The organism is Spirillospora sp. NPDC048824, assembly GCF_043198455.1.
In the GTDB taxonomy this organism is placed as follows: domain Bacteria; phylum Actinomycetota; class Actinomycetes; order Streptosporangiales; family Streptosporangiaceae; genus Spirillospora.
Genome location: NZ_JBICUS010000007.1, coordinates 315,189 through 372,859, shown reverse-complemented (window position 1 = coordinate 372,859; position 57,671 = coordinate 315,189). Strand labels below are relative to the sequence as shown.

Sequence of the window (57,671 nt, the reverse complement as noted above, 5' to 3'; positions counted from 1 at the left end):
GCGTGGACCTTTGCTCCTGCTTCGCCAGCACAATGAAAAGAAGTATGACGATCTGGAACAGTACGTTCGTCACTATGCAGACGAACATGATGGCGCGCAGGAAACGCCTGTTCCAAAAGGCGGCCAGCCCGATTTTTAAGGCGTTGACCATCCCCGTATCATCTGGAATCTGCGTCCTGAAAAACCGGCCATCCATTCTCAGTACCGAGAGAAGCGCGGTGAGACCGGCGACCAGGTTGATCAGCAAGGGGCCGTAGTGACCGACCGCTACCAGAAAGCCGCCGAGTGGGCGGCCCATGGACAGGGCTCCTTGGCTGCGCGCCTCGTTTCTCGCGATCGCGATCGGCAGCAGTTGGCTCTGGACGACTCTGGGTACGGAGGTGAGCTCGGCGGTCGCGAACAAGACCGCGCAGGCGCCTTCCACCGCGGCCGCGATCAGCAGGGCGGCGACCGGTTCGTCGAACATCCGGAAGGCGGCCAGGAGCATCAGGGCTGAGGCCACTCTTATGGCCTGGGTGGCGACCATCACGTGCCTGTAGTCGCTTCGCTCGATGAGAACGCCCGCGGGGAGTTGGAGTAGCAAGGGCGGGAGGGTTCCCGCCGCAGTCACCCAACCCGCCAGAACAGGTGAATCCATCACCGACAGGGCAAGCAATGGAAACGCGGCCATCGCGCTCACTGAGCCCAGTTGTGAAACGCCTGAGCCGAAGGTAAGCCAGGTGAAATCACGACCAAGGGAAGGTGATTTCTTTGCCCGCCATCTCCGCCGAACGTGCAAAGCTGCCAAGCTTACCTCCTTCCCGTCAAGAGCGGGGCTCTTAAAAGCAAGGGGTTACCGGTAGAGCCGCACAGCACTGTAGTGGATCAGGCAGTATTTCGAGGGCGATCCAGCAGCGTGGTCAGTGTTCGCCCGGCCGCTGTGGGCAGGTGCCCTCGGCGGTCACCGCGATGCTCAGTTGCTGAACCCGCTGCTTGATCCGGCGATCGACCTCGACGGGGTCGACATCCGCTCCACCCGCGGACTTACCGTACTGGAAAGCCCACGCCACCTCCTCCAGGAGGGACGCGACCACCTCTCGAGTCTCTTCGCTGTGGCTGATACCCCAGAGTCCGAGAAGAGCGGCTTCTGCTTTGGGGTAATCATCCCTTATGCGTCTGATTCGATCGGGTAAATCACGATTGTCCAATCGGGCGGCATCTGTCCGCCGCATGTCCTGGACGAGTTGCGTCCCGACGCTAACCTTGATCACCGCAAGCCGTACCTCCGCGAGAGACGCCTGCAGTTCTCGTTGATGTGCCTCCTGTTCCCTTTCAACCCGCTGATCTCGCTCTTGGCGGCTTGCGTGCCGTGTGCGGCGCCATTCGGCAACGAAACCCCCGACGGTTGCCATAACAGTGCCAAGAATCGTGGCTGAGCCGATCGCGAGTCCAACAACGGCCACGTCCTGCATACTTCCCCCGGTTCGACTTGTAAACCTTACTGACCGTCATGTGATATCGCAGGGGATGGTCTCGCTGTCGCAGGTCCTCCGCCCCCTGCGGCCCGGAGGAGCACCGGGCCGCCGTCGGCGGGCTCGGCGAGGACGGCGTCGAGCGCCCGCCCAGTGGCGTCCGTCCGTGACAGGGTGGAGAGCGCCAAGGCTCGGAGTACCTCACCGGACGGACGGGCGTGGTGGCCGACCCGCCAACGCGGCCATGGGTCGAAGGCCTGCCGGAGCACACGGCGGGGTCCGGGATCGGCCGGCACGCGGCCCGAACACCTGGATGCCGCCGACGCCGCGTAGATCGGTGACCGGTGGAAGAGCGTCTCCGCCTGGCCGATGGCCACCGGCCTGCCGGACGTCCGCCCTCCGGCGAGTTTGGTGTCGCTGTCCCGGCAGTGAATAGCGCGCGCTTCTGTGGTGAAGAACCTGGGCCCCACAAACAGCGCGAATCCTGTACCAGGAAGTGGGGCGGGAGAGCTCACTCGTTGCCGTCCTGCTCTGAGGGCAGATGTTCTGGATGTCGAGTACGACGCCCAGAATGGCGGCCGGGGTGAGTGGCTGACCGTATCCGGCCAATCAGGTCTCGTCGTCGCCCGGTGGTGACGCGAAAGAGTTGAAGGCCGCGATGGCGTCGCCGTCATACCGTGGGTCGAGTATCTCGTTCACGGCGTGCCACAGTGCGCTTTCGCTGATCTCGTCCAGCCGATCGAAGGAGACTTTGGAGAAGTCGAGTCGGCTGACCTGGAGGTTTCCGGGGTCCTGCATGTGATCTCCAGTGGTCGCTGGGCGGCGAACCCTTTAAGTTTGACACGACAGCGTTGATATGGCCAGAAGGCGATCGCATAGCACTCTCTGCTCACGGGTTTTGTGTCCCGTGACACAAAGCCAGAATATTGGACTTATGGCCGGTCGCTCTCGATTTTATTGGACGTCCTAAATGGCATGTTCCTTTCTGGGTGTTGCGAGTATCGTGGTCGGCGTCCCATCGGGTGACGAAAAGGGTCGCCGTCCGCGAGCGGGAACCGGAGGCGGTACACGTGGAGCTATCGGCTGGTCAGGGCGGGATGGGCGCCAGGCGGGTTCCTCAGGTGTGGGGGAAGAAGGTTCCCCCGCGGAACAGGAACTTCATCGGACGTGAAGAACTTCTCGACAGGCTGCGGGCGGGAATAACGGGGCAGGAGGGAATAACGGGCAAGGTGACGGCTGTCGTGTCCGCGCCGCACGCCCTCCATGGACTCGGCGGAGTCGGCAAGACCCAGATGGCGGTCGAGTACGCGCACAGGTTCGGTGCGCATTATGACCTGGTCTGGTGGGTGTCGGCGGACCAGCCGAATCTGCTGCGGTCCGCGTTGGCCGCTCTCTCCCCGCATCTCAACCTTCCTCCGATGACCGTGACGGGCATCGAGGACGCCTGCAACTCCGTGCTGGACGCGTTGAGGCGCGGCGACCCGTTCGACAAATGGCTGCTGATCTTCGATAACGCCGATCAACCCGAGGACCTGACCGAACTCATCCCCAGCGCCGGGCCCGGCCATGTCTTGATCACCTCGCGTAACCACCGGTGGAGCGGCGTCTACGAGACCGTCCCCGTCGACGTGTTCACCCGGAGGGAGAGCCTGAAGTTCCTGGCCAAGCGAGTTCCCCGCACGGTCGACGATCCCGACGCCGACCGCCTGGCGGATGAACTCGGCGACCTTCCGCTTGCACTCGAGCAGGCCGGCGCGCTTCAGGCGGAGACCGGCATGCCCGTGTCGGAGTATCTGGAGCTGCTGGCCGAGCGGACGGCCGAGCTGTTGTCCGTGGGCAAGCCGTCGGAGTACCCGGAATCGATGACGGCCGCGTGGGGGCTGTCGGTCAGCAGCCTGCGAAAGTCGCTGCCCGAAGCGGTCGAGCTGCTCCGCTACTGCGCCTTCTTCAGCCCGGAGCCCATCCCGCGGGACGTCTTCAACCAGAGTCACCCGAAGCTGAGCCCGGAGATAGCGGAGCTGCTCGACGACCCGATTCGACTGAGCCGCGCCATCGGAGAACTCGGCCGCTATGCGCTCGCCAAGATCGACAACACGACCAGCCGGACGATTCAGGTGCACCGGCTGATCCAAGCGCTGGTCCGTGAGGAACTCGGAAAGTCCGACCGGGCACGTATCCGGAGCGAGGTCTACCTGCTCCTGGCGCAGGCCGCACCGGACGTGCCGCAGGACCCGACAAGCTGGTCGGAGTACTTCGACCTGCTCGGCCATGTCCAGCCTGCCGAGATCGCGGAAAGCCATGACCCGGAAGTACGGGAGATGCTGCTCCAGGTGGTCCGATACCTGCGGGCGTCCGGCGACTACGGGTCGGCGCGCAACTTCCTTGAGCAGTTCATCAAGCGGTGGTCCCTGGACGGGTCACCGGAGGAGATGGATGTTCTCCGCGCACAGCGTCATCTCGGCAATGTTCTCCGGGACCTCGGTGACTTCCAGGGCGCCTACGACCTTGACTTCCGGACGATGCCGGCGATGGAAAGGGTCGCAGGAGCGGAACATCCGGAGACGCTCCAGCTCCTCAACAGCCTCGGTGCCGACTACCGTGCCGGCGGCGAGTTCTCGCAAGCGCTGGATCACGACATGAAGTCGCTCGAACGGCACAATCGGGCGTTCCAGAAACGCGAGCCGCAGACGGCGCGCGTGGTCAACAGTCTCGGGCTGGATCACGGACTCAACAGCCAGTATGAGAAATGCAAGGAGTACCATGAGCGCGCCTATATCCAGCAACGTGCGCTCGGGCGTTCCGGTGACGCGGTGGACCTTCTCGCTCCGTGGAGCGGGCTGGCGCGGGCGGTCCGGCTCTGTGGCGACTATGCCGAGGCGTGCGACCTTGGTGTGGAGGTGCACGCGTACGGGGTCACCGAACTCGGTGCCGACCACCCCTGGACGCTCCGTGCCGCGAAGGACCTGTCCATCTCCTGGCGGCGGGTAGGCGAGTTCGAGAATGCCCAGGAAATGGCTCTGAACGTCCACTCACGCTACTTGCGGCTTTTCGGACTGACCCATCCGGATACGCTTGCATCCGCGATGTGCCTGGCGAACATCCAGCGGACGATGGGGGAACTCGACAACGCGATGACGCTGGCGGCGGACACCGTGAACCGGTATCCGGGCGTCTACGGCCCGGAACACCCCTATAACTACGGCTGCACCGGGAACCTCGCGCTTCTGCGACGGGTGACCGGGGAGGCGGCCAAGGCGCGTACATTGAACGAGCAGGCTCTCGCAGGTCTGGAAGCGAGGTTGGGGCGCGATCACCATTACCCGCTAACGGTCGCGGTGAATCTCGCCAGCGACCTCGCCGCGCTGGACGACATCGAAGGGGCCGTTCAACTGGGGCGGGGAACGCTGTGGCGGTTGACGCAGACTCTCGGTGATCGCCACCCTATGACGCTCGCTTGCGCGGCCAACCTCGCCACGGATCTGCTCACCGCGGGAATGAAGGAGGAGGCGCTGAACCTCCACACGGCGACGATGGACCACTATGCGGCGACGCTCGGTCAGGAACACCCCGATGCAATCGTCGCCAAAAAACAACGTCACCTCGACTGCGACTTCGACCCACCTCCGATTTAGGCGCGCGCCTCGGTTTAGGGGGTGTGGTCAGGAATGGCGGCTGCGCCATGATGAGCGATGTTCGTCCGCGTTCGCTCTGGCATTCCGGTGGGCGACAGGGGGGACGTACTCCCGCCGCCATACCCTGAGTGTCCGCGCCATCTCTTCCACGAAGACCATGCCCATATCGGTGAGGCGTTCACTGTCGGCCAGCGTTCGTGCCGCCTGGCCGGCAGCCTCTCGCCAACGCGCGAACTCGCTGTGCGCACGCAGCGCTTGGTTCCCGCGTTCGACTTCTCGCTGCCTGCGCCAGAAGCCGGTAACGCCCAGATAGGCGTACGTCCCCTGGAGCAGACCCGCGATAGGGCGCGGATCCGGCCGCCAGGGCGCGTAGTGGAGGGGGCGGTCGTCACGGAGCGTCAATGGAACGATCTCCAGCAGGGCACTGAGTTTCACGTGCTGCACCTCGTGGGCCAACGTTTCCGCGAGCTCAAGCGGCCCAGGCGGTGTCGACAGGCCGATGTTGCCGAAGGCGTGGGTCGGTGTGCCGCTCACATGCCCGTTTCCGGACGTACGCAGAGGCGTCAACGCGGTGATGGCGGCGGAAACCTCGGTGGCAGTGGTCCAATGCAGCGAAGCCATGCTCTGCCATGCCTCCGAGAGGACGTCCTGCCACTGCCTGACGGCCAGATCGTCGAGGCGTCCTGTGACGGTGCCTGCACCGGGCATCCGGTCGGGATCGCCATCCTCGATGACGAATCTGACGGCGATCCCATCGTGCCGGGCGTGCAAGGTCCGCAGGGGCGTCCAACCGGGTTCGCCGTCGCTCAGGGTCACGTGCCCGACTCGTCCGGAGCCGAACTCGGCCGTGGCGCGGTCAAGCAGGGTCGCGCGTCCAAGCCCGGGCAGGACGACGGCGCCGTTCTCCGCCGGAACCACTACGGCCCGGTCGCTGCCGACCCGGTAAGCCGCTACGGCGGCTGCGCATGCCAGCCGCCCTGGATGGGACGGCCGCCCCTCGCGCAGCTCTGTGAGCGTCCGCCGCACCCAGGCGGTGACCGTTGGATAGGCGAGGATCTCATTGACCAGGTTCGGATGGGCGCGGCGGAGTGAGTTGAGCAGCTCGAAGCCGTCTGCGGCCATACCGGCTTCGGGATGCCCCGCTTCCTGTGCCTTATCCAGCAATCCCCGTATCAGAACCAGCACTCGTCCCCGGTGGATGGCACGCAGTTCTTCGACGGCTTTCTCGCCACCACCGCCGCGAGCGAGGCTGAGAAACGTCCTTTCGGACAGCATCAGCCACGCGATCCCGTCAGTTCGGCCAGATCGTCCACCATGACCTGCCGGACGTGAGTGATCAGGCGCAGGAGGTCCGTGCAGAACACGCTCGGGTTCCGGAAACCGCGTCCCGCCCGGTACCGGTGCGGATAAAGGCCGCCGCCGCACACGCGATGGACGTCGCACGCCCGGCATTTGGGCGATAGAGCCGCGATGCCGATCTGCCGTGCCGCGACCGGAGCGAGCATGAGCGCCGAGTCGAAACTGTCGCGGAAGACGTGCAGACGAGTGGAGGCCGCCCCCTCGTAGGCGGATTTGAGCGTGTCGACCAGTTCGATGGACCCGTCGGTCTCGACGACCGTGACCGCCACCGGCGACAGCCCAAGGGCCTCGCTGCGGGACGGGCGGCCACCGAGCATGCGCATGATTTCGACGAACATCCTGATCCGGGTCTCCTGGACGGGTGCCCGATACCAGCGGTCGAAGATCGCGATCAGCCAGTCCGCATAGGGTGTCCGCCCGGGCGCGGGCAGGCCGGGGGGCGGCGTGTCCCAGTTGCCATGGGGGAGCAGGAAATCGATGGACGATGGGCGGAATGCTAGAAGCGCGTCGTAGGTCTTCAATGGGTCGGCGCCTAGATCGATGGTGGTCAGCAAGCCGGAGAAGAGGTGCCTGTACTGCGGTGCGTTGAGCAGGTCGAGCCCGGCGGCCACCGCTTGATAGCTCCCCCGGCCGTCGGCGCGCTTTCGATGCGAATCGTGACCGTCCTGATCGCCATCCAGACTCACTCCCAGGAGAACGCCCAGTTCGTCGAACAGGTTGAGAAAGTTGGTGTCGAGCAGTACGCCATTGGTCTGCACGTGGAAGGTGACCGTGGTCATCGGATCGATGGCGGATCGGATGGTGTGCAATGCGTACCGGAGGTGCTCGAGGCCCGCGAGGAGCGGCTCCCCGCCATGCAGGATGACATCGATCCCGGGAAGCTTGTTGGCGCGAGCGTGTTCGGCGATCCGTTCCGCAACCTTGACGACCGTGGGTTTCGTCATACGACGAGGCTGTTTCCGCCAATTTTGGTCAGCCATCTCGTACATGTAGCAGTACGTACATTTCAGGTTGCAGCGGCTGTGGATCTTGAGAATGAACTGCCGGAACGGTGTCGGTCGCCATCCCGACTCGAGCAGCGCGCCCACGTCCAGGGTGCCCGGCCACTCGGAGCTTTCGCCCGTGTGTCCACTGTGCGCCACGCCCGTCCACCTCTCGTCGGCAATCGATGCGTGCGACTTGGCGCACTGTCCGGTTTTGTCCCTTTATAGGTCGTTTAGGGAGATCATTAAACCGATATACGACGGCCGATCCGGGCCGCGCACGGGCTGCCGCCCGATCTCGTCACCGTCACCTGCGAAAACGGCCGGTCAGGAAACGGGCTACGGCATCAGGTTCGCGTCGCATGGGGGGAGGCTGGTGGTCATGCCGGCGGTGAGGGCCCAGCGTTCGTGGTCGCGCCAGATGCCGCCGATGTTGATGAACTCGGGAGAGAACCCTTCCCGCCGGAAGCCGAGCCGGCGGACCAGTCGGCGGGAGGGTTCGTTGCCCGGCTGGACATCCGCCTCGACCCGGTGAAGGCCCAGCGGGCCGAAAGCGTAGAGGACGGTCAGGCCGACGCCTTCCGTCATGAAGCCACGGCCCGCGTTCGGTGTGAAGGCGGCGAAACCGAGGATCGCGCGGTCGTACGGTCCGCGGACGATGCCGGTGAGCGTGGCATGACCCGCGATGGCGCCCGTGTCCGCCCGTTTGATCAGCAGTGCCTCGCCGGCCGCCGGGTCCGCGAACCGGCCCAGGTACTCGCGGAACGCCTCCGGGTCGGCCGGCGTCCTGACCCAGTCCTTGTGCAGGTCGGCGCTCTGTTCGGCGAGCCGGACGAACTCGTCCTCGTCCGCCGCCCGCAATCGGCGCAGCATCACGCGACAGCCCACAACACCTCCGCCCTGGCCCGTGCTGCCCATGGACCGGCCTTTGTGGGCCGGCCGCTGGACGACCGGCCGCCTACGGTCAGGTTGCATCACGTTCCCCGTGGAGCGCACTCGCCGCACAGTCACGTCTGGGAAGCGGAGCCGGTCCGCGGGGCGCAAAGCCCTGCGGTCGTGCGGTCAGAGGGTGGAGCCGAGGTGTTCGGTGAGGACCTTCAGGTGGGTCTCGCGTGCCTCGGAGTGGCTCCGGCGGCCGGCGTCGGTGATCTCGACGAAGACGCCGCGGCGGTCGTCCTTGCAGAGGCCGCGCTGGACGTAGCCGTGCTTCTCGAGGCGGGCGACCGTGCGGGACAGGGCGCTCTGGCTGAGGTACATGGCCGCGGCGATCTCCTGCATGCGGTGCTTCTCACAGTCGAGGTCGACGAGGCGGTCGAGGGTCTCGTACTCGCTCATGCTGAGGCCATGGGCGTCTTGCAGGGCACGCTCGAGGGCGCAAGCGACCGTGTTGTAGCAGGTCGCAAGCTTGCGCCAGCGGCCGACCAGAGCAGACTCCGCCTCCATGTCGCGGACCTTACCATGTGTGCGCATCGGATGCATCCACATTAAATTCCAAGGAATTTAGTGCGTGGACATTTAATGCATGCGCATGTACTGTCCTTCGACGTGGCTATCACCGACACCTCAACTGCCCCGACCGTCCGTGCGCCGGCCGCCGCGAGCGCGTCGGCCGAACAGACCTGGACCCCCCGGCTGTGGGGAGTCCTCGCGGTCCTGTGCGCCGTGCTGTTCCTCGACGCCCTCGACGTCTCGATGGTGGGCGTCGCGTTGCCGTCGATCGGCGCCGAGCTGGGCCTTTCGACCACATCACTGCAATGGATCGTGAACGGCTACGTCCTTGGCTACGGCGGTCTGCTGCTGCTCGGCGGACGTACCGCCGACCTGCTCGGCCGCCGCCGGGTCTTCCTCGCCGCTTTGGCCGTGTTCGCGCTGGCGTCCCTGGTGGGCGCCCTGGTGAACGACGGCACGCTGCTGATCGTCACCCGTTTCGTGAAGGGCCTGGCCGCCGCATTCACCGCGCCGACCGCTCTGTCCATTTTGACCACCACGTTCCGTGAGGGGCCGTCACGCAACCGGGCCCTGTCCGTCTTCTCGGTTTTCGGCGCCAGCGGCTACTCGTCCGGACTGATCCTCGGCGGGCTGCTGACCAGCTTCGGGTGGCGCTGGACGTTCCTGACGCCCGTTCCCCTTGCCCTCATCGCCCTGGTCGCGGGCGCCGTCCTGATCCCGCGGGACAGGCCGGCCGCCGCCGGCGGCCACGACCTCGTCGGCGCCGTCACCCTCACCGGGGGCATGCTGCTCGCCGTCTACACCGTTGTTTCCGCGCCTGACCGGGGCTGGCTCGACCCGGTCACGCTGGGCTCCATCGTGCTGGCGGCGGCGCTGCTCGTGGGATTCTTCGTCACCGAGAACAGGGTGCGGCATCCGCTGATCCGGTTGGGCATCCTGCGGATCGGGACGATCATCCGGGCCAACCTCAGCATCGTCGCGCTGTTCGGGTCGTACCTGAGCTTCCAGTTCATGATGACGCTCTACCTGCAGGACGTGCTGCGCTGGTCGCCGCTGAAGATGGCCATGGCGCTGCTGCCGGCTGGACTCGTCGTGGCCTTCGGCTCGCCGTTCGTGGGCCGGCTGATCGACCGGTACGGAACGCCCCGCCTGATCATCAGTTCCATGGCGTCCCTGACCCTCGGCTACGCATGGTTCCTGGGCACGGCCGGGCACGCGCCGCACTACGCGTTCACCATCCTGCCCACCATGCTGCTGCTGGGCGGCGGGTTCGCCTTCGGGTTCAGTTCGATCATGGGTCAGGCGACGGAGGGGATCGACGACTCCGAACAGGGGCTGGCCTCCGGTCTCGTCCAGACATCGGGCCAGGTCGGCGCCGCCCTCGTCCTGGCGGTGGTCACCGCCCTGGTCGCATCGGGGACGGCCGCCGGCGGCGAGGGGTTCGCCGAGTTCACCCCGGGCGTCAACCTGGTCGGAGCCGTCGCCCTGATCGGCCTGGCACTGAACCTGGTTCCCCTGCTGCGACGTAACCACCAGCCCAAGCACGCCTGACGCAATATTCCCGGCGGGGGCGCCCCAACCAGGGGGCGCCCCCGCCGCTGACCCGAACCGCTCCACTCCGTGTGCGTCTGCGGCACCCCGTGTGTGCTGCTCGGTTCGGGGGTGTGGATGGCGGGCGGGGGCGTGCCGGCGGGGTGATAGGCCCCGCCGGCACGGGGCCATCACTGGCGTTTCCAGAAGGGGCGGCGGGGTGTCGCGGCTCCGGTGAAGTCGCTGAGGATGTGAAGCGCGCGGGCCCACTGGTCGTTGATGGTGGCCTCGTCCGATGCGGGGTTCAGGCGGCGCAGGTCGTTGCGGAGTGTGGACAGGGACGTCGCGTCCAGGGACTGCGCCTCCATGCGCTGCACGATCGACTCAAGGATGGGCAGGAGATCGCTCAGCAGGTGGTGGACGCGCCGGTCGTGCGTGGCGGGGACCTCGCGGAGGCGGTCGAGCACGTTGGCCAGTTCCTGCTGGAACCCGGCGAGGGCGGGTGCGCGGCGGGCTCGTCCCGGCACCGCCGAGCCCGCACCGGGCGCCGATGTGCCGGGGGGACGGCCCGTGCCCCGCAGGGGCGTGCCGCGATCGGCGCCGTATCCAGGCGGCGGGCCGGACGGGGCAGGCGGCGGCGGACCGCTCGGTGCCGCGAGGGCTGCCGGCATGAAGGCGTCCGCCGAGGCCGAGAAGGCCGCGTGCGTCATTCTCGGGGCGGCGGTGGGCGACTCCCAGCCGCCGGGCATCTCCACCGGCTGGACGGCCTGGTGCGGGGCTTCGCCATCGGTGACCACCCTGCTGTCCACGGCGACGAACGCGGTGAAGCGACACAGGACGCCGAAGCGGAGGGACGTGCTGACGATGCGTTGTTCAAGGTCGTCCGGGCCTCCGGCCGTGTAGCGGTCCTCCAGGTCGCGCAGGTGTGCGCGGGCCCAGATGGACGTGGTGGCCGGGTCCTTGGTGATGACGCCGGTGGCGTGCTGCTCCCAGGCCGTTCCGCCGGAGGCGGTGCCGCGGACGGACAGCGAGCCGGATGGGGCGCCGCGGAAACGGCCCGCGATCACCAGCGGGACGCCGGGGAACAGCGCACCGAGCCTGCCGGGGGCCACGGAGTCGGGAACGATCTCCAGGCCGTCGGCGTGGAGGCTGAGCCCGGTCGCGAGCGGCGCGGCGATCCGGTGGTGGATGTGCTCCATCGCCTCGTCGAGGCGGTCTTCGCTTTCGACCAGTTCGCAACGGCCCTGGCCGATGGCGGCGAGACGGTTCAGGAAACCCGCGTTGACGGCCTGGTCGATGCCGACCGTGTGGACGCGGACACCGTGCAACCGGGGTTCCAGGCGGGCGAGGATCTGGTCTTCGTTGCCGACCTGGCCGTCGGTGATGAGGACCAGCACCCGGTCGCGGACCGAGCCGGCGAGCAGGCGGCAGCCCTCGTCGAGGGGCGCGAGCATCTCGGTGCCGCCGCGTGCGTTCAGCGCCGCCAGATGCTCCACCGCGCGGAACCGGTTGCGGTCGGTGCCCTCGACCAGGCCGGTGCCGAGGTCGCGGGGACGTTCGACGACGGTGTCGAAGGACAGGACGGCGAACCTGTCCTCGGACCGGAACGTGTCGACGATGCGGGCGGCGGCGCGACGGGCGGCGACCATCTTCCAGCCCTGCATGCTGCCGGAACGGTCGAGGACGAGCACCACGTCGCGTGGGCTCGGCCGGGCTTCTCCGGAGGGGAGCACGGTCATGCTGAACGTTCCCTCCTCACCGGACTCGTCGGGGACGAGGGAGAGGGCCGCGCTTTCATGCGGGGCGTAATCGATACGCAGGATGAAGTCGCGATCGAGGCGTTCACCCGGCCGCAGCCGGACGGTCGTGCGTTCACCCTCGCCCTCTTCGGCCACCACGTGGAGCGCCGAGCGGATCTGGGTCAGCGGCAGCCCGGCCGGGTCGATGTCGACGGTGATGGCCAGCCGCACCGGGTTGGGGAAACCCGGCAGCAGGACGGGCGGACTGATCCGGGACGCGTCCGGCACCGCGCCGGTGTCGTCGGCGACTCCGGGCCCGGCGCGCTCGCCGTCGAGCGGCGCACCCGGGATGTAGCGGGGCGCGACGACGAGCGGGAAGCGGAACGTCGCGCTGGAGGACGACTCGTGCGGCAGGGGCTGGTTGAGCGTCAGCCTGATCGTTACGCGTTCGCCGGGGAGGATGTTGCCCACCCGCATGCTGAAGACGTCCGGGCGGTCCTCCTCGGCGATCGCGGCGCGCTGTCCGGCGGCGATGGCGGTGTCGTAGTCCCGCCGGGCCTGGCCGCGCTCTTTCAGCGTCCCCTCGACGACCCGGTCGGCGGCCTCCATGCGCAGCGCGGTGACGGCGGCGCGGTCGGGCAGCGGGAAGATGTAGGTGGCCTCCAGCGGTATGTCGAACGGGTTGCGGAAGCCTTGGACGACTTCGATGCCGGCGGCGAGCCCGGTGATCGCGGCGTGCACGTCGACGGAGTCGAGCGGCAGGTTGCCCCTGTCGGTCGTGAGCGCACCGATTCCGTGATCGGTCGCCGGGGGCTCGATGTCGGGTAGCGGCAGGATGCGCACGGTCACTGGGACCTCCGGGAAGGATCGGCGGACTGGAACGCGGGGCTTGCTGCGGGGGCGAGGAGACCGCGCCGGCGTAGCTCGTCGAGCAGCGGCCGTGCGGCGGTCTCGATGGCGGTGAGGTCGTCGCCGCTCAGGGCTGGGACGTCCAGCAGGAGGGTGAGGCCGGATGTGAGCCGGACACCCTGGACGACAGAGGGGCGAGGCTCTCCGCAGTCGTCCGAGCCGACGAGTCCGTCGGAGCCGGCATGGTCCACCCTTCGGTGGTCGTCTGGTCTGCCGTAGTCGTCGGTGATGGTGACCGCGCCGTAGGAAACGTCTGGGCGCGTTCTCCAGAAGGTGGCGCGGGCGGTTTCGCTTCCCGTGCCGGGTGGGCTCGCCGCTTCGGTCGTAGCCGTCCGCTCGACCGGCCGCGCTCGTTCCACCGGGCTCACTTCGTCGACCGGGACTGCTCCCTCAACCGGGCTTACCCCGTCAACGGCTGTTCCGTCTTCGTGCGTGTGGATCGGGGCGGGGAACGGGAGGGCGGCGATTCGTTCGAGGGCTGCGTCGGTGGCGGCGGCGAGTTCGAGCTGGATCTCGGCGATCGAGCGGCCCGCGGCCTGGCGGCGCTTGACCGCGACGAGCTGCAGGAGATGACGCGGCCCGTACTGGGCGATGCGGCCACGCCGGCCGAGGGGCGGGTCGACCAGGCCGATCGTGGTGTACCAGCGGATCAGCCGTTCGTTGGGCAGGTCACGCACCCGGCCGCTGACCTGCCCGGATCCGTCCGCGGCAAGGGCCGCGGCGGCGCGTTCCGCCAGCTCGTTGATCGTCCAGGTGCCGTCCATGCCCCCGATGATGACACTGTCACGATGACAGTGTCAACTTCGAGACCAAGATCTCGTCCTCGAAACTCCTTGCTGGAACCGCCGGGCTGCCGCACGCTTATGCAGCCAGGTGCGGCTCGGGGGCCGAGGGGAAGGGGCCTTGAGGTGCGCAGCAGCGGTGTCGGCGTGTCCAACGCCGGAGCCTCGGCCCTGTATCGCCACCGCGCGCTGGCCGCGGAGCACCGCTGGGAACGGCGCGCGGTGCGGGCGGTGGTGGCCGGCGGATCGGGGGTCGTTGCGGCCGGTCTGAGCGTTTGGTGGGCGGGAGCCGTGGTAGCCGTCGTCGTCTTCGTCGGGCACGCGGCGTATGCGAGATTCAGGCCGGGACCTGTGACCAGTTGGCGGCGGGGTGCCTTGGCCGAGCGGCGTACCGGCCGGAGGCTGGCCCGCCTGGATCCGGCGGGCTTTCACGTTCTGCATGACCGGGCCTTGCCGGACGGTTCCACGCCCACGACCAATCTCGATCACCTCGTTGTGGGCCTGTCCGGCATCTACGCGATCGTCAGCCGACGGCTTCGGTGGGGTGCACGGTTGCGCCTCGGGCAGAGCCGTCTGTGGGTGGGGCGCAGACCGGTCGTCGGTGTGACCCGTGTGGCCGCTCGGGCCGCCGACACGGTGGCGGAACTGCTCTCCGAGGAGCTGGGTGAGGACGTGCACGTCACGCCGATGGTCGTTGTGCATGGTGCACGTGTCGCGCGGGACGGAGCAGAGCATGCCGGGGTGCTGTTCCATGCGGCCAGGACGATCCCACGTGCCATTGCGGGAGAGCCGGTCATCTACACCAGCGCACAGGTCGCGACCATCGCGGCGGCGGCCGAAGGGCTGTTGCCGCCGATGATGGAAATGCTTCTCCCTGAGTGAACGCCGGTCATATGTGTTTCACGTCGTGGAGTGCGTGATCGTTCACCGGGGCGATGCCCTGGTGAGCAGATGATCGATCCTTTATCGGAGGTACTTCGGTCGTAACGTCCTAAGAGTCTCATTCGCGACACTCTCCAAAAGTGTCACGAAGGAGTAAGAATGGTGTTCGGTATCTGAGTTCGATCTCTTGAAATGGCCTGTAAAGAGCGCCCGGACCCTTTACGTTTTGTGGCATGAACGACCATCTCCTGGTCGCGGCGCTGTGCGAACGTGATCCGGGCGCCCCGGCCGCCCTGTACGACGCCCATGCCGACCGGCTTTACGCGTACTGCTGGTTCCAACTACGGAGCCGGGACGCCGCCCAGGTGGCGCTGCGCGACACGCTCATCGTGGCGGAGGCGCACATCGGAAAGCTGCGCGACCCGGACCGGTTCGCGCCGTGGCTCTACGCCATCGCCCGGCTGGAATGCGCGCGTCGGCTGCCGCCCACGGATCATCCGCCGGACGTGCCGATCGCCAGCCACGACCAGGAGGACGTCGACCAGCGCATCATGGCGTGGCAGGCGGTCCTGGCGCTGCTGCCGGTCTCCCGGGAGATCCTGGAACTACGGGTCCGGCACCAGTTGGCCGTTCCCGACTTGGCCGCGGTGTTCGACGTACCGCTGAAAGACGCGCAGTCGGCGCTCGATCGTGCGCACGGCGAGCTGGCAGAGGCGTTGACGGCCGAAATGCTCGCGCACCAGGGCCCGTACGGTTGCGCGGAACGTGCCGCGCTGCTGCGGGAACGGCACGGCGTGGACTCGCACACCGGCGGCGCGAACGGCCGGCTGGCGGAGCACGCGGAGGATTGCTCCGTCTGCGGCGCGTTCCGTCCGCGTACCGTGTCGGCCACCAAGGTCTACGGACTGCTGCCGGAACCCGATCTGGCAGCGGAACTCCGGCTCCGGGTGATGAGCTGTTTCCTCGATCCCGAGCTTGTCGGCTATCGGCTCTTCGTCACCACCCGGATCACCGGGTTCACGCCTGACGGGTTCCCAGTCCAGGCCATGCAGCCTGCACGTCCGCCCTGGGCGTCGAGTCCGGGAGGCCATTCGTGCCTACGCCGCTTGCGCAGAACACGTTCCCTGTCGAATGAGCAGCAGCGCGGGAGCCAAGCGGTCCGGGGCGTCGTGGTGCTAGCAGTGGTGGCGCTTCTGTCCGGTGGCGGAATCGCCTCCATGTACGGGTTGTTCGACACCGGACGACGGGACGCCGACACTGTCGCCGGCCCACGCCCGAGCGCCGTTCCCGGCCTTTCGCAGTATCCGGTCCCCGGCCGGCGGTCCGCGGACCATCCGGAAGGTGCCGGTTACCTCGATGCCGCTCCTGTGTCGGCCACATTCCCGCTCGGTTCGACAGCCTCGTCCGCGCCGCCGACCGCACTGCGGACACCGTCGCCGGCACCGGCGCCCGCGAATGACCATTCGAGCCCTGCGGCCAAGAGCACGCTGCTGGTCTCCCCGCTCTTCCTGGACCTCGCGGGAGACTCGGACGGGTCCATAGAACTGCGGGCAGAAAGTGGATCGGTGACCTGGCGGGCGAGGAGCCAGGGAGCCGTAGGGGTTCACCCTTCATCCGGACGTCTTGCGGCCGGGCAAAGCGTGACCGTGCGCGTCCAAGTCTCGCGGAAGTCGAACTCCGGCGGGGACGGCACGATCACGTTCCAGCCCGGTGGGAGCCAGGTGCACGTCACCTGGCGGCCCGACGCTCCAGGCGCGGATCCGACGCCTTCGCCTTCGCCGACGCCGACGGGGCCGGGCCACGGATACCCGTCCACACCACCCGGGACTCACCGTCCGGGCCGCCCGTCACCCTCACATCGCGAGACCCCGCCGTCTCCAAATCCGTCGCCCTCTGGGCCGCCACCATCCGGTGACGGCCCGGATCCGTCACCGTCCACCGAGGCGTCATCAGGGGCCACGGCCGTCTCTCCAAGTACAAGCTCGCCGTCCGGCCCCTGACGGGGAGTGGCGAACGTACCCGCCATTGCCCGAGTCAACTACCCTTCGTAGGTGATCGTTTGCGCTAAGCAGTACATGCCTGGGGGAAGACGTGCTCATGGCATTCGGCGCAGCACAGATCCGTCGTGCGAGCTCGTCCCATTCCCGCAGCGTGGCACTGCGGCTGGCCGCCCTGTTCTCCACCGTGGCGATCTGCGTGAGCCTGTCGGCTCCGGCGGTGTCCGCCCGCCCGCCGGCGGCCGACCCCACCCCCGGCGCGGGGGACGTTGAGCGCAGCGAACGGCAGGTCAGGGAACGCGCTGCCGAGGTCGGCCGGACGAAGGCGAAGCTCGCGCAGGCCGACGGCGAACTCGACCGGCTCGCCGTGGCCGCTGCGGCCGCGGTGGAACGCTACAACGGCGAACGGCTCGGACTGCAACGTTCCCAGCATGCCCACAGGGACGCCCAGGCACGGCTGGCTGAGGCGAACCGGAGGATGGAGGAAACGCGAGCCGCACTGGCGTCGTTCGCCGCGCAGCTCTACCGGAACAACACCGGCTACGACCAGATCTCGTCGGCGCTCGTCGGCGACGGTGGCCCGCAGGGCTTCATGGACCGTGCCGCGATGGTCGAGATGCTCGTCAAGCGGCGGACCGCGATGGTTCGCCGCGTGGAGGCGTCCAAGACCGTCGCGGACGTATTCCGCCGCCAGGCGCAGAAGGCGCTCGACGAGCAGGGGGCGGCGACGAGACGTGCCGAGGAGGCCAGACGGCTCGCGCAGGAGGCGGTGGCCAGGCAACAGGCTTCGGTGCAACGCATCAAGGTGGAAAAGCGGCACCTGGAGCGGCGGCTTGGAAGCGCTCAAGCCCGAACTGCCCGGCTCAAGCGCGCGCGGGTACGGGCGTTGGAGAAGGCGGAAGCACGCAAGGTCCGTGCCTCCATCGCGGGTTCAGGACACCCTGCCGAGGGACAGACCACGTCGGCCAAACGTGGTGCGATCGCGGTGCGTGCGGCGCTCAAATGGCTGGCAACCCCGTACTCGTGGGGTGGAGGCACCACGGCCGGTCCAAGCTACGGTGTGGCACAGGGCGCGGGAATCCGAGGCTTCGACTGCTCGGGCCTGGCGATGTACGCGTGGGACAAGGCCGGTGTACGGCTCGACCACTGGACGGGCACGCAGTGGACGTCGGGACCGCACGTCCCCATCGACGCGTTGCGTCCGGGTGACCTCGTCTTCTTCGCGAGGGACACGTCCGATCCCGGCACCATCCACCATGTGGGCATCTACGTCGGCGACGGCCAGATGGTGGAGGCGCCCTACACCGGTGCACGGGTCCGCATCTCCGGCATTCACCGGGGTGACCTGATCGGCGCTACCCGTCCCGTCGGCTGAGGCCGTGCGAGGACGCGGAGCCGCTGCCGTGCAGTGGCGTGGGGGTGCGGTGGAAGAAGAGAACCCTTCCGCGTGGTGCCGCGCGGAAGGGTTCTTCACGAGTCGTGTCGCGTGGGCGCGGGAGCGGATCTGCGCGGGCGACGCTCAGTGGCCGCCCCGGTCCGCCTCGCGCTTGAGGGAGCGTTCGATCTCCAGCTCCGCCTCGACGCGGCCGACCCAGCTGGCGCCCTCGACGGACTTGCCGGGCTCCAGGTCCTTGTAGACCTCGAAGAAGTGCTGTATCTCCAGCCGGTCGAACTCGGCGACGTGGTGGATATCGCGCAGGTGCTCCTGGCGGGGGTCGGTCGCGGGGACGCACAGGACCTTGTCGTCGCCACCGGCCTCGTCGGTCATCCGGAACATGCCCACCGCGCGGCAGCGGATCAGGCAGCCGGGGAACGTCGGCTCCTGCAGCAGGACGAGCGCGTCAAGCGGGTCGCCGTCCTCGCCTAGGGTGTCCTCGATGAACCCGTAGTCGGCCGGGTACTGCGTCGAGGTGAACAGCATGCGGTCGAGCCGGATGCGTCCGGTCTCGTGGTCCACCTCGTACTTGTTCCGCTGGCCCTTCGGGATCTCAATGGTGACGTCGAAATCCAAGATGTCCTCCGCTCCCTGCACGCTCGCAGTGAATAGTCTTTCGGGAACCCGTGGGCGAGGCCGTCCCCACAGGATGTTCCCTTGTATAAGGATGTCGCACGTTGGTGAGTGCTGAGTGGGAGAGGGGCGGTCGCGTGCCTGCACGGGGCCGTGCCCTCGTGGTCCTGTCGCTGTCCCTCCTGAACGTTTTCATCGTCACCGCCGGGCTGGCAGTGGCCAAACTCACACCCGACCGCCACCTTTCCCCGCAGCCGCCCAGCGTGGCGGCGCGTGACCTGGTACGCGTCCCGGCCTCGGCGGCGATCCCCGCCGCCGATCCCCTGTCGGGCCCGTCGCCGGACGCGTCCACCCTGGCCGGTCGGCTCTCGGCGCTGATCGGCGGCCCCCGCGCGAAGATCAGCGCGGTGGTGATCGATGCGGCGACCCGCCGTCCCCTGTTCGAGCGGCAGTCCCACCGGCCGGCGACCCCGGCCTCGACGACGAAGCTGGTGACGTCGGTGGCGGCGCTCGCCTCGGCCGGTCCCGCCCACCGGATCACCACACAGGTCGTGCACGGCACCGGTGGCGGAATCGTACTGGTCGGAGGCGGGGATCCTACCTTGACGGCCCTTCCGGCACTCCCAGAGGGCCGTCCTCCCTTCGCTTCGCTGGTGGATCTGGCTCGGCAGACGGCCACCGCGCTGAAGGCGTCCGGTGTGCAGCGGGTGCGCGTGGACTACGACGTGTCCGCGTATGCGGGCCCCCGTACGGCCGCCGGCTGGAAACCCAATTACATGCCTGATGGCGAGGTCGCTCCGGTCACCGCCCTGACGGTCGACGAAGGCCGCGTGTCTCCCGGGGATCCGTCCAAGAGGACACGGGTCTCCGATCCGCCCGCCGCGGCAGCGAAGCAGTTCGCGCAGCTGCTGTCCAAGAACGGAGTGAGTGCGAAGCCCGGTCGCCGGACGGTCGCGCAGAAGGGGGCGGTGCGGCTCGGTGCCGTCCAGTCACCGCCGATGTCCGCGCTGGTGGAGCACTTGATGACCGAGAGCGACAACGATGTGGCGGAAGCGGTGGCGCGGCAGGTCGCCATCAAGCTGGGTCGTCCGGCGACGTTCGCGGACGCCGCCCAGGCCGTGGAGCAGGTCGTCGCCAGGCTGGGCGTGACGGAAGGGGTTTCGGTGAACGACGGCAGTGGCCTGTCCACGCGGAACCGCATCACGCCGATGGCGCTCGCCCGCATCGTCTCGCTCGCCGCCGGTGACGACCACCCGGAGCTCCGCGCGGCCGTCTCCGGTCTCCCGATCGCCGGGTTCTCCGGGACGCTGGGCCCCCCGCGCTTCACCGTCGGGGCCAGCCGGGCGGGGGCCGGGATGGTCCGCGCCAAGACCGGCACGCTGGCGGGCGTCAGCACGCTGGCAGGGCTCGCCTATGACGCGGATGGCCGGTTGCTCGCGTTCGCCTTCATGGCGGGGGATGGCAAGGGGCCGGTCGATCCCGGCAAGCTCGACCAGCTGGCGGCCGCCGTCGCCGCCTGCGGCTGCGGTGGCGCGCCCTCGGCCGGGGGCTGAGCGGGGTGTGGGCGCGGCCATACGGGAGATAACCAGGACGGTTGTTCGTTGAACGACTGTGCAGGGGCGCCTCGGCGCCGCGTCCGAAACGTACGGTGGAGTACATGAGCGCCTCAATGATCGACTGGAACGTGGCCGTCCAGGCGGGAACCCGGCTCGTGAGGCCGGGACCGCAGGTCAGCCATGCCGAGGCTCGTGAGGTCGTGGCGGAGCTGCGCGAGCTGTCGAAGATCGCCCACGGGCATGTGCGGGACTTCACCGGCATGGCCTCCGAGCTCGATCCGGATCCGGCGACGATCGTGGACAGGCCCGGCTGGATCCGGGCGAACGTGGACGGATTCCGGGTGGTGCTGGAACCGCTCATGGAGCAGATGAACGAGCGGCGTGGTCCGGGGCCCCTCGGAGGTGCGGGCAACGTCGTCGTCCAGGCCGTGGGTTCGCGCGTCACCGGCATGCAGGTCGGCGCGATTCTGGCGTACATGGCCAGCCGCGTCCTGGGGCAGTACGAGCTGTTCCTGCCGCCGGACCCGTCCGGCGAGGCGCCGACGGGGCGGCTGACGCTGGTCGCTCCCAACATCGTTCACGTGGAGCATGAGCTCGGTGTGGAGGCACGCGACTTCCGCCTCTGGGTGTGTCTCCACGAGGAGACGCACCGGGCCCAGTTCACGGGTGTCCCGTGGCTTCGCGAGTACGTGCAGGAGCAGATGACCAAGTTCCTGCTCGCGTCCGACCTCGACCCCGGCGTGATGCTGGACCGTATCCGGGACGCGGCCGAGGCCGTCGCCGACGCCGTGCGCGGCGGCGACGCCAACCTCATCGACGCGATCCAGAGCCCGGAGCAGCGCGCGATCCTCGACCGCCTCACCGCGGTGATGACGCTGGTCGAGGGACACGGCGACTACGTGATGGACGCGGTCGGCCCGGAAGTGGTCCCGTCCGTACAGCAGATCCGTTCACGCTTCCAGGGGCGGCGGGACGGCGGCTCCAAGCTCGACAAGACGATTCGGCGCCTTCTCGGCATCGACCTGAAGATGAAGCAGTACGCGGAGGGGTCGCGGTTCGTCCGGCGGGTCGTCACCGAAGTGGGCATGAGCGGGTTCAACCAGGTGTGGCAGTCGCCGGAGACACTGCCCACGCACGACGAGATCAAAGAGCCGGCCCTGTGGATGGACAGGGTCGTCGGCCCCCGCGCCCTGGACGCGCCCCCCGAGGCCAACGAGGCCTGAGCCAGGCCCGTTGGGTCCGGTGACCGTCGCGCGTGCGCGATGCCGCGTAGTGGTAAAGATTCTGCATGGGCCCTGATCCGGCGGTGGCGGCGGTACGTCTCGCGGTACGGCGCGTCCTGGCGGACCTCCAGCCAGGGGCCATGGTGCTGGCCGCATGCAGCGGCGGGGCCGATTCCTTGGCGCTCGCTGGTGCGCTGGCGTTCGAGGCGCCCCGCTCGGGACATCCGGCAGGCGGGGTGACGATCGACCACGGTCTGCAGGACGGTTCAGGCGAACGCGCCGACGCCGTGGTCCGGATCATGGCGGGCCTTGGCCTGGACCCATCCGGATCGGTCGCGGTCCTGGTGGACGGGGGAGGCGGGCCGGAGAACGCCGCCCGCGACGCCCGCTATACGGCTCTCGACGATGCGGCCGACCGGCTCGGGGCCGTGGCCGTCCTCTTGGGGCACACCCAGGACGACCAGGCCGAAACCGTCCTGCTGGGATTGGCGCGCGGCTCTGGGGCCCGATCGCTGTCCGGCATGCCTGCCGCCTTCCGCCGCGAGTCCGGCGTCCGCTACGTAAGGCCCCTGCTTGAGATCGACCGCGCGACCACGCGCAGGGCTTGCAAGGCGATGGGGCTGAACCCCTGGGACGACCCCCACAACGTTGATCCCGCCTACGCACGCGTACGCGTACGGCATGAGGCGCTCCCGGTCCTGGAGAAATCTCTAGGACCCGGCGTGGCCGAGGCTCTGGCGCGGACGGCGAGGATGCTGCGCGACGACGCGGACTTCCTGGACGAGCTCGCCGCACAGGCTTTCACCGACCTGGAAACCTCCGAAGACGGCTATGCCGTGGCCCTCCGCATCGAAGGGCTCGGTGACCTGGCCAGAGCCGTCCGCACCCGGGTTCTGCGGATGGCCGTCGTCAGGGCCGGCAGTCCACCCGGTACGCTCGCGGCCGTCCATGTCGATGCGGTCGATCGGCTGGTCACGGCCTGGCATGGCCAGCGGCACGTAGACCTGCCCGGGGGGCTGAGGGCCGTCCGGCGGTATGGGAAGCTGCTGTTCGGCCCGGTTTGACATCGCGCCGTGTGCGGCTCGCCACATGAGCCGGCACACGACGTGTCCGCTGCGTGAACGGGGAGAACGTCGCGCGGCTGTGCCCGTCCCACAGGACGGGCGAGGTCTCGGCGATGAGGGTGGGGTTGTGGACGAGAAAGACCTGGGCACAGACCTGGCGAAGGTGCTGGTCCCCGAGGCGGACCTGCAGGACAAGGTGCGGGAGCTCGCCGGGCAGATCGACGCCGACTACGCGGGCAAGGACCTGCTTCTCGTCGGAGTACTCAAGGGCGCCGTCATGATCATGGCGGATCTGGCGCGGGCGCTGCACACGCCCGCCTCGATGGACTGGATGGCCGTGTCGTCGTACGGGTCCGGGACGAAGTCGTCGGGGGTCGTGCGCATCCTCAAGGACCTCGACACCGACATCCTGGACCGGCACGTCCTGATCGTGGAGGACATCGTCGACTCGGGTCTGACCCTGTCATGGCTGGTCAGCAACCTGCGTTCACGCGGGCCCGCATCGCTGGAGATCTGCGCGCTGCTGCGCAAGCCGGAGGCGGTCAAGACCGACCTCGACGTGAGGTACATCGGGTTCGACATCCCCAACGAGTTCGTCATCGGCTACGGGCTCGACTACGCGGAGAAGTACCGGAACCTGCCGTTCGTCGGCACGCTCGCCCCCCACGTCTACGGCGGAGACGGCGCGTAGCCTCGCCCCTCAGGGAACAAGGGACCGTGACGAATCGTTGCAAAGGTCGTTGACGGGTATATGGAAGGGATGCAGGAGGACGGCGTCGGCTGCGTCTCCTGCGTCCTGCGGTGTACCGTCGGTGTCCCGGATCCTCGGGTTGGGGAGCCACAGGAGGGAAACCGCTGCGGTGGGTCCGGAGCCCAGGGCGACGGAGCTTTCGTGAGTCGGATTGTTGGTCGCCCCGGCGTCCGTCCCCCGGGGACGGGCGAGGATCGCACACAGACGTTGGTCAGGAGGGACGGGCCCCGGAGGGGTAACCGAATAAATGGACGTGAAGCGCTATTTTCGCGGGCCGCTGCTGTGGATCCTGCTGTTCGGCCTCTTGGTCGCCCTTGTCATGTGGGGCATCAACCCCGGCCCCTCGTACGAGAAGGTCGACACCTCCAAGGTCGTCCAGGAGATCAACGCGGGACAGGTGAAGTCCGCCAAGATCATTGACAAGGACCAGCGGATCGAGCTGACGCTCAAGAACGGTGAGCATCAGCAGACGTCGTGGGTCGACGGCCAGGGACACCAGCTCCAGCAGGCGTTGCAGAAGCAGGTCGACGCGAAACAGCTGCCCGGCGGCTACGACGTGGAGGTTCCGAAGCAGAGCTTCTTCCTGAACCTGCTGTTCAGCCTGCTGCCGATCGTCATCATCGTGCTGATCTTCCTGTTCATCATGAACCAGATGCAGGGCGGCGGCTCGCGCGTGATGAACTTCGGCAAGTCCAAGGCCAAGCTCATCACCAAGGACACTCCGAAGACGACCTTCGCGGACGTGGCCGGGGCCGACGAGGCCCTGGAAGAGCTGGAAGAGATCAAGGACTTCCTGCAGAACCCGGCGAAGTTCCAGTCCATCGGCGCCAAGATCCCCAAGGGTGTGCTGCTGTACGGCCCGCCCGGCACCGGTAAGACGCTGCTGGCCCGCGCGGTGGCCGGCGAGGCGGGGGTGCCGTTCTACTCGATCTCCGGCTCCGACTTCGTCGAGATGTTCGTCGGTGTGGGCGCCTCCCGCGTCCGCGACCTGTTCGAGCAGGCCAAGACGAACGCCCCCTCGATCATCTTCATCGACGAGATCGACGCCGTCGGCCGGCACCGCGGCGCGGGCCTCGGCGGTGGCCACGACGAGCGTGAGCAGACCCTCAACCAGCTGCTGGTCGAGATGGACGGCTTCGACGTCAAGGGCGGCGTGATCCTCATCGCGGCGACGAACCGTCCCGACATCCTCGACCCGGCGCTGCTGCGTCCCGGCCGGTTCGACCGGCAGGTCACCGTGGACCGCCCGGACCTGGAGGGCCGCAAGGGCATCCTGAAGGTGCACGGCCGCGGCAAGCCGTTCGCCCCGGACGTCGAGCTGGACATCATCGCGCGCCGCACCCCCGGCTTCACGGGCGCCGACCTGGCCAACGTGATCAACGAGGCTGCGCTGCTCACCGCGCGCTTCGACCGCAAGCTGATCGACATGGACACCCTTGAGGAGTCCATCGACCGCGTCATGGCCGGGCCGGAGCGCAAGACCCGCGTGATGTCGGAGAAGGAAAAGAAGATCATCGCCTATCACGAGGGCGGGCACGCTCTGGTGGCGCACGCGCTGCCGAACTCCGACCCCGTGCACAAGGTGACGATCCTTCCTCGCGGACGGGCCCTGGGCTACACCATGACCCTTCCGATGGAGGACAAGTTCCTCACCACGCGCTCGGAGATGAACGACCAGCTCGCGATGCTGCTCGGTGGGCGCACCGCGGAGGAACTGGTCTTCCACGAGCCGACGACCGGTGCGGCCAACGACATCGAGAAGGCCAGCTCCATCGCCCGCAACATGGTGACCGAGTACGGCATGAGCGAGCGTCTTGGAGCGCGCAAGTTCGGCTCCGGTCAGGGCGAGGTCTTCCTCGGCCGCGACATGGGCCACGAGCGTGACTACTCCGAGGACATAGCGTCCGCGATCGACGACGAGGTCCGCCGCTACATCGAGGCCGCCCACGACACCGCGTGGGAGATCCTCGTGGAGTACCGGGACGTCCTCGACGAACTGGTCGTGAACCTCATGGAGAAGGAGACCCTGTCCAAGGACATGGTGCTGGAGATCTTCGCGCCGATCGAGAAGCGGCCGCATCAGAACTCCTACACCGGCTATGGCAAGCGTCTCCCGTCCGACCGTCCGCCCATCCTCACGCGTAAGGAGCTGGCCCTTCTCGGCCCGCAGGACGTCACGGACCTGACCAAGGGCAATGGGCAGAGCGGTGTCGCTTCGGAGGCCGCCGACCCGGCCCAGGGTGAGAGCTGACCGCGTTGGTTGATCCGCAAGACGAAACGTCGGCGCGCGACGAGCCCGGGGACGTGACACCGTCCTCAGGCTCGTCGTCCACCGGCGCCCAGGGGCAGTGGACGGTGGACCAGGCGGCGCGGGACGCGGGACGGGCGTTCGTCGAGGGCGAGACACCGATCCTGGACGAGCCGCCCGGGTTCGACCATGCGCGGATCGAGAAGGCCGTGCGCGAGATCCTGATCGGGCTGGGGGAGGACCCCGACCGTGACGGGCTGCGTGAGACACCGGCCAGGGTGGCGCGCGCGTACGCCGAGCAGTTCGCCGGTCTGCGGCAGACGCCGGAGGATGCGCTGACCACGGTGTTCGACGCCGATCATGAAGAGATGGTCCTGGTGAAGGACATCGAGGTGTACTCGGTCTGTGAGCACCACCTGGTTCCCTTCCACGGAGTGGCCCATGTGGGGTACACGCCTAACATGAAGGGCCAGATCACGGGTCTGTCGAAGCTGGCGCGGCTGGTGGACGTGTATGCGCGCCGCCCGCAGGTCCAGGAACGGCTGACCAGTCAGGTCGCCGATGCGCTGATGAGCGTGCTGGAGCCGCGTGGTGCGATCGTGGTGATCGAGGCCGAGCATCTGTGCATGACGATGCGCGGTGTGCGCAAGCCGGGCGCGAAGACGGTGACGTCGGCGGTGCGCGGCGACTTCCGTGATCATGCCGAGACGCGGTCTGAGGCGATGAGCTTGATCCTCGGCCGCTGACGGCCGTCCGCCCGCCTTTCCGGGCCATCGAACGCCTGAACGGGCCTCAGCGTTGCGCTGAGGCCCGTTCTGCTGATTCCGGACGGGGTGGCCCGGCCTGCCGAGGCCGGTGTGCCGGGCCACGGTACGTGGCGTCGCGCCGGGCCGGTGCGCCGGCGGAATCGGGCGGCGGAGGCGTCGCTCCGGGGGGTTGAGATCAAGGCATAGGGTTGGGTGCCATGACCAGTGCCGTCGTTCCGGGGCTGCCCGCGCCAGGGCGCTGCCTCGTCATGGGCGTGGTCAACGTCACCCCCGATTCGTTCTCGGACGGCGGTGCCTGGTTCGATCCGGAGAAGGCCATCCGGCATGGGCTCGACCTCGTCGCGGAGGGCGCCGACATCGTGGACGTGGGCGGCGAGTCCACGCGGCCCGGTGCGCAGCGTGTGTCCGGGGACGAGGAACTGCGTCGCGTCGTGCCCGTCATCGAGGCCCTCATCGCGGAGAACGTGCCGGTCAGTGTCGACACCATGCGCGCTGAGGTCGCAGAGGCCGCCCTTGACGTGGGTGCCCTGCTGGTGAACGACGTCAGTGGCGGCCTCGCCGATCCGGACATGCCGCGTGTGGTCGCCGCCGCGGGTGTCCCGTACGTGGTGATGCATTGGCGGGGGCATAGCCATGACATGCAGACACGCGCCATCTACGAGGACGTCGTCCGCGAGGTGCGCGATGAGCTGCTGTACAGGGTCGACGCGGTACTGGCCGAGGGCGTCGACCCGTCGATGATCGTGCTCGACCCCGGCCTGGGCTTCGCCAAGAACCCCGAGGCGGGGCACAACTGGTCGCTGCTCGCCCATCTGGACGTTCTCACCGGCACCGGGTACCCCGTCCTGGTCGGCGCGTCCCGCAAAGGGTTCCTGACCAGGTTGCTCGCCGGCCCCGATGGCACGCCCCGCCCGTTCGGCGAATGCGACGACGCCACCGTGGCGGTCACGTCGCTGGTCGCCGCCGCCGGTGCATGGTGTGTGCGTGTCCACCGAGTCCGTCCCAACGCGGATGCCGTCCGGGTGTCGGCCGCCATGCGCGCGGCACGTCCCGCCGGTGAAGCACGTCCAGCCGGCGAAGAGAGTCCTGCACAAGCCGCGGCAGACGGTCGCGCCGACCACGGGAGTTCCCGCCAATGAGCCGTGCCGTGAACCGCGCCGACGTGGACGAGGTCCATGCCGAGTTCTACGCGGCGTTCGAGGCCGGTGACTTCGACCGCATGTCGGACGTATGGGCGGACGGCCCGTACGCGGACGGCGTCTCCTGCGTCCACCCCGGCTGGACGATGCTGCGCGGACGTGAGGAAGTGCTCCGCTCCTGGGCGCTCATCATGGCCAACACGACCTACATCCAGTTCGTGCTGACCGACGTCGAGACCGACGTGTACGGCGATCACGCCGTGGTGACGTGCAAGGAGAACATCCTCACCGCCGACGAGGACACCGAGGCCGGTTTCCTCGCCGGGGGAAGCATCGTGGCCACGAACGTGTTCGTTCGGTCGGACGGGGAGTGGAGGCTTCTGCTGCACCATGGTTCGCCCGTCCTCAATGTCGTGGATGCAGAGGAAGAATGAGTCTCGACCACATCGAACTGCGCGGCCTGCGGGCGCGGGGCCGGCACGGATGCCTGCCCGCGGAGCGTGAGCTGGGGCAGGAGTTCGTGGTGGACGCCGTCCTCGGCCTCGACACGCGCCCGGCCGCGGCCGGGGACGACCTCTCGCGTACCGTCGACTACGGAACGCTCGCCGGCCGCCTGGTCGCCGTCGTCGAGGGGGAGCCCGTCAATCTCCTTGAAACGCTGGCCGACCGGTTGGCGACAATATGTCTGGAAGATACGACGGTGTGCGAGGTCGAGATCACCGTCCACAAGCCGAGCGCCCCGGTGCCGCACCCCTTCACGGACATCGCCGTGAAGATCAAGAGGAGTCGCCCATGACCGCGTCCGACCGCATGCCCGACCGCACCGCCACCGGCGGCCACATGCTGGTCCAGCACCGTGTCGTTTTCTCGATCGGCAGCAACCTCGGAGACCGGCTGGACAACATCCAGGAGGCGGTGGACGCGCTGTTCGACGCGCCCGGCCTGAACTTCGTGGCGTTCTCCCCGGTCTACGAGACGCCGCCGTATGCGCCGCCCGGTGAGACCATCCCCGAACAGGGGGATTTCCTGAACGTGGTGGTCGTTGCCGATACCCGGCTGCCACCGGAGAACCTGCTCGAACGCGTCTTGAACATCGAGACGTCGATGCGCAGGGAACGGGTGGTCCGATGGGGTCCCCGCACACTCGACATCGACATCGTCGTGTTCGGGGACGTCACGTCCGACGACCCCGACCTGACGCTCCCGCACCCCCGCGCGCACGAGCGGGCGTTCGTCCTCGTCCCCTGGGCCGACATCGAGCCGGACGTGCTGCTGCCCGGGCACGGCCGTGTCGGTGACCTCGCCCAGGCCAAACAGGCGGAGGGTGGTCCGTCGGCCGTCCGCCGCCGGGAGGACCTGGCACTTCAGCAGCCTGCATGAAACCGTCCCGGCCGCTGTTCCTCATCGCGCTCGTGGCCGTCGTCGCGGTGATCACCTGGGCGGTGCTGCGTTCGGCCTACATGTCGCTGCCTCCGCTGCCGTGGACCGCGGTGCCGACGCTGCTGCTCCTCGCCCTCGGCGAGGGGTTCACGGGGCTGAACGTGCTGCGCCGCCTGCGCCGCAAACCCATGGAAGGGCGCCGGTCCGACCCGAACCGGAGACCGGCACCCAAGCCGCTGGAGCCCATGGCGGTGGCACGGCTCGCCGCCCTGGCCAAGGCCAGCGCGCACTCCGCCGCGGTCATCGCCGGCGTCTTCGCCGGGTTCGCCGTCAGCCTCACGTCGTCGCTCGACAAGGCGACCCCCCGCCAGGACTTCTTCGTCAGCGGCGGCACGTTCCTCGCCGCGGTCGTCCTCGTGGGGGCCGCGTTCTTCCTGGAGTACGCGTGCCGCGTCCCCAAGGACCCGGACGAGGAGGAACGCGACCGCGGTGCGTCCCGGGCGTAGGACGCACCTGTGCCCGTGCCTACTGCCCCGAACCGATCTGTCGCCGGGTGCGGAGCGGCGGGTGCGGAGCGGCGGGGTGTGGGGCGTGCCGGTCACTTGTCGATGTCGCCGACGACGAAGAACATCGAGCCCAGGATCGCGATCATGTCGGCGACCAGGGTGCCGGGCAGAAGTTCCTTCAGGACTTGGATGTTGTTGAACGACGCGGACCGCAGTTTCATCCGCCACGGTGTCTTCTCGCCGCGCGACACGAGGTAGTAGCCGTTGATGCCGAGGGGGTTCTCCGTCCAGGCATAGGTGTGGCCCTCGGGGACCTTCAGCACCTTCGGGAGCCTCTGGTTGATGGGGCCGGGCGGAAGTTCCGCCAGGCGGTCGAGGCAGGCGTCGGCCAGGTCGAGAGACGCGTGCACCTGGTCGAGCAGGCACTCGAACCGGGCCAGGCAGTCGCCCTCCGCCCGGGTGACCACACGGACGTCGAGGTCGCCGTAGGCGAGGTACGGCTCGTCCCGGCGCAGGTCGAAGTCCAGCCCGGACGCACGCGCGATGGGCCCCGACACGCCGTACTGCAGGATCTGCTCCTGCGTGAGGACGCCGACGCCCCTCGTCCGGGCGCGGAAGATCTCGTTGCCCATGATGATGTCGTCGATGTCGCCCATGCGGGAACGGACCTCGGACACCGCCGTCCGCGCGCGCGCCGCCCAGCCGGCGGGGAGCTCCTCCTTGAGCCCGCCGACCCGGTTGAACATGTAGTGCATTCGCCCGCCGGAGACCTCCTCCATCACCCTCTGCAACGCCTCACGTTCACGGAACGCGTAGAAGACCGGCGTGATGGCGCCCATTTCAAGCGGATACGAGCCGAGGAACATCAGATGGTTCAGTATCCGGTTGAGCTCGGCCAGCAGCGTCCTCGTCCAGACGGCGCGGACCGGCACCTCCATGCCGAGCATCCGTTCGACGGCGAGGACGACGCCGAGCTCACTGGAGAACGCCGACAGCCAGTCATGCCGGTTCGCCAGGACGATGATCTGCCGGAAGTCGCGCACCTCGAAGAGCTTCTCCGCCCCCCGGTGCATGTAGCCGACGATGGGTTCGGCCGCGGATATCCGCTCGCCGTCCAAGGTCAGCCTCAGCCGGAGCACACCGTGCGTGGACGGGTGCTGAGGGCCGATGTTCAAAGTCATGTCCTCGGTGGCGAGCTCCTTGGCGCCCGCACCGATCCCGACGATCCGTTCGGTGGTCATGGTCGCGCCTCCGCCGCTCCGGTCACCGCTTCATGGTCCCATGGCGAGCGGCACTCGTTATCCGGTTGACTAGGGGGCAATGAACGCGAGCCATGGCGAACCGCCTTACGAGCCCGCCGCGAACCCTGGACAGCAGGGGGCGGCTTACCCGCCCGCGCCGCCGGGCCCGGGTCATGGCGGTCAACCGCCAGGCCGGCCTGTTCAAGGGCAGGCGCCGGGTCAGGGACAGCTACCGGTAGACGACCCACCGCACCGGCAGCCGTCCGGGCCACCCGTCTACCAGGCGGACCAGGCGTTCGAGCCCGGCGGCGGCCTGCACTGGTCGCCCATATCCAGGCGCCATGCCTTGCAGCGGCTCCTCACCGCCGTTCTGTGGGCGATTCCGGTCGGCGGTGCGGGTGGGTTCATCGTGTGGGGGAACGGCGGCCTGATACCCGCCGCCATGTGGATCGCCGCCGTTCTGCTGGGGGCCGTCCTCACCTGGCTGGTGGCCGAACTCGACCGCCGGGCGTACGGCTACGTCGAACGTGCGGACGACCTCATCGTCACCCACGGAGTGTTCGTCAAGCGCCTCATCGTCGTCCCCTACGGGCGGATGCAGTTCGTGGACGTCACGGCGGGGCTCCTGGAGAGGTGGATGGGCATCGCCACCGTCCGGATGCACACCGCCGCGGCGGCAACGGACGCGACCATCCCGGGTCTGCCGACTTCTGAGGCCGCCCTACTGCGTGACCGCCTTGCCCAGAAGGGCGAGGAAAGGAGCATGGGGCTATGAGCGGCCCATACGGGCCATACGGGCCACCGGGACCGCCCGGACCGCCTGGACCGCCTGGGGCACCTGGACCACGAGGCCCGTACGGACCGCGCGGCCCCCACGGCGGTCCGGGACCGCCTACCGGGCCGCGCCCTCCCTACGGCCCACCGCCCGGCCCTCCTCCTGGCCGGCCAGGCCCGCCCTACGGTCCGCCTCGTCCGCCGTACGGCTACGGCCCCCCGCCGGGCTACGGGCCCCCGCCGGGCTACCGTCCACCCATCCGGTTCTCGGAGGGAACGCACCGGCTTCACTGGGCAACGGTGCCCCTGCGCGCGTTCATCTTCCTCATCATCTACTTCGTGCTGCTCGGCTTCCCTCTTCTGCTGACCCAGACGGATGACGGCGTCATCCTGGTGCTCACCCCAGAGGTCCTGGCCAGATTTCTCATCGTGAGCGTCCCCATGGCGCTGATCGCAGTGGGGACGGGCGTCTGGACGTGGCTGGCTCTGCGTTTCCGTGTCGACGGCGACGACCTCGTCGTCGAGACCGGTCTGCTCCGTAAGAACAAGCGCCGGATCCCGCTTTCGCGTATTCAGGCCATCGACCTTGTCCGTCCGCTGGTGACGCGGGTGTTCGCCCTTGCCGAAGTGCGGGTCGAGCTGGCCGGCGGCGAGCACAGCGAAATCGCCCTCCGCTACCTGGGGCGGCACTCCGCCAACCAGCTTCGTGCGGAACTCCTCGCCCGTGCCGCAGGGCTGCCCGGGCACACGCCCGAGGCCCCCGAAAGGCATCTGTGGCGGATCCGCTTCGGCACACTGCTCGCGTCCCTGCTTCTCCGGCTGCCCGTCCTCGGCACCGCCCTGCTCTTCCTCGCGTCGCTGATGTTCCTCGTCATGTACGCGGAGGGAGGCATTCTGGCCGTCACCCTCCCCGTCCTGCTCGGGCTCATCCGGGCGGTCATCGCGCCCTTGGTGATGTACGCCAACTTCACGGTCGCCATGTCACCGGACGGCATCCGTCTCCGTTACGGCCTTCTGGAAACCAGGATGCAGACGCTCCCTCCCGGCCGTGTCCAGGCCGTCAGCATCGTCGAACCGGCGATCTGGCGCAGCCTCGGCTGGGCCCGCGTCGAGGTCACCGTCGCCGGCTACGCGGGTGAGCGCCAGGCCCTCTCCTCGACGCTGCTGCCCGTCGCGCCCCGGCACGTCGCCATGCATCTCGTCTCGCAGGTGTTCCCCGGCACTCACATCGACGCCGTCTCCATCCTCCCGGCGTCCTCCAAGACCGTGGCGATCGACCGCGCGGACGGCGCCGGCACCGACGACGTCGTCTTCGTGGCCCGGCATGGCTGGCCGTGCCGCCGCACCGACGTGATCGCCCACGCCCGCGCGCAGTCGGTCCGCCTCACCGTGAACCCGCTCCAGCGCGTTCTCGGACTGGCCACCGTCCACGTCGACGCGCCCCCGGGCATCGTCCAGGTCAGCGCCGCCGACCGTGAACTGGGCGAGGCCCGCGCGATCGTCGAATCCGCCGCCGGCCGTGCCCTGGCGGCCCGCCGTGCGGGTGGCGGAGACCCCACCCGCTGGGCCCGCTGACGACCTGTCCGCAGAACACGGAATCGCGTTATCCACAGGATCGCGTTCTCCTTGTCCGTTAAGCCGGGACCCCCGAGCATGGAGCGACCGCGATCGCATGGAAGGGGGTGTCGCCGAAGGGAACCTCGCGCGGGGTGAAGGCGATCTCGCCCGGGTGCAGTCCGCGATCGCGCAGGTCGCTGATGATCTGCGGGAGGGCGTCGATGGATGCCTGCGCCCAGTCGTGCATCAGGAAGATGCCGCCCGGCTGAAGGGTGCGCGCGGCCGCCACGATTTCGTCGGTGGTGGCTCCGGCCCAGTCCCGGGAGTCGACCGTCCACAGCACTTCAAGCAGATCCAGGCGCGCTTCGTCGGCCCTGATCGCGTCGTTGGTCTCGCCGTAGGGCGGCCGGAACAGTGAAGGCCACTCACCGGTGATGCGGTGCAGGGTCTGCTGGGCGCCGAGGATCTCCCCGAATGCGGCCTCGCCGGCTTCGGGGAGATGAGGATGCGTGTAGGTGTGGTTGCCGATCCACATCCCGGCCTGCTGCTGGGCGCGGACGAGCCCGGGATCGGCGTCGGCGTTGTCGCCCTGATTGAAGAAGGTCGCCCTGGCGTCGGCGGCCCGCAGCCCGTCGAGGAGAGCGGGCAGCGTCGCGGGCGTCGGCCCATCGTCGAAGGTGAGCGCGACATATCCCTTCGGCGTGCGACTCTCAGTTTTCGCGCCCATCGCACCGCCCACAGTGTTCGAACAGAGACGGGAAGGTCATCGTGACCGAAACCTTTCGAAAGCATATCGGTGGTCGATCGGTAACGTACGTGGCCCTGATCGTGCGGTCAATGGTTCTGCGTATCGTGCATGTCTGGGCTTCGAGGTACCCGAGTGCGAGCTCCTTGTCTCTGTGGGTTTGCTGAGAATCGGTTCTTGACGACCCGATCTCGGCGACGTACGTTCTTCGGGAATTCGAAAAGCTTCGAAACTTTTCGATACTCCATCTGCACACCCGGGCGTGGTTCGCGGAGTTGATCGGAGACCTGTGGTGAGACGCTTCCTTCCCAGATCATCGTCTGTCCCGCCGCACATCCGGGCCGGGCGGCGGACGCTGAAAGCCGGCGCGTCCGCCCTGCGGGGGCACGGGACGCCGGTGCGCGGCAGGGTGGCCGCCGTATTGATGCTCGCGCCGGTCCTTGTCGCGGCATCGTTCTCGATCACCGTGAGAGGTGCGGAGGGCGCCCCCCGGACGGCCGGCGGCCCGGCCGCGCCGGAGATTCATGGCCACTGGGTCGGCAGCTGGGCGTCGATGCCGCAGCTGACCGAGCCCCACAACATGCCGCCCCCGCCGTTCACGCGGGACGACGTGGTCCTCGGCGACGCCACGTTGCGGCAGACCATCCGCGTCTCGGTCGGCGGACGCAACATGCGGCTGCGGTTCTCCAACGCGTTCGGCGGCGCGGAACTGCCCATCACCAAGGTCTCGGTGGCGTTGCCGGACGGCGGGCAGGCCGGCGTCGGCTCGATTCAGCCGGGGACGTCCCGTCCGGTGATGTTCGGCGGCAAGCCGTCGGTGGACATCCCGGTCGGTGCGCAGATGGTCTCCGACCCGCTGCGGTTCCCGGTGGCGCCCCGCTCCATCCTGACCGTGACCCTCTACCTGGCGGACGGCCAGGCCTCCACCGACATCACCTCCCATCCGGGGTCGAGGACCACCTCCTACCTGGTGGCAGGCGACCACGTAGGGGACACCGATCTGCCCGGGGCGGCCCGCACCGATCACTGGTACTTCCTCAGTGGCGTCGAGATGTGGGCCGGGCCGCCGACGGCGGCGGCCGTCATGCTGGGCGACTCGCTCACGGACGGGCGGGGCTCGACGACCAACGGGAACGACCGCTGGCCGGACCGGCTGCTCGACCGGCTGCAGTCCCGTCCGGGCACGTCCGGCATCGCCGTCGTCAACCAGGCGGCAGGCGGCAACCGGGTCCTCCATGACGGGCTCGGCCCCAACGTGCTCGCGCGGCTGGATCGCGATGTGCTGGCCCACAGCGGCGTCCAGTGGCTGGTCGTCTTCGAGGGCGTCAACGACATCGGCACCGCCGACGCCGTTCCGGGGGCTCAGAAGCAGATCGCCGACAGGCTGATCGCGGCATACGAACAGATCGTCGTCCGCACTCACGCGCAGGGCATCCGGGTGTACGGCGCGACGCTCACCCCGTTCGGCGGCAACACCATGTACGACGACGAGAACGGATACCGCGAGGAGGCCCGCCAGACCGTCAACAGGTGGATCCGCACGAGCCGACGCTTCGACGCCGTCATCGACTTCGACCGGGCGGCGCGTGATCCGGCCGATCCGCGGCGCCTGCGCCCGGCGTTCGATGTCGGCGATCACCTGCACCTGAACCCCGCCGGCTACAAGGCCCTCGCCGACGCCGTCCCGTCCCGCCTCTTCCGGCACCGCCCCCTGCCGCCGGCCTTCGGCTTCGAGTGAGGCTTCCCGGCGGAACGATCGCCGGACGTGGCATGGCAGGCCACGAAAGGTGATGGGGATACGAGCAGGGCGCCGGCCGCCGTGGATCGGGTCGGCCGAGTTGTGGGAGCAATCGAGCCGCAAGCACCGGCGGCCGGCGCCCGACCACCACCCCCGTCCGGGATGCGAATATCGTCGGAACATGAGCGATCTGGCGTATGACCCCTGGTCTCCCGAGTTCGTCGCGGACCCGTACCCGGCGTTCGAGCGGCTCCGGGCCGAGCGTCCCGTGTTCTTCCACGAGCCCACCGGCCAGTGGGTGATCAGCCGGTATGAGGACGTCGACGCACTGCTGCGGGACCGGCGGCTCGGGCGGTCGTACCTCCACATCGCCGGCCACGAGGAGTTCGGGCAGGAGCCGGAGGCCGACTTCCTGAAGCCGTTCTGGGACCTCATCCGCGCCGGGATGCTCGACGTGGAGCCGCCCACGCACACGCGGCTCCGCCGCCTGGTGGCCAAGGCGTTCACCGCCCGGATGGTGGAGGGCCTGCGCCCGACGATCAGGCGGCTCGCCGGTGAACTGGCCGCGGCCCTGGCGGACGAGGGCGGCGGCGACCTGCTCGCCGAGGTCGCGGAGCCGCTGCCGGTGAACGTCATCGCGGAGATGCTCGGCATCCCCGTGCAGGACCGGCATCTCCTGCGCCCGTGGTCGGCGGACATCTGCGGAATGTACGAGCTGAACCCGCCGGAGGAGGCGCAGCGGACGGCGGTCCGCGCCGCCGTCGAATTCTCCGACTACCTGCGCGGGCTGGCGCGGGCCCGGCGGGACGAGCCGCGCGACGACCTCATCACCGCGCTCGCGCAGGTCGTCGACGAGGGCGACCGGCTCACCGAGGACGAGCTGATCGGCACCTGCGTCCTGCTGCTCAACGCCGGCCATGAGGCCACGGTCAACGCGACCGGCAACGGCTGGTGGTCGCTGTTCCGCAACCCGGCCGAGCTGGACCGTCTCCGCGCCGACCCGTCGCTCGTCCCCACGGCCGTCGAGGAACTGCTGCGCTACGACACTCCGGCGCCCATGTTCGAGCGCTGGGTCCTGCAGGACATCACGGTCGCCGGTGTCGGCATTCCCCGTGGCGCCGAGGTCGCGTTGCAGTTCGCGTCCGCCAACCGTGACCCGGAGGTGTTCGCCGACCCCGGCCGGCTCGACCTGTCCCGCGACCCGAACCCGCACATCACGTTCGGCCTCGGCATCCACTACTGCCTGGGCGCACCGCTCGCGCGGATCGAACTCGCCGAATCCTTCGGCGCGCTCCTCCGGCTGGCCCCCGACCTTCGCCTGGCAGCCGAGCCGAAGTGGAAGCCGGGCTACGTCCTGCGCGGCCTGGAGTCCCTCCCCGTAGAACGCTGAACCGCCGGGTTCAGGGGGTGAGGGGGGCGGGCATCGGGATGCCGACGGTTTGGGCGAGCCAGCCGAAACCGCCCAGGCCGGACGGGTCGGTGAGTTCGGCGTCCTCACCGGCGTGGCAGAGGGCGGCGACGTAGGCGCGGGGGTCGCGGTGGGCCAGGTCCAGGGGCGGGCGGGCACCGGAGAGCCCGAGGCCGCGCAGGGCGTCGCGCTGGGTGGTCAGGAGGCTGGACGTCGCGCCGGCGCGTTCACCGGCGCTGGTGCAGGCGTCGAGCGCGACGTGGGCGGTGACGTCGCAGGACCCGTCCGGGACGGCGGGGACGGTGGCGCCGTCGCGGTAGCCGGCCAGGGTTCCGTACACGGGTCGCGATTCGCGGGAGTGCGAATAGTCGACGGCGAGCGCGAGGCCCTGGGAGAGCCGCGCGACCACCGACGCCCAGGCGGCGCAGCGAGGGTGGCCGATCTCGGCGCGGTCGCCGGGTTCGTGGAGCGGCCACCAGCGCTCCAGCCAGTCGCGGTCCTCGTCGGACGGGGGAGGGCCGGGGCGTTCGGTTCCGGTGGCCGGGTCGACGAGAACGGTCCGGACGCCGTCCGGCGTGCGTTCGACGACGTCCAGCGGCACGTTGTCGAGCCATTCGTTCGCCACGGCCAGCCCGGTGATGCGGCCGGGCAGGTCCGGACGCCAGAGGATGCGGGACGGGATCTCGGCGGGTCGGGGTGCGATCTCCACGGCCGTGGGGACGAGCCGGGCCGCCAGGTCGGGTGGCGCGCAGGCCAGGATGTTGCTCACCAGGTGCCCGGATCCGGCGCCGATGTCGACGACGTCCAGCCGTTCGGGGCGGCCGAGCAGGGCGTCGACCTCGACGAGCAGGCGGGCGATGGCGGCGGCGAAGCGCGGTGAGGCGTGCACCGAGGTGCGGAAGTGCTCGGCGGGACGTTCCCCGCGCCGGTAGAAGCCGTCATCCCCGTACAGCGCCCGGTCCATCGCGGTGCGCCATGTCAGCCATTCGGAAACCAACGCCGCCACGACTGCGACGTTACCGTGACCGGAGGCGTCCGCCGCCGCGTCCCCGCGGTATGTCCGGACGGTTCTCGCGGGTATGCGCCAGAGTTCTCGCCCGGCCGGCGTGCCATCCTTGCGGTGGACACACGTCCGACCTGCGACTGATCCGTTCTGACCTGCATGTCCGTACCCTGGCGGCATGGTGGCGAGTGCGTGGGATTGGCTGCGGCGGAAGAAGCCGCTGGTCGACGCGTTCTTCGCGCTGCCGCTGCTGATCGTCGCCCTGCCCTCGCTGCTGGGGAACTCCTACGGGATCGACGAGCGGTGGTACGTACTCCTGACGATCGGGTTGACCGGCCCCCTCATCCTGCGCCGGACGTTCCCGCGTGCGGTGTTCGCCACGGTCGCGTTGATCTCGTGTGTCCAGTGCCTGCTGGGCGTGGTCCCCGTGCAGGCGAACATGGCGGTCCTGATGGGGCTCTACACGGTCACGGCGGGTTACTCGTTGCGCTGGGGGCTCGCGGCGGTGCTGATCACCGAGGCCGGCGCGGTCATGGCGACGTTCCGCTACCCGTCCGGCGCCGACGACATGAAGTACGCGTTCGCCATGCTGACGGTGTTGGTCGCGGGCACGTGGCTTCTCGGCCTGCACATGCGGACTCGCCGCGCCTACCTGCGTTCCGTCGAGGAGCGAGCCGAGCGCCTGGAGCGCGAACGCGACAACGAGGTCAAGGTGGCGATGGCCGCCGAACGCGCACGCATCGCCCGCGAGCTGCATGATGTCGTGGCCCACAACGTCAGCGTCATCGTGGTGCAGGCGGACGGTGCGTCCTACGCGATCGACACCGATGTGGGACGGGCCAGGCAGGCACTCGAGACGATCTCCTCGACGGGACGGCTGGCGCTGGCGGAAATGCGGCGGCTCCTCGGCGTCCTGCGGGAGAACGACGACGCGGGGGTGTTCGCGCCGCAGCCCGGGGTGGCGGAGCTGGACGATCTGATCGAGCAGGTCCGCGCGTCCGGGGTGGCGGTGACGTTCGAGACGGACGGGACGCCGGCCATGTCGGAGGGGCGCCAGCTCACGGTCTACCGGATCGTCCAGGAGGCGCTGACCAATACGCTCAAGCACGCGGGGCCGCGTGTGACGGTGGCGATCCGGCTGCGGTACGCCGAGGGCGCCCTGGAGATCCGGGTGGACGACGACGGGCGCGGCGCGGCCGCCCCCGACGACGGGCGGGGCCACGGCCTCGCCGGGATGCGGGAGCGGGTCGCCGTGTACGGGGGCGAGGTGCGCGCGGCACCGCGTCCCGGCGGCGGGTTCGAGGTGGTCGCGCGGATCCCGGTACGTGAGGAAGTGGGTGCGTCGTGACGGAGCGGAGCGGGGGCGTGAGCGCCGGTGCGTGCCGCGTTGGGAGTGCGTGTGACGGAGGCTGAGTTCGAGGACGAGACGACGGCGCCCGTCCGCGTGGTGCTCGTCGACGATCAGGAGCTGGTGCGGGCCGGGTTCACGATGGTCCTGGACGCGCAGCCCGACATCGAGGTCGTCGGCGAGGCCGGGGACGGCGCGCAGGCCCTCGAACTGCTGCGGGGCACGCGCGCGGACGTCGTCCTCATGGACGTGCGGATGCCGCGGATGGACGGGATCGAGGCGACGCGGCGGGTGGTGGCCGGGGCGGGGCCGAAGGTCATCATCCTGACCACGTTCGACCTGGACGAGTACGCGTTCGCCGCGATCAAGGCGGGGGCGGGCGGGTTCCTGTTGAAGGACGCGGGTCCGGCGCAGCTGATCGAGGCGATCAAGGCGGTGCATTCGGGGGACGCGGTGGTGGCGCCGAGCACGACGAAGCGGCTGCTGGACCGGTTCGCGGTGCATCTGCCGGACGCGGAGCAGAGGGCGGGCGGGGCGCTGGACAGCCTGACCGAGCGGGAGGGCGAGGTGCTGCGGCTCGTCGCGCGGGGACTGTCGAACGCGGAGATCGCGGGACGGTTGTACGTCTCGGAGGCGACGGTGAAGACGCACATGGGGCGGATCCTCATGAAGCTGGGCCTTCGGGACCGGGTGCAGGCCGTCGTGTTCGCCTATGAGACAGGTCTGGTCAAAAGCGGCCAAAGGGACGACTTAACGTAACAGCTTGATCGCTCTATGGTGACTTCTTGTCTCCATCGTGGGGTGTGGAATTGATCTACCTGAGAGTAGCTGGGTAACTACCGTACGCGACGCCGTCTTAGCAGGCGACGTCGGCAATTGTCACAACGGGCCTGCTAAGCCCACGTACGGGAGGACTCTCGTGATCAAGAAGCTTGCCGCGACCGGCGTACTCGGCTTCGCCGTCGCCGCCTCGGCCCTGAACGCCGCCCCCGCGCACGCAGCCACCTTCGGAGGCCACGACGGCCACGGAGGCCACCATGGCCACGGAGGCCACGGAGGCCACGGTGGTGGCGACAGCTGGTTCTCCGACAACGAGACCAGCGGTAACGGATCGATCCTGGGCGGGAACCAGATCATCGCGCCCATCTCGGTCCCGGTGAACGTCTGCGGGAACGCCGTCGCCGTCATCGGCCTCGCGAGCGCGCAGTGCAAGGGTGGCGCATCCGTCGAATACGGGGACTGACACGACACGGACGGACATCCGTCCATCGCCTGAGCGCCGGAAACCCGACAGGGTCTCCGGCGCTTTCGCGTTGGACGGCAGGCCGTACGGACGGCAGGCCGTATGGACGGCAGACCCGTGTGGACGGCAGGCCCATGGCGGTTCGCGTCCAGGCGGTCGGTGCGCGGGGGGCGGGTTCGTACGACTCAGGTCGTACGGGAGGGCGCCGGGTAGCCGTGAGGCTGACGTGAAGCGTGGCCGCCGGTCCGATGGCAGGGGCGGCGGGGATTCCTAGCGTGGTCCCCGACCGATCCGGACCATGAAGGAGTCATCGTGACCAGCATGTTCGCCGACCCGCCCGGAGGGACCCCGGCCGCCGCGGCACCGCCGGCCGTGACGGCCGAGGGCGTCTCGAAGGTGTACGGGTCCGGCGACGCGGCCGTGCACGCGCTGCGCGGCGTCAGCGCCGCCTTCACCAGAGGCGCGTTCACCGCGATCATGGGCCCGTCCGGGTCCGGGAAGTCGACGCTGATGCACTGCCTGGCCGGGCTGGACACCGTCACAGGCGGCCGGATCGTCCTCGGCGACGCGGAGATCACCGGGATGGGGGACCGGCAGCTGACACTGCTGCGCCGCGACCGTGTGGGGTTCGTGTTCCAGGCGTTCAACCTGCTGCCGACGCTCACCGCCGAGCAGAACATCCTGCTCCCGATCGAGATGGCGGGCCGCAAGCCGGACCGTGCGTGGTTCGACCGGGTCGTGGACGTCCTGGGGCTGCGCGACCGGCTGGGGCACCGGCCCAACGAACTGTCGGGCGGCCAGCAGCAGCGGGTGGCGTGCGCCCGCGCGATCGTCGCCCGCCCCGAGGTGATCTTCGCGGACGAGCCGACCGGCAACCTCGACTCCCGGGCGGGCGCCGAGGTCCTCGGGTTCCTGCGCTCCTCGGTCCGGGAGATGGGCCAGACGGTCGTGATGGTCACCCATGACCCGGTCGCCGCATCGTACGCCGACCGGGTGGTGTTCCTGCGGGACGGCGAGATCGTGTCCGAGATCGTCCAGCCGACGCCCGCCACCGTGCTCGACCGCCTCAAGAGCCTGGAGGCGTGATGCTGAGGACGACCCTGGCGGGCCTGCGCGCCCACAAGCTGCGGCTGCTGCTGACGGCGGTGGCCATCACCCTCGGCGTCGGGTTCATCTCCGGCACGTTCGTGCTGACGGACACGATGGACAAAGGTGTCGCGAAGACGTTCGCGAAGTCCGCCGACAAGGTGGACTTCGCGGTGGTGCCGAAGAGCGACGACCCCGAGAAGGGCATCTCCGCCGACACGCTCCGGAAGGTCCGCGCGCTGCCCGGCGTGACCGACGTGCACGGCATGGTGAAGGGCGAAGCCGCCCTGGTCGGAAAGGACGGTAAGGCGGTCGGCGACTTCCCCACCGTCGGGATGTCGGTACCGTCCGGGCCGCTGCTGCGCTACGACGTCGACAAGGGGCGACCCCCGTCCGGTGGAGGCGAGACCGTCCTCGACAGCGGAACAGCCCAGCGGGAGGGCTTCACCGTCGGTGACACGGTCACGATCCTGGACGACGGCAACCACCCGCACAGCTTCAACGTCGTGGGGGTGGTCGACTTCGGCATCGACCAGGATGCCGCCTTCCAGGGCGCCGTCGGCTTCGACACCCGAACCGCGATCGCGATGACCGGCGAGAAGGCCTACCGCGAAATCGACATCGCCGGTGGAGACCGGGCGGCGATCGAGGCGGCCGCCGGTCCGTCCAACGAGGTGTACACCGGCACGGAACTCGGCGCGCTGCTGGCGAAGGCGGCGGGCGCCGACACCGAGGTCATCCGCACCGGGCTGCTGATCTTCGGGCTGGTGGCGATGCTGGTGTCCGCCCTGGTCATCTACAACACGTTCTCGATCCTGATCGCGCAGCGGATGCGGGAGATGGCGCTGCTGCGCTGCGTCGGCGCGACCCGGCGGCAGGTGTTCGGCGGCGTGGTCGCCGAGTCCGCGGCGGTCGGCCTCGCCGGCTCGCTGCTCGGCCTCGCCGCCGGGGTCGGCCTCGGCGAGGGCGCGCTCGTCGCGATCAGCAGGCTGGACGTCGGCGTGGACGTCGCCGCGCCGTCCCTCACCGTGCGGACGATCGTGGCCGGCCTGGCGGTCGGGACCGTCGTGACCGTCCTGTCCGCGATGCTGCCCGCCCGCGCCGCGACCCGCGTCGCGCCCGTCGCCGCGCTGCGCTCGGACCCGGAGCCGTCCAGCGGACGATTCCGCCTCGGTCGGCTGCGCACGGCGATCGCCGTCCTGCTCGGCGCCGCGGGCCTGGCCGTCGGCGGGCTCGGGTCACTCGCCATGGACAAGGGCGAGGCCGCGATGTACGTGGTCGCGATCGCCGGCGGCGTGTTCTTCCTCGCGGTGATCGCGGCGATGCCGGCGCTCGTCCGGCCGCTCGGACGGCTCGTGGGCGCCGCCCCGGCGCGGCTCGGCGGCGTCCCGGGCCGGCTGGCGGTCGCGAACGCGCAGCGCGCCCCCCGCCGCACCGCGACCACGACGATCGCGCTGACGGTCGGCGTCGGGCTGATGAGCCTGTTCGCGGTGATCGCGGCGAGCGGCAAGGCGACCGCGGCGGACAAACTGGAGGAGCAGTTCCCCGCCGAGTTCCAGATCCAGACGCAGAACGCGGACGGACGCGTCCCGCAGGCGCTCGCGGAGGCGCTGCGCGACCGTCCCGGGATCGCCGCGGTCGCCGAGACCCGCCGGCAGGAGACGAAGATCGGCGGGGAGGAGGGGCGGATCGCCACGGTCACCCCGTCGGCGCTCGGCACGACCGTGAAACCCGAGATGAAGGAGGGCGCGCTCGGCGCGGCCCTCGAACCGGGGACCGCGATGGTGGACGAGGCGACCGCCGGGCAGCCGGGCTACGGCATCGGACGGACCATCCGGGTCGAGACCCCGCACGGCACCGTCCCCGTGAAGATCACCGCCGTGTACGGCCTGGGCGCGCAGCTCGCCGGGATCATCGTCCCCGAAGCCGACTTCACCCGGTACTTCGGCACCGTGGACCCGTCGGCGCTCTACATCAAGACCCATGACGGCGTCCCCGCCGCCGCGGCCCGCAGGGCCGTCGAGGACGCGGCGCAGCCGTACCCGGCCGCCAAGGTGACGTCCGCCGCGGAGTTCAAGGAGACGATGACCGAGGCGATCGACATGATCCTCATGGTCTTCGCCGGGCTGCTCGGCCTCGCGATCGTCATCGCGCTGTTCGGCATCGCGAACACCCTCACCCTCTCCGTCGTGGAACGGACACGGGAGTCGGCGCTGCTGCGCGCCGTCGGCCTCACCAAACGCCAGCTCCGCCGGATGCTGTCCGTCGAGGCCCTCGTCATGGCCGTGATCGGCGCGTCCACGGGGGTGGTCCTCGGGATCGCGTTCGGGTGGGCCGCGACGAACGCGATGGCCGACGACTCGCTGTTCGCACTGCCCTACCTGCAGGTGACCGGCTTCGTCGTCCTCGCGGGCGCCGCCGGGACCGTCGCCGCCGTGATGCCCGCGCGGCGCGCCGCCAGGACGTCCATCGTCGAGTCCCTCGCGCATGACTGAATGGGGGGCACGGGGTGGCGATCGTCACCCCCCGGGCGCGTGAGCCGGACCCGCGGGTACCCTGTTTCGCGTCCGGTACCTCTGAGGACTGGAACGAACCGATGGACCCTCACGTCACGCCTTCCTCCGCCGCGCCCGGAAACGGGCCGGTCCCCGGTGGGGAGACCCCGGAGGACAGGCCCGCGCGGCTCGCGGTCGGCGTCGTCGGCGCCGGCCGCGTGGGCACGGCGCTCGGCGCCGCGCTGTCCCGGGCGGGCCACCGTGTGGTCGCCGCGACCGCCGTGTCCGAGCGGTCGCGGTCGCGCGTCGAGGAACACCTCCCCGGCGCGGGCGTCGCACCGCCGCCGGACGTCGTCGCGGCCGCCGACCTGGTGCTGCTGACCGTCCCGGACGACGAGCTGCCCGAACTCGCGACCGGCCTGGTCTCCGCGGGCGTCGCCGTCACCGGCAAGCTGATCATGCACACCAGCGGACGGTACGGAACCGCCGTCCTCGACCCCCTCACCCGCGCCGGCGCCCTCCCGCTCGCCCTGCACCCGGTCATGACGTTCACCGGACGCCCGGACGACGTGAACCGCCTCACCGGCATCTCGTTCGGCGTCACCTCGCCCGAGCCGCTGCGCCCCGTCGCCGAGGCGCTCGTCCTGGAGATGGGCGGCGAACCCGTCTGGATCACCGAGGAACGCCGCCCGCTGTACCACGCGGCGCTCGCCGGGGGCGCGAACCACCTGGTCACGCTGGTCGTCGAGGCGATGGACCTGCTGCACGCCGCCGGCGTCGCGGAGCCCGGCCGGATGCTCGGCCCGCTGCTCGGCGCCGCCCTCGACAACGGGCTGCGCCTCGGCATCGACGGCCTCACCGGCCCGGTCGCCCGCGGCGACGCCGGAACCGTGTCCGGCCACATCGACGAACTGGCGAAGGTGTCGCCGGAGAGCCGCCGCGCCTACGTCGCCCTGGCCCGCCTCACCGCCGACCGGGCGCTCGCCGCCGGAATGCTCAGACCCGAGGACGCCGAACGCCTCCTCGAAGCACTGGCGGACTGACTACCGAGAACGCGGATTGATCAGGGAGAACGCGGATTGACCAGGGAGGACACAGTGCGGCCTGCCGACCCGGCACTCACCCACCACTCCACGCCGGCCCACCCACCCGAGGTGGTGACCCCGGTCATCGCGCGGACACGCGAAGAACTGGCCGAGGCCCGCTCCCGGACCGAGGGGACGCTGGCGCTCGTCCCGACCATGGGGGCGCTGCACGAAGGCCACCGCTCCCTGATGCGGCAGGCGCGCCGCAGCGCGGACACCGTGGCGGTCAGCATCTTCGTCAACCCGCTCCAGTTCGCGCCCGGTGAGGACTTCGACCGCTACCCCCGCACGTTCGGCGCCGACCTCGAAGCGTGCGCCGCGGAAGGCGTGGACCTCGTGTTCGCTCCCACCCGCGACGTCATGTACCCGGGCGAGCCACAGGTCACGATCAAGTCGGGGCCGATGGGCGAGATCGTGGAGGGTGCCGCCCGTCCCGGCCACTTCGACGGGATGCTCACCGTCGTGCTGAAACTTCTCAACCTCGTCCGGCCCGACGTGGCGATCTTCGGGGAGAAGGACGCGCAGCAGCTCGCGATGATCCGCCGCATGGTCGCCGACCTGGACGTCCCCGTGCGGGTCGCGGGCGGCCCGACCGTCCGGGAACCCGACGGCCTGGCCCTCTCCAGCCGCAACCGCTACCTCTCCGCGTCCGAACGCCACACCGCCGCGGCCCTGTCGCGCGCCCTCCGCGCCGGGGCGGACGCCGCCGGCGAAGGCACCGAGGCCGTGACCGGCGCGGCGAACGCCGTCCTCGACGAGGCCGCGACCGCCGACCCGCCCCTTATCCTCGACTACCTCGTCCTCGTCGACCCCGAGACCTTCACCACGATCACGGGCCCCCGCACCGGTCCCGCCGTCCTCGCCGTCGCGGGCCGCGTCGGCATCACCCACCTGATCGACAACGTTTCCCTCCAGCTCGGCAAGGAGCACTGATGTTCCGGACGATGTTCAAGTCCAAGATCCACCGCGCCACCGTGACGCAGGCGGACCTGCACTATGTCGGCTCGCTGACCATCGACCAGGATCTGATGGACGCCGCCGACCTCCTGCCCGGCGAGCAGGTCTCCGTCGTCGACATCGACAACGGCGCCCGCCTGGAGACGTACCTGATCGCGGGCGAGCGCGGCTCCGGCGTCATCGGCATCAACGGCGCCGCCGCCCGTCTCGTGTCCCCCGGCGACCTGGTGATCATCATCAGCTACGCCCAGCTCAGCGATGCCGAGGCCCGCGAGTTCGTCCCGCGCGTCGTGCACGTCGACCGCTCCAACAAGATCATCTCCCTGGGGTCCGACCCCGCCGAACCCGTCCCGGGCACCAAGACGACCCGCGGCGACCTGGTCCACCCCTGACGGACGGGCCCACCCCCTGACGGACGGAAACCCTGACGGACGGCTCGCCGCGTTCTGTGTGCGCGTGGACGGTTTCCGACGGGGTGATAACGGCCACTGTGTGGGGGCGGGCGGCTGAGCGGGACCGGATTAGAGTCATAATGACGAGAACCGATCCCGAGGAGGGTCCGTGATCCCTTCCGTTCTCCATGCCCCCGCCCCCGGCTGGACCACCGAGACCGACGTCGTCGTCATCGGCTCCGGCATCGCCGGCCTTGTCACCGCCCTGCGCTGCCGCCCCCACGGGCGGGTGCTGCTCGTCACCAAGGCCCTCCTGGACGCCGGCTCGACGCGCTGGGCGCAGGGCGGGATCGCCGCCGCGCTCGCCCCCGAGGACACCCCCGAAGAGCACCTCGCCGACACGCTCACCGCCGGTGTCGGGCTGTGCGACGAGGACGCCGTCCGGGCCCTGGTCACCGAAGGGCCGGACGCCGTCCGCGGCCTCATCGACCTCGGCACCGTGTTCGACCGTTCCACCGGCGGCGACATCGCGCTGACCCGGGAGGGCGGCCATCACCGCCGCCGCATCGCCCACGCGGGCGGGGACGCGACCGGCGCGGAGATCAGCCGCGCCCTCCTCGCCGCGCTCAAGGACTCCGGCGTCGAGGTCATCGAGCATGCGCTGGTCCTCGACCTGCTGAAGGACGCCGCCGGGCGCGCGGCGGGGATCACCCTGCACGTCATGGGCGAAGGCCAGCCGGGCGGCGTGGGCGCCGTCAAGGCCCGCGCCGTCGTGCTGGCGACCGGTGGGCTCGGCCAGGTGTTCTCCGCCACGACCAACCCCGAGGTCTCGACCGGCGACGGCGTCGCGCTCGCGCTGCGCGCCGGTGCCGCGGTCACCGATCTGGAGTTCGTCCAGTTCCATCCGACGGTGCTCTGGCTCGGCGACGGCGCGCGTGGCCAGCAGCCGCTGATCTCCGAGGCCGTCCGCGGTGAGGGCGCCCACCTCGTCGACCACAACGGCGAGCGCTTCATGACCGGACGTCACGAACTCGCCGAACTCGCCCCGCGCGACGTCGTCGCCAAGGGAATCATGAACCGGATGCGCGAGACCGGCGCGTCGCACATGCTGCTGGACGGCCGGCACCTCGGCGCGGCGACATGGGAGAACCGTTTCCCGACCATCCTGGCCGCCTGCCGGCACCACGGCATCGACCCGGTGACCGAGCCGATCCCCGTCGTTCCCGCCGCGCACTACGCGAGCGGAGGTGTCCGCACGGACCTGCACGGCCGCACGTCCGTCCCCGGCCTCTACGCCTGCGGCGAGGTCGCCTGCACGGGTGTCCACGGCGCGAACCGCCTGGCGTCCAACTCCCTTCTGGAGGGCCTGGTCTTCGCCGACCGCATAGCCACCGCCCTCCGAACCGACGCGGCGGCCACGCCCCACGCTCCGGCCACCGCAAACCATTCCCACGCGGCCGACGGCGGCGGGCTGCTCGGGCCGGAGGGGCGCGGGGAGATTCAGCGGATCATGACGTCCTACGCGGGTGTGCTGCGCGGGGCGGAGGGGCTGGAGACCGCCGCCCGCGAGCTGGCCGCGCTGCCCCGTGCGGGGACGGGGGCGGAGCCGGGCGTGGAGGCGTGGGAGGTCACCAACCTGCACACCGTCGCGTCCGCGATCGTGGCGGCGGCGCGGCGGCGGGAGGAGACGCGCGGGTCGCACTGGCGTGAGGACTTCCCCGAGCGCGTGGACGGCGCGTGGCGCGGTCATCTTGTGACGCGGCTGGCGGGGAACGTCCTGGCCACCGGTTACGAACCTCTGGAAGGAAAGCGCTCATGACACCGGAACTGTCGCAGAAGCTGAGTGCCGCGGGGCTCGATCCACAGGCTGTGGAAAACCTCGTCCGGACGGCGCTCGCGGAGGACGGCGAGGTCGACGTCACCAGCATGCCGATCTTCGCGCCGGACGACACCGCGGCCGGGAACCTCACCGCCAGGGAGGACGGCGTCGTCGCGGGCGTCCCGGTGGCCTGCGCCGTCTTCGAGGTCGCGGACGTGGCCTACGAGACCAGGGCGGAGGACGGGGACCATGTCGTCCCAGGGCAGGTCCTCATCTCCGTCAGCGGGCAGACCAGGGCCGTGCTGCGCGCCGAACGGACAGCCCTGAATCTGCTCACCCACCTGTCCGGAATCGCGACGGCGACGCGGAGGTGGACCGACGCCCTGGCCGGCACCAAGGCCAAGGTCCGCGACACCCGCAAGACGCTGCCCGGCCTGCGCGCCCTGCAGAAATACGCCGTGCACTGCGGCGGCGGCGTCAACCACCGGATGGGCCTGTACGACGCCGCGCTCATCAAGGACAACCACGTCGCGGCGGCCGGAAGCGTCACCAAGGCGTACGAGGCCATCCGCGCCGTGTACCCGTCCCTGCACGTCCAGGTGGAGTGCGACACCCTCGCGCAGGTCGAGGAGGCCCTCGCGGTCGGCGCCACGAGCATCCTGCTCGACAACATGACCGACGCCGAGATGACCGAGGCGGTGCGGCTAGTCGCGGGGCGGGCGGAGCTTGAGGCGAGCGGTGGCCTTACCCTGGAGCGGGCCCGATACGTCGCCGTGACCGGGGTGGACTACCTTGCCGTCGGCGCGCTGACGCATTCGGCCCGCGTCTTCGACATCGGCCTTGACTTCACCTGACCAGCGGGGACCTGATGCTGCTCACGATCGACGTCGGTAACACCCAGACCGTCCTCGGCCTGTTCGAGGGCGACGAGGTGATCGAGCACTGGAGGATCAACACCGATCCGCGGCGTACGGCCGACGAGATCGCCGTGGTCCTGCAGGGCCTCGTCCAGCAGAGCCCGCTGCTGGCCGAGACCGACATCAGCGGCATCGCGCTGTGCTCCACGGTCCCGTCCGTCCTGCACGAGATGCGGGAGATGTGCCGCCGCTACTACGGCGACGTTTCCGCGGTGATCGTGGAGCCGGGCGTCAAGACCGGCGTCCCCGTGCGGATGGACAACCCCAAGGAGGTCGGCGCCGACCGGATCGTGAACGCGCTCGCCGCCGTGCACACCCACGGCGGTCCGGCGATCGTCGTCGACTTCGGCACCGCCACCACCTTCGACGCCGTCTCCGCCAAGGGCGAGTACGTGGGCGGCGCCATCGCCCCCGGCATAGAGATCTCCATAGACGCACTGTCGTCGCGCGGTGCCCAGTTGCACAAGATCGAGCTGGTCAGGCCGCGCAGCGTGATCGCCAAGAACACCGTCGAGGCGCTGCAGTCCGGGATTATCTTCGGCTTCGCCGGTCAGGTGGACGGCATCGTCGAGCGCATGTCCGACGAACTCGCCGAGGACCCCGAGCAGGTCACGATCATCGCCACCGGCGGCCTCGCGCCTCTCGTCCTGGAGGAGTCCCGCAGCATCGACGTGTTCGAACCGTGGCTCACCCTCATCGGCCTCCGGCTCATCTACGAGCGCAACACGCCGTAGCCGGAACCGGCCGGGGGTCTCGCGCCGGTCACGCGGCGCACAGGGCGAATGCGTTCGCGGGTCGTCGCGCGGGCTCGATAGCCTTTGGACGTGACTGACGAGACCTTCGACGAGCTCCCGGAGCAGATGCGCGTGCGCCGGGAGAAGCTCGACCGGCTCCGCGAGAGCGGAATCGACCCCTACCCGGTGACCTTTCCGCGGACGGCGACGATCGACGAGATCCGCGAGAAACACCCGGACCTGGAGCCGGGCGCCGAGACGGGCGACAAGGTCGGTGTCACCGGACGCGTCATGCTGGTCCGCAACACCGGGAAGCTGTGCTTCGCCACCGTCCGGGACGGTTCCGGCGACATCCAGATCATGCTGTCGCTGGCGAAGGTCGGGCAGGAGCAGCTCGACTTCTGGAAGCGGGAGGTCGACCTCGGCGACCACATCGGCGTCGAGGGCGAGGTCATCACGTCCCGCCGCGGCGAGCTGTCGATCATGGCGGACCGGTTCGCGATCACGTCGAAGTGCCTGCGGCCGCTGCCGGAGAAGCACGCCGGGCTGACCGACCCGGAGGCGCGGGTCCGGCAGCGGTACGTCGACCTCATCGTCAACGACGAGGCCCGGAAGATGGCCCGGCTCCGCAGCGCCACCGTCCGCGCGGTGCGGGACTTCTGGCACGACGAGGGCTACCTCGAGGTCGAGACGCCGATGCTGCAGCCGATCCACGGCGGTGCGGCGGCGCGTCCGTTCAAGACGCACATCAACGCCTACGGCATGGACCTGTACCTCCGCATCGCGATCGAGCTGTACCTGAAGCGGCTCGTCGTCGGCGGCATCGACAAGGTCTTCGAGGTGAGCCGGAACTTCCGGAACGAGGGCGCGGACTCCACGCACAACCCGGAGTTCACGATGCTGGAGGCCTACGGGACGTACCTCGACTACAACGACATGGCCGACCTGACCCAGCGGATGTACCAGAAGGCGGTCGTCGCCGCTCTCGGCACCACCGTGGTCGTCCATGACGGCGTCGAGATCGACCTCGGCCTGGCGGAGTGGCCGCGGATCACGCTGTACGGGTCGGTTTCCGAGGCGCTCGGAGAGGAGATCACCCCGCACACGCCCATCGAGGACGTCCGCAAACTCGCGGACGCCCGGGGCGTCTCCTGGGACCCGAAGTGGGGGCAGGGCAAGCTGGTCCAGGATTTGTTCGAGGAGCTGATCGAGCACACCCTCGTCCAGCCCACGTTCGTCATGGACTACCCGGTCGAGACGTCGCCGCTGACGCGCCAGCACCGGGAGGAGCCCCTCCTCACCGAGAAGTGGGACCTCATCGGGTTCGGGACGGAGCTGGGCACCGCCTACTCCGAGCTGGTCGACCCGATCGAGCAGCGCCGCCGCCTCACCGAGCAGTCGCTGCTCGCCGCGGGCGGCGACCCTGAGGCCATGCAGCTGGACGAGGACTTCCTGCGCGCCCTGGAGTACGCGATGCCGCCCACGGGCGGGATGGGCGCCGGCATCGACCGCATGATCATGGCGTTCACCGGCAAGGGAATCCGCGAGACGATCCTGTTCCCGCTGGTCAAACCCGAACAGTGACCGGGAGCCCGCGCGGCCCGCGCCCGCGGGACGCGGGCGGCTAAGCGCTTTCCCGGATCACCAGATCGGGCCGGAGCACCACCTGGCGGTGCTGGTGCGACTTGCCCTCGCGTACCTCGGCCAGGGCGAGTTCGGCGGCCTCCCAGCCGAGTTCGCGGCGGGGCTGCCGGATCGTGGTCAGCGGGACGACGGCGCTCGCGGCGAGCTCGATGTCGTCGTAGCCGATCACGGCGATGTCCTCGGGGACGGCGACACCGAGCCGGCCGAACTCGTTGATCAGGCCGATGGCCAGCAGGTCGTTGGCGCAGAAGACGCCGTCGGGACGCGGCGACATCGCCATGATCTGGTGCGCGGCGGCCTGGCCCCCGGAGGGGCTCAGCGCGTCCTGGACCAGTGCCGCGGGCTTCGCGAACCCCGCCTCAACGATCGTGCGGGCGGCGCCGTCGCGGCGTTCGACGCAGGGCTGCGGCTCCCGGACGCCGGTGACGAAGGCGATCCGCTCGCGGCCGATGCCGAGCAGATGCGCGGCGGCGATCTCCCCGCCCGCGACATGGTCGACCTGGGCGGAGCACACGTCGGGCGCGTTCCGGTCGATCAGCACCACGCTCAGCCCAGCGGCGCGGAGCCGGGAGATGTCCCGGCCGCCGAGGCCGACCGGGATGATCAGGACGCCGGCGGCGCGCTGATCCTCCAGGAGTTCCAGCGAGCGCCGCTCCTTGGCGGCGGAGTAGTCACTGGACAGCCAGAGGGCGTCGTGGCCGGACGCGTTGAGGGCGGCCTCGGCTCCCCGGGCGACATCGGTCGCGTACGGGTTGGTGAGGTCCTCGACGACGACTCCGAACGCGCGTCGCGGCTCGTCGCCGAACTCGCCCGCGGTGCGCTCGGGGCCCCGGCGGAGCCGCCGCGCGGACTCGTTGCGGACGAATCCGAGCTCCTCGATCGCGGCGCGGACTCGATTACGGGTGGCTTCGGCCACGAGGTCTGGCCGGTTTAGGACATTCGAAACGGTCCCAACTGAGACTCCAGCACGCCTCGCGACCTCACGAATACTGGTCTGTGGCAACTCGCTCCTCGTCCCGCTCCGGGGGTGTTTCCCCAGGTAGTGGCGTTTTACTGTACGCGCCGGCAAATGATCTGTCACACATCGTGACCATTCGGGCACACACAGTGTTGAACTGGCGCTTGACGGGCCGGATCCGGCCGCCTAGCGTTCCGAGCCGAAGCGTAGCTTGAAACGATTCACGATCTTCGTCCGCGACGAGATCTGGCGAGTCCAACGAGAAAGGGCGGGTGCGGATGGCTGGCGATCTCATCCCGCCCCCCTCGGCTGGCCAACGAGTGAATCGTCACCCGGAGTTCCCCCGAACGACCCCGCAATCGGCCAGGCGGCCACCTCCGGCCAGGCTCGTGAGACAGAAAAGGAACCCGATGATCTAAGTCCGGAAGGCTCCGGACCCGGCAACCCAACGCGCGTACAGATCGAGGCCCAACCCGTGCCTGTGCAGCGGACGGCTGCATCCCCGCGGTCATCACCATGGACGAGGGAGGACGGAGTGGAAACAGCCACACTCGCACGTCGTGGCACCGACGATTTCGGGCTGAGCGAGGAGGAGATCCGGCTGCTCGCCCAGATCGCCAGTGGTGTCACCGCCGATGTGGCGGCACGCAAGCTGGAGCTGAGCGCACGGACCTTGCGGCGCCGGTTGCGGACGATCTGCGACCGGCTGGAGGTCAACACCCCTATCGAGGCCGTGGTGTGGGCGGCCCGAAGGCAGCTCATCTAGCCGAATCACCCCCCGACGCTCGCCTGGGGACGGCGAGCGTCACCAGGAATCCAGGTGGCGAACTCATCCGAACTCCGTCCGACCCCGCAGCGGCGGCGCCGGCGTCCTGACAGGTAGGTCCCTGCCAGGGGGCGTCGCCGCGGACGGTGTTCAGGAGCCCGCCCGTGGATTCCCCGGGTCAGGCGACCCGGACGGCGCCGGCGAAGGGGCGTCCGGCCATTGAGGCGATCCTCACGACGTCGCCGGTGCGGGGCGCGTGCAGCATCTTGCCGTCACCGACGTACATCCCCATGTGGTGGAGGTCGGAGTAGAAGAACACGAGGTCGCCCGGCTGGAGCTGGCTCCGCGACACGTGGGTGCCCGCGTTCCACTGGCTGCCGGTGTAGTGCGGCAGGTTGATGCCGACCTGCTTGTAGGCCCACATCGTCAGGCCGGAACAGTCGAAGGTGCTCGGCCCGGAGGCGCCCCACACATACGGGCGGCCGATCTTGCCCATCGCGAGGCGCAGCGCCTGCGCGGCCTTCCCGGTGCCGATGACGGGGAGCTTGGCGAGCTGTGTGGGGTCCTTCTCGACGAGCTTGCCGCGGACCTTCTCGTAGGTCTCGGTGACCTTCTTGCGCTGCGATTCGAGCTGCGTCCGCAGCTCCTTGACCTGCTCGGCGCGGGACTCGGCGGACTTGCGGGCGCGCTGGGCGGCCTGCATGGCCTGCATCAGCCCGAGGACCCTGGTGCTGTCCTGCTTGGCGAAGTAGTGGAGGGTGGCGGCCTGGTCGAGGACGGCCTGCGGGTCCTTGGAGGCGATGAACGAGACCGCGGGGTCGCTGCCGCCCTGCATGTAGCTGGTGGCGGCGAGGGTGCTGACCTTCTCCCGGACGATCTGCAGCGACTTCTGCTGCCGCTCGGCGTTGTCGGCGGCGACCTTGGCGGCGCGCTGGGACTGCGCGAGCTTGACCTTCAGGCCGTTGTACTGCTCGGTGAGCTTCTCCAGCTCGTCGGCGATCTTGAGGGCCTTGGACCGCAGTTCCTTCGTGGACGGCCCCGGATCGGCGTGGGCGGCGGGGACGGCGTGCGGGGCGACCGAAACGGCGACGAGCGCGCCGGCGACGGTCAGCGCCCTGGCGCGGAGGCGGCCCTTGCCGCGGACTCGGGCGGCCCGGTTCGGGGGCGAGTGCGGGGAGCGTGAACGCGCCGATGGTGAAAAGGGAGCGGGGCGCAATGGCTCCACGTATTCTCCTCTCTTCGTCCGCCTGCCGAGTCAGCTGCACCCCACGTGTTGCGGGACGAGGGGTGATACCCCCCGGACGCTCCGAATGTGGGTCCCGGCTCCTCGGGGCACTGGCTGCGGCCTGAGGACTCGGCGGTTCGGCCTCAGTCCTGCAGATGGCCGACGTCAGCGCAGGACACTAACGGAACCCGCATTGGATGCCAACCAGAACAAGTGAAAACGCAGGTCGCCAAGGGCCGCCCTGTAGTAGGGGGATCGCGTTCGATAATCTCGCCTGTTTGTGGAGGTCGTGATCCGGCGTGCCCGTACCGCCGACGTTCAGGAGATCAGCGGGCTGGTCGACCTGTACGCCGGGTCGGGGCGCCGCCTGCTGAAGAAGACCACGGTGAAGCTGTACGAGGACGTCCAGGAGTTCTGGGTGGCCGAGGACGTCCAGCGCGGGGCGCCGGGGCCGGTCATCGGCTGCGGTGCCCTGCACGTGATGTGGGAGGACCTGGCGGAGGTCCGCTCCGTCGCCGTGGACAAGAGGTACGGCGGACGCGGAATCGGACACCGCATCGTCACCCGCCTCCTGGAGACCGCACGAGAACTCGGCGTGCGGAGGGTGTTCTGTCTTACCTTCGAGGTGGAGTTCTTCGCGCGCCACGGCTTCCAGCAGATCCTTGGGACTCCGGTGGCGCCAGAGGTGTACGAGGAGCTTCTCCGCTCCTACGACGAAGGCGTGGCAGAGTTCTTGAACCTCGATCGGGTCAAGCCCAATACGTTGGGCAACACCCGGATGTTGCTTCGCCTGGAGGACTGACCCAATGAGCGATTCCCCCAACCGCGGGCGTCGGCGCCACCAGCCGCCGCAGGGGCAGGGTTCTTACGGCCCGCCACCCCCGTACCAGGGTCCCCAGTGGCAGCAACCGCAGCAGCCGCAACCGCAGCAGCCCGCGCAGCAGCAGTGGCAGCAGCCGCAGCAGCAGTGGGCGCAGGAGCCTGCGTACAACGAGACGTACGAAGCGTCGTTCGACCAGTACGGCGGTTCTGACCAGTACGGCGGGGCTCAGGGCGGAGAGATGGCCCTGGCCCCCATCATGCGGCGGGCGGGCGCCCGGCTCATCGACAACGCGCTTGTGGCGGTCTTCGGGTTCGCGCTCGTCCTCCCGGTGACCATCGGTGCGTTCGGCCTGGGCCGGCCAGGCAGCGACACCGAGGACGAGGGGGGTGTGTGGAACTGGCCCATCATCTTCACCCTCTTCTGCGTCCTGTCAGTGCTGCCGTTCCTCTACGAGGCCGTCCAGTTGGCGATGTCGGGTCGGACGCTCGGCAAGCGCATCATGGGCCTCGGCATCGTCCAGGCGCGTCCTGCGGGCCAACCGCTGACCATGACGCAGGCCGTATGGCGCGCCGGCATCACGCACGTGGCGTACCAGGTCGGCGTCTTCTTCTTCCTCGTCCTGGCGGTGATGGTGTGGGACTACGCCGCGTACGGGATGGTGCTGGTCTGGGCGGGTGCGCTGATGGCCTACCTGTGGGCGATCTGGGACCAGCCGCTGCATCAGGCGCTGCACGACCGCTTCGCCGGCACGCTCGTCATCGATGAGCGGGTCGGACACGACGAGTACCACGAGTACGACGAGTACGCGGAGTAAGCCGCGATGGCGGCACCGCTCGCCGAGCCGGGGCAGCGCCTCCTGGCGCGCATCGTCGACACGCTCATCGTCGGCGTGCCGGTCATCGTCGTCGTTCGTGCACTGGTGTCCGGGCACACGGTGGACGTGGTCGCTCCACCCGCCGTGGCCGGATTCATGTTGCTGTACGAGTCGATACAGCTCGCCCTGTGGGGACGGACGCTCGGCAAGCGCCTGGCCCGCATAGAGGTCGTCCTGGCCGTCCCAGGCGAACGACATCACGGCGGCAAGGGCGGCGAGAGCGCTCCTTTGGGGTTTCCTCGCGCCGTTCTGCGTGCCGCGGTCTATTCGCTGCCGATCGCGGTACGCCCGATTCCCGTTCTCGGGCTAGTGGCGGGCATCTTCTGGGTGGCGAACGCGGGCCTGCTGTACGAGGGCACGCGGCGCCAGGCCCTCCACGACAGGCTCGCGGGGACGCTCGTGGTAAATCGCGAGCTTCCCGATTCATCGGCCCCCTGAGGCCCTCTCAGGCTCTCTCAGGCCGCCTTCGGCGGTACTCGGGGCGGCTGATCCCCGGCGCTCTCGGCCCGTGCTCCCGGCGGGCCGAGAGCGTTCGTCCGTCCGGGCGGGCTTTCGCGGAGATGCCCGCTCTGTTTCGGACGCCCCGCCTTCGGGCGGCGAATGCCAGCTCGTTCCGGTTACGGCCCCGAATCGGCGCGGGGATCTGTCTCGTCCCGGACGCCTCCTCCGGTTTGAGATGTGCTTCCCGAGCCGTTGCCCTTCCGCCCGAGGCGCGGGCCACTTAGGGCAGTGGACTTACTCCGGATGAGATGCGGTCTCGCCGGGAACGGACCTTTAGCCCCCATGCCCGTCGGGTCATGGGCGGCGTGGCATGGTCCTCCGCCGGTTGCGGACGCCGGGTGGAAGAAGTGGGGGTCGACGGTGGGATTGTGCCGCAATCCCCCGATTTTGGGATGGGCGGCTACCGGCCGTCCCAGCCTGGGGGATCGCGGATGCCGACTTCCGGGGACGGGGCGGTGGCAACAGATTTACGTAGCCGGTCGACCGGCCGTTATCCATCCACATCGGCCGGTGAAGCCGATGATCAGCTGCCGTGCGGGGGTCGGGGGACTCCGGCGCATTCCCCGGCCGCGGGTGCGGTTAGTGCCGTTACGTCAGGGTTAATCGTTGGCCGCGGTGTCGCTGTGGACGGCCCGTTAAGGTCGGCCGCAGGCTCTTTTTCTCCCTGGCGCACTCCCGGAGGGTCCGTCCGCTGGAATGCCGGGGACGTCCGCAAACCAGGTCCAATACGTGAGCCCCCGCCCAGGTCAGCGTGGTGCACTGCGGCCACCGGTCACGCCGAAAAACCGCACCCGTGCCACGGCGATCCCGGCGAAAAATCACACGCCGGGATCGCCGTGGGGCGCCGCGCCCCCGCGGCGGGGCCGAAACAAGCGGGGCCGCTTAAGCCCCGGGCCGGCAGGAAGGCGACATAGCCGCCAGTACCCGTTCAAGGGCCGCGCCCGTTTCACCGGCCGCGCCGGAATTGTGATCGGCGGACTTCT

At 69.4% G+C, this 57,671-nt stretch carries 49 protein-coding genes and 1 pseudogene (1 of these 50 only partly in view); 35 read left to right on the top strand and 15 right to left on the bottom strand.

Annotation, left to right across the window (positions count from 1 at the left end; genetic code table 11):
• The 3 genes from ACGFIS_RS17085 to ACGFIS_RS17075 all read right to left on the bottom strand — a co-directional run.
• On the bottom strand, positions 1–787 hold the 5' portion of the coding sequence (locus ACGFIS_RS17085; protein WP_392905902.1) for an MFS transporter. 596 nt of this gene lie to the left of the window's left edge; 787 of the gene's 1,383 nt are visible here — the first part of the coding sequence; it begins with the start codon at positions 785–787; its stop codon lies beyond the left edge, outside the window.
• Positions 788–899: 112 nt separating this feature from the next.
• The gene (locus ACGFIS_RS17080; protein ID WP_392971546.1) at positions 900–1,442 is read right to left on the bottom strand and encodes a hypothetical protein; all 543 of its coding nucleotides are present in this window, start codon (positions 1,440–1,442) and stop codon (positions 900–902) included.
• A 618-nt stretch (positions 1,443–2,060) separates the two neighbouring features.
• Positions 2,061–2,249: a hypothetical protein gene (locus tag ACGFIS_RS17075; protein WP_392905900.1), complete on the bottom strand. Its 189-nt coding sequence runs from the start codon at positions 2,247–2,249 to the stop codon at positions 2,061–2,063.
• A 299-nt stretch (positions 2,250–2,548) separates the two neighbouring features.
• On the opposite strand from ACGFIS_RS17075, the gene fxsT reads away from it, so the two are divergent.
• On the top strand, positions 2,549–5,083 hold the full coding sequence (gene fxsT / locus ACGFIS_RS17070) for an FxSxx-COOH system tetratricopeptide repeat protein (protein WP_392905998.1): 2,535 nt from the start codon (positions 2,549–2,551) through the stop codon (positions 5,081–5,083).
• Positions 5,084–5,110: 27 nt separating this feature from the next.
• Here fxsT and ACGFIS_RS17065 read toward each other — a convergent pair whose 3' ends face one another.
• The 4 genes from ACGFIS_RS17065 to ACGFIS_RS17050 form a co-directional block, all read right to left on the bottom strand.
• On the bottom strand, positions 5,111–6,358 hold the full coding sequence (locus tag ACGFIS_RS17065) for an HEXXH motif domain-containing protein (RefSeq protein WP_392971543.1): 1,248 nt from the start codon (positions 6,356–6,358) through the stop codon (positions 5,111–5,113).
• Complete coding sequence (locus ACGFIS_RS17060; protein WP_392905898.1) at positions 6,358–7,584, bottom strand: FxsB family cyclophane-forming radical SAM/SPASM peptide maturase; 1,227 nt, start codon at positions 7,582–7,584, stop codon at positions 6,358–6,360. The genes ACGFIS_RS17065 and ACGFIS_RS17060 overlap by 1 nt, the downstream gene beginning before the upstream one ends.
• Before the next feature lie 180 nt (positions 7,585–7,764).
• Positions 7,765–8,298: a GNAT family N-acetyltransferase gene (locus ACGFIS_RS17055; RefSeq protein ID WP_392971540.1), complete on the bottom strand. Its 534-nt coding sequence runs from the start codon at positions 8,296–8,298 to the stop codon at positions 7,765–7,767.
• 189 nt (positions 8,299–8,487) lie between these two features.
• Positions 8,488–8,895 carry a MarR family winged helix-turn-helix transcriptional regulator gene (locus ACGFIS_RS17050; RefSeq protein ID WP_392905895.1) on the bottom strand — a complete coding sequence of 136 codons (408 nt, stop codon included), beginning with the start codon at positions 8,893–8,895 and terminating at the stop codon, positions 8,488–8,490.
• Between the two features lie 75 nt (positions 8,896–8,970).
• On the opposite strand from ACGFIS_RS17050, the gene ACGFIS_RS17045 reads away from it, so the two are divergent.
• Complete coding sequence (locus ACGFIS_RS17045; RefSeq protein WP_392971537.1) at positions 8,971–10,425, top strand: MFS transporter; 1,455 nt, start codon at positions 8,971–8,973, stop codon at positions 10,423–10,425.
• Positions 10,426–10,595: 170 nt separating this feature from the next.
• Here ACGFIS_RS17045 and ACGFIS_RS17040 read toward each other — a convergent pair whose 3' ends face one another.
• Together ACGFIS_RS17040 and ACGFIS_RS17035 are read right to left on the bottom strand one after the other, a co-directional pair.
• Positions 10,596–12,992 carry a VIT domain-containing protein gene (locus ACGFIS_RS17040; protein ID WP_392971534.1) on the bottom strand — a complete coding sequence of 799 codons (2,397 nt, stop codon included), beginning with the start codon at positions 12,990–12,992 and terminating at the stop codon, positions 10,596–10,598.
• On the bottom strand, positions 12,989–13,816 hold the full coding sequence (locus ACGFIS_RS17035; RefSeq protein ID WP_392971531.1) for a MerR family transcriptional regulator: 828 nt from the start codon (positions 13,814–13,816) through the stop codon (positions 12,989–12,991). The genes ACGFIS_RS17040 and ACGFIS_RS17035 overlap by 4 nt, the downstream gene beginning before the upstream one ends.
• 144 nt (positions 13,817–13,960) lie before the next feature.
• Here ACGFIS_RS17035 and ACGFIS_RS17030 point away from each other — a divergent pair, with 144 nt between their 5' ends.
• The 3 genes from ACGFIS_RS17030 to ACGFIS_RS17020 all read left to right on the top strand — a co-directional run bounded on the left by ACGFIS_RS17030 (position 13,961) and on the right by ACGFIS_RS17020 (position 18,088).
• Positions 13,961–14,716 (top strand): nuclease-related domain-containing protein, encoded by a 756-nt coding sequence (locus tag ACGFIS_RS17030; RefSeq protein WP_392905890.1) that lies wholly within the window; start codon positions 13,961–13,963, stop codon positions 14,714–14,716.
• A gap of 233 nt (positions 14,717–14,949) precedes the next feature.
• The gene (locus tag ACGFIS_RS17025) at positions 14,950–16,716 is read left to right on the top strand and encodes an RNA polymerase sigma factor (protein ID WP_392905888.1); all 1,767 of its coding nucleotides are present in this window, start codon (positions 14,950–14,952) and stop codon (positions 16,714–16,716) included.
• 151 nt (positions 16,717–16,867) lie between these two features.
• The gene (locus tag ACGFIS_RS17020) at positions 16,868–18,088 is read left to right on the top strand and encodes an NlpC/P60 family protein (protein ID WP_392971528.1); all 1,221 of its coding nucleotides are present in this window, start codon (positions 16,868–16,870) and stop codon (positions 18,086–18,088) included.
• Positions 18,089–18,232: 144 nt separating this feature from the next.
• On the opposite strand, the gene ACGFIS_RS17015 is transcribed toward ACGFIS_RS17020, so the two are convergent.
• Entirely contained in the window at positions 18,233–18,724 is a 492-nt protein-coding gene (locus tag ACGFIS_RS17015; protein WP_392905885.1) for an inorganic diphosphatase, read from the bottom strand.
• 134 nt (positions 18,725–18,858) lie between these two features.
• Between ACGFIS_RS17015 and dacB the strand changes: the two genes are divergently transcribed.
• The 11 genes from dacB to ACGFIS_RS16960 all read left to right on the top strand — a co-directional run bounded on the left by dacB (position 18,859) and on the right by ACGFIS_RS16960 (position 29,355).
• A complete protein-coding gene (dacB, locus tag ACGFIS_RS17010; protein WP_392905884.1) occupies positions 18,859–20,274 on the top strand; it encodes a D-alanyl-D-alanine carboxypeptidase/D-alanyl-D-alanine-endopeptidase in 1,416 nt (471 codons plus the stop codon).
• 116 nt (positions 20,275–20,390) lie between these two features.
• Positions 20,391–21,500, top strand: a complete 1,110-nt coding sequence (locus ACGFIS_RS17005; protein ID WP_392905996.1) for a zinc-dependent metalloprotease — start codon at positions 20,391–20,393, stop codon at positions 21,498–21,500.
• A 65-nt stretch (positions 21,501–21,565) separates the two neighbouring features.
• Positions 21,566–22,564, top strand: a complete 999-nt coding sequence (gene tilS, locus ACGFIS_RS17000) for a tRNA lysidine(34) synthetase TilS (RefSeq protein WP_392905882.1) — start codon at positions 21,566–21,568, stop codon at positions 22,562–22,564.
• A gap of 127 nt (positions 22,565–22,691) precedes the next feature.
• Positions 22,692–23,255 carry a hypoxanthine phosphoribosyltransferase gene (gene hpt / locus ACGFIS_RS16995; protein ID WP_392905880.1) on the top strand — a complete coding sequence of 188 codons (564 nt, stop codon included), beginning with the start codon at positions 22,692–22,694 and terminating at the stop codon, positions 23,253–23,255.
• A gap of 307 nt (positions 23,256–23,562) precedes the next feature.
• Positions 23,563–25,566 (top strand): ATP-dependent zinc metalloprotease FtsH, encoded by a 2,004-nt coding sequence (gene ftsH, locus ACGFIS_RS16990; protein WP_392905879.1) that lies wholly within the window; start codon positions 23,563–23,565, stop codon positions 25,564–25,566.
• 158 nt (positions 25,567–25,724) lie between these two features.
• Positions 25,725–26,309 (top strand): GTP cyclohydrolase I FolE, encoded by a 585-nt coding sequence (folE, locus tag ACGFIS_RS16985; protein ID WP_392905994.1) that lies wholly within the window; start codon positions 25,725–25,727, stop codon positions 26,307–26,309.
• 269 nt (positions 26,310–26,578) lie between these two features.
• Positions 26,579–27,469 (top strand): dihydropteroate synthase, encoded by an 891-nt coding sequence (gene folP / locus ACGFIS_RS16980; RefSeq protein ID WP_392971592.1) that lies wholly within the window; start codon positions 26,579–26,581, stop codon positions 27,467–27,469.
• Positions 27,466–27,903 (top strand): nuclear transport factor 2 family protein, encoded by a 438-nt coding sequence (locus tag ACGFIS_RS16975; RefSeq protein ID WP_358449346.1) that lies wholly within the window; start codon positions 27,466–27,468, stop codon positions 27,901–27,903. Before folP ends, ACGFIS_RS16975 begins: the two co-directional genes overlap by 4 nt.
• On the top strand, positions 27,900–28,265 hold the full coding sequence (gene folB / locus ACGFIS_RS16970; protein WP_392905878.1) for a dihydroneopterin aldolase: 366 nt from the start codon (positions 27,900–27,902) through the stop codon (positions 28,263–28,265). The genes ACGFIS_RS16975 and folB overlap by 4 nt, the downstream gene beginning before the upstream one ends.
• Positions 28,262–28,849 carry a 2-amino-4-hydroxy-6-hydroxymethyldihydropteridine diphosphokinase gene (folK, locus tag ACGFIS_RS16965; protein ID WP_392905876.1) on the top strand — a complete coding sequence of 196 codons (588 nt, stop codon included), beginning with the start codon at positions 28,262–28,264 and terminating at the stop codon, positions 28,847–28,849. The genes folB and folK overlap by 4 nt, the downstream gene beginning before the upstream one ends.
• A complete protein-coding gene (locus tag ACGFIS_RS16960) occupies positions 28,846–29,355 on the top strand; it encodes a DUF3180 domain-containing protein (RefSeq protein ID WP_392971525.1) in 510 nt (169 codons plus the stop codon). The genes folK and ACGFIS_RS16960 overlap by 4 nt, the downstream gene beginning before the upstream one ends.
• Before the next feature lie 92 nt (positions 29,356–29,447).
• Here the strand turns inward: ACGFIS_RS16960 and ACGFIS_RS16955 are convergent, their stop codons facing one another.
• Positions 29,448–30,596: an NADH-quinone oxidoreductase subunit D gene (locus tag ACGFIS_RS16955; protein ID WP_392905874.1), complete on the bottom strand. Its 1,149-nt coding sequence runs from the start codon at positions 30,594–30,596 to the stop codon at positions 29,448–29,450.
• 346 nt (positions 30,597–30,942) lie between these two features.
• Between ACGFIS_RS16955 and ACGFIS_RS16950 the strand changes: the two genes are divergently transcribed.
• The gene (locus ACGFIS_RS16950) at positions 30,943–31,371 is read left to right on the top strand and encodes a PH domain-containing protein (RefSeq protein ID WP_392905872.1); all 429 of its coding nucleotides are present in this window, start codon (positions 30,943–30,945) and stop codon (positions 31,369–31,371) included.
• A gap of 299 nt (positions 31,372–31,670) precedes the next feature.
• Complete coding sequence (locus tag ACGFIS_RS16945) at positions 31,671–32,945, top strand: PH domain-containing protein (protein WP_392905870.1); 1,275 nt, start codon at positions 31,671–31,673, stop codon at positions 32,943–32,945.
• 58 nt (positions 32,946–33,003) lie between these two features.
• On the opposite strand, the gene ACGFIS_RS16940 is transcribed toward ACGFIS_RS16945, so the two are convergent.
• Positions 33,004–33,654: a polysaccharide deacetylase family protein gene (locus tag ACGFIS_RS16940; RefSeq protein ID WP_392905868.1), complete on the bottom strand. Its 651-nt coding sequence runs from the start codon at positions 33,652–33,654 to the stop codon at positions 33,004–33,006.
• 484 nt (positions 33,655–34,138) lie between these two features.
• Here ACGFIS_RS16940 and ACGFIS_RS16935 point away from each other — a divergent pair, with 484 nt between their 5' ends.
• Complete coding sequence (locus tag ACGFIS_RS16935) at positions 34,139–35,410, top strand: SGNH/GDSL hydrolase family protein (RefSeq protein WP_392971522.1); 1,272 nt, start codon at positions 34,139–34,141, stop codon at positions 35,408–35,410.
• A 181-nt stretch (positions 35,411–35,591) separates the two neighbouring features.
• Positions 35,592–36,800, top strand: a complete 1,209-nt coding sequence (locus ACGFIS_RS16930; RefSeq protein ID WP_392905866.1) for a cytochrome P450 — start codon at positions 35,592–35,594, stop codon at positions 36,798–36,800.
• Positions 36,801–36,810: 10 nt separating this feature from the next.
• Here the strand turns inward: ACGFIS_RS16930 and ACGFIS_RS16925 are convergent, their stop codons facing one another.
• The gene (locus tag ACGFIS_RS16925) at positions 36,811–37,824 is read right to left on the bottom strand and encodes an SAM-dependent methyltransferase (protein ID WP_392905865.1); all 1,014 of its coding nucleotides are present in this window, start codon (positions 37,822–37,824) and stop codon (positions 36,811–36,813) included.
• 175 nt (positions 37,825–37,999) lie between these two features.
• Between ACGFIS_RS16925 and ACGFIS_RS16920 the strand changes: the two genes are divergently transcribed.
• The 11 genes and pseudogenes from ACGFIS_RS16920 to lysX all read left to right on the top strand — a co-directional run bounded on the left by ACGFIS_RS16920 (position 38,000) and on the right by lysX (position 51,481).
• On the top strand, positions 38,000–39,169 hold the full coding sequence (locus tag ACGFIS_RS16920; RefSeq protein WP_392905863.1) for a sensor histidine kinase: 1,170 nt from the start codon (positions 38,000–38,002) through the stop codon (positions 39,167–39,169).
• Positions 39,170–39,220: 51 nt separating this feature from the next.
• A complete protein-coding gene (locus ACGFIS_RS16915) occupies positions 39,221–39,928 on the top strand; it encodes a response regulator (RefSeq protein WP_392905862.1) in 708 nt (235 codons plus the stop codon).
• 160 nt (positions 39,929–40,088) lie between these two features.
• On the top strand, positions 40,089–40,412 hold the full coding sequence (locus ACGFIS_RS16910) for a chaplin family protein (protein ID WP_392905860.1): 324 nt from the start codon (positions 40,089–40,091) through the stop codon (positions 40,410–40,412).
• Between the two features lie 321 nt (positions 40,413–40,733).
• On the top strand, positions 40,734–41,498 hold the full coding sequence (locus ACGFIS_RS16905; RefSeq protein WP_392905991.1) for an ABC transporter ATP-binding protein: 765 nt from the start codon (positions 40,734–40,736) through the stop codon (positions 41,496–41,498).
• Positions 41,498–43,993, top strand: coding sequence for an ABC transporter permease (locus tag ACGFIS_RS16900; protein WP_392971519.1), 2,496 nt, complete (start codon positions 41,498–41,500; stop codon positions 43,991–43,993). The genes ACGFIS_RS16905 and ACGFIS_RS16900 overlap by 1 nt, the downstream gene beginning before the upstream one ends.
• Positions 43,994–44,094: 101 nt before the next feature.
• Positions 44,095–45,036: a Rossmann-like and DUF2520 domain-containing protein gene (locus tag ACGFIS_RS16895; RefSeq protein WP_392971516.1), complete on the top strand. Its 942-nt coding sequence runs from the start codon at positions 44,095–44,097 to the stop codon at positions 45,034–45,036.
• A 114-nt stretch (positions 45,037–45,150) separates the two neighbouring features.
• On the top strand, positions 45,151–46,011 hold the full coding sequence (panC, locus tag ACGFIS_RS16890; RefSeq protein ID WP_392905990.1) for a pantoate--beta-alanine ligase: 861 nt from the start codon (positions 45,151–45,153) through the stop codon (positions 46,009–46,011).
• Positions 46,011–46,427, top strand: a complete 417-nt coding sequence (panD, locus tag ACGFIS_RS16885) for an aspartate 1-decarboxylase (protein WP_392905855.1) — start codon at positions 46,011–46,013, stop codon at positions 46,425–46,427. The genes panC and panD overlap by 1 nt, the downstream gene beginning before the upstream one ends.
• A gap of 169 nt (positions 46,428–46,596) precedes the next feature.
• Positions 46,597–49,100: pseudogene (locus tag ACGFIS_RS16880) on the top strand (L-aspartate oxidase).
• Positions 49,101–49,114: 14 nt separating this feature from the next.
• Complete coding sequence (locus ACGFIS_RS16875) at positions 49,115–49,897, top strand: type III pantothenate kinase (RefSeq protein ID WP_392905853.1); 783 nt, start codon at positions 49,115–49,117, stop codon at positions 49,895–49,897.
• A gap of 90 nt (positions 49,898–49,987) precedes the next feature.
• Positions 49,988–51,481, top strand: a complete 1,494-nt coding sequence (gene lysX, locus ACGFIS_RS16870) for a bifunctional lysylphosphatidylglycerol synthetase/lysine--tRNA ligase LysX (RefSeq protein ID WP_392971513.1) — start codon at positions 49,988–49,990, stop codon at positions 51,479–51,481.
• Between the two features lie 40 nt (positions 51,482–51,521).
• On the opposite strand, the gene ACGFIS_RS16865 is transcribed toward lysX, so the two are convergent.
• Positions 51,522–52,622, bottom strand: a complete 1,101-nt coding sequence (locus ACGFIS_RS16865; RefSeq protein ID WP_392905847.1) for a LacI family DNA-binding transcriptional regulator — start codon at positions 52,620–52,622, stop codon at positions 51,522–51,524.
• A 412-nt stretch (positions 52,623–53,034) separates the two neighbouring features.
• On the opposite strand from ACGFIS_RS16865, the gene ACGFIS_RS16860 reads away from it, so the two are divergent.
• Complete coding sequence (locus ACGFIS_RS16860; RefSeq protein ID WP_021591725.1) at positions 53,035–53,265, top strand: LuxR C-terminal-related transcriptional regulator; 231 nt, start codon at positions 53,035–53,037, stop codon at positions 53,263–53,265.
• Positions 53,266–53,443: 178 nt separating this feature from the next.
• On the opposite strand, the gene ACGFIS_RS16855 is transcribed toward ACGFIS_RS16860, so the two are convergent.
• Positions 53,444–54,490 carry an NlpC/P60 family protein gene (locus tag ACGFIS_RS16855; RefSeq protein WP_392905845.1) on the bottom strand — a complete coding sequence of 349 codons (1,047 nt, stop codon included), beginning with the start codon at positions 54,488–54,490 and terminating at the stop codon, positions 53,444–53,446.
• A 280-nt stretch (positions 54,491–54,770) separates the two neighbouring features.
• Between ACGFIS_RS16855 and ACGFIS_RS16850 the strand changes: the two genes are divergently transcribed.
• From ACGFIS_RS16850 to ACGFIS_RS16840, 3 genes are read left to right on the top strand one after another with little or no spacing between them, the layout of a single operon-like run.
• Positions 54,771–55,292 carry an amino-acid N-acetyltransferase gene (locus ACGFIS_RS16850; RefSeq protein ID WP_392905843.1) on the top strand — a complete coding sequence of 174 codons (522 nt, stop codon included), beginning with the start codon at positions 54,771–54,773 and terminating at the stop codon, positions 55,290–55,292.
• Between the two features lie 4 nt (positions 55,293–55,296).
• Positions 55,297–56,127 (top strand): RDD family protein, encoded by an 831-nt coding sequence (locus ACGFIS_RS16845; protein ID WP_392905840.1) that lies wholly within the window; start codon positions 55,297–55,299, stop codon positions 56,125–56,127.
• A gap of 6 nt (positions 56,128–56,133) precedes the next feature.
• Positions 56,134–56,625 (top strand): RDD family protein, encoded by a 492-nt coding sequence (locus ACGFIS_RS16840; protein WP_392905838.1) that lies wholly within the window; start codon positions 56,134–56,136, stop codon positions 56,623–56,625.
• The last annotated feature ends 1,046 nt before the right edge of the window (positions 56,626–57,671 follow it).

Coding starts and splice junctions, on each gene's coding strand:
- ACGFIS_RS17075 (WP_392905900.1), bottom strand. CDS start 2,249: ATGCAGGACCCCGGAAACCTCCAGGTCAGCCGACTCGACTTCTCCAAA.
- fxsT (WP_392905998.1), top strand. CDS start 2,549: ATGGGCGCCAGGCGGGTTCCTCAGGTGTGGGGGAAGAAGGTTCCCCCG.
- ACGFIS_RS17065 (WP_392971543.1), bottom strand. CDS start 6,358: ATGCTGTCCGAAAGGACGTTTCTCAGCCTCGCTCGCGGCGGTGGTGGC.
- ACGFIS_RS17055 (WP_392971540.1), bottom strand. CDS start 8,298: ATGCTGCGCCGATTGCGGGCGGCGGACGAGGACGAGTTCGTCCGGCTC.
- ACGFIS_RS17050 (WP_392905895.1), bottom strand. CDS start 8,895: ATGCGCACACATGGTAAGGTCCGCGACATGGAGGCGGAGTCTGCTCTG.
- ACGFIS_RS17035 (WP_392971531.1), bottom strand. CDS start 13,816: ATGGACGGCACCTGGACGATCAACGAGCTGGCGGAACGCGCCGCCGCG.
- ACGFIS_RS17025 (WP_392905888.1), top strand. CDS start 14,950: ATGAACGACCATCTCCTGGTCGCGGCGCTGTGCGAACGTGATCCGGGC.
- ACGFIS_RS17005 (WP_392905996.1), top strand. CDS start 20,391: ATGATCGACTGGAACGTGGCCGTCCAGGCGGGAACCCGGCTCGTGAGG.
- tilS (WP_392905882.1), top strand. CDS start 21,566: ATGGGCCCTGATCCGGCGGTGGCGGCGGTACGTCTCGCGGTACGGCGC.
- ftsH (WP_392905879.1), top strand. CDS start 23,563: ATGGACGTGAAGCGCTATTTTCGCGGGCCGCTGCTGTGGATCCTGCTG.
- folP (WP_392971592.1), top strand. CDS start 26,579: ATGGGCGTGGTCAACGTCACCCCCGATTCGTTCTCGGACGGCGGTGCC.
- ACGFIS_RS16975 (WP_358449346.1), top strand. CDS start 27,466: ATGAGCCGTGCCGTGAACCGCGCCGACGTGGACGAGGTCCATGCCGAG.
- folB (WP_392905878.1), top strand. CDS start 27,900: ATGAGTCTCGACCACATCGAACTGCGCGGCCTGCGGGCGCGGGGCCGG.
- folK (WP_392905876.1), top strand. CDS start 28,262: ATGACCGCGTCCGACCGCATGCCCGACCGCACCGCCACCGGCGGCCAC.
- ACGFIS_RS16960 (WP_392971525.1), top strand. CDS start 28,846: ATGAAACCGTCCCGGCCGCTGTTCCTCATCGCGCTCGTGGCCGTCGTC.
- ACGFIS_RS16955 (WP_392905874.1), bottom strand. CDS start 30,596: ATGACCACCGAACGGATCGTCGGGATCGGTGCGGGCGCCAAGGAGCTC.
- ACGFIS_RS16940 (WP_392905868.1), bottom strand. CDS start 33,654: ATGGGCGCGAAAACTGAGAGTCGCACGCCGAAGGGATATGTCGCGCTC.
- ACGFIS_RS16930 (WP_392905866.1), top strand. CDS start 35,592: ATGAGCGATCTGGCGTATGACCCCTGGTCTCCCGAGTTCGTCGCGGAC.
- ACGFIS_RS16920 (WP_392905863.1), top strand. CDS start 38,000: ATGGTGGCGAGTGCGTGGGATTGGCTGCGGCGGAAGAAGCCGCTGGTC.
- ACGFIS_RS16905 (WP_392905991.1), top strand. CDS start 40,734: ATGTTCGCCGACCCGCCCGGAGGGACCCCGGCCGCCGCGGCACCGCCG.
- ACGFIS_RS16900 (WP_392971519.1), top strand. CDS start 41,498: ATGCTGAGGACGACCCTGGCGGGCCTGCGCGCCCACAAGCTGCGGCTG.
- ACGFIS_RS16895 (WP_392971516.1), top strand. CDS start 44,095: ATGGACCCTCACGTCACGCCTTCCTCCGCCGCGCCCGGAAACGGGCCG.
- panD (WP_392905855.1), top strand. CDS start 46,011: ATGTTCCGGACGATGTTCAAGTCCAAGATCCACCGCGCCACCGTGACG.
- ACGFIS_RS16875 (WP_392905853.1), top strand. CDS start 49,115: ATGCTGCTCACGATCGACGTCGGTAACACCCAGACCGTCCTCGGCCTG.
- ACGFIS_RS16845 (WP_392905840.1), top strand. CDS start 55,297: ATGAGCGATTCCCCCAACCGCGGGCGTCGGCGCCACCAGCCGCCGCAG.
- ACGFIS_RS16840 (WP_392905838.1), top strand. CDS start 56,134: ATGGCGGCACCGCTCGCCGAGCCGGGGCAGCGCCTCCTGGCGCGCATC.